This window comes from Streptomyces sp. NPDC048295 (assembly GCF_040652135.1).
Classification (GTDB): domain Bacteria; phylum Actinomycetota; class Actinomycetes; order Streptomycetales; family Streptomycetaceae; genus Streptomyces.
Genome location: NZ_JBEZLL010000025.1, coordinates 113,624 through 158,737, shown reverse-complemented (window position 1 = coordinate 158,737; position 45,114 = coordinate 113,624). Strand labels below are relative to the sequence as shown.

General features: G+C 70.9%; 39 protein-coding genes and 4 pseudogenes (1 of these 43 running past the window's edge). 12 read left to right on the top strand and 31 right to left on the bottom strand.

Going from position 1 to position 45,114, the window contains the following annotated elements:
* The 3 genes from AB0D53_RS31090 to AB0D53_RS31080 all read right to left on the bottom strand — a co-directional run.
* A partial coding sequence (locus AB0D53_RS31090) for a cbb3-type cytochrome c oxidase subunit I (RefSeq protein ID WP_362452415.1) occupies positions 1-1,308 on the bottom strand: 1,308 nt, incomplete at its 3' end.
* Between the two features lie 331 nt (positions 1,309-1,639).
* Positions 1,640-2,377 carry an SDR family oxidoreductase gene (locus tag AB0D53_RS31085; RefSeq protein WP_362452413.1) on the bottom strand — a complete coding sequence of 246 codons (738 nt, stop codon included), beginning with the start codon at positions 2,375-2,377 and terminating at the stop codon, positions 1,640-1,642.
* Between the two features lie 208 nt (positions 2,378-2,585).
* Positions 2,586-4,808 carry an NADP-dependent isocitrate dehydrogenase gene (locus AB0D53_RS31080; protein WP_362452412.1) on the bottom strand — a complete coding sequence of 741 codons (2,223 nt, stop codon included), beginning with the start codon at positions 4,806-4,808 and terminating at the stop codon, positions 2,586-2,588.
* Positions 4,809-5,042: 234 nt separating this feature from the next.
* Between AB0D53_RS31080 and AB0D53_RS31075 the strand changes: the two genes are divergently transcribed.
* A complete protein-coding gene (locus tag AB0D53_RS31075; protein WP_362452411.1) occupies positions 5,043-5,972 on the top strand; it encodes an LLM class F420-dependent oxidoreductase in 930 nt (309 codons plus the stop codon).
* A gap of 197 nt (positions 5,973-6,169) precedes the next feature.
* On the opposite strand, the gene AB0D53_RS31070 is transcribed toward AB0D53_RS31075, so the two are convergent.
* Positions 6,170-6,985, bottom strand: coding sequence for an SAM-dependent methyltransferase (locus tag AB0D53_RS31070; RefSeq protein ID WP_362452410.1), 816 nt, complete (start codon positions 6,983-6,985; stop codon positions 6,170-6,172).
* Between the two features lie 1,046 nt (positions 6,986-8,031).
* Between AB0D53_RS31070 and AB0D53_RS31065 the strand changes: the two genes are divergently transcribed.
* Positions 8,032-8,469 carry a hypothetical protein gene (locus AB0D53_RS31065; protein ID WP_362452409.1) on the top strand — a complete coding sequence of 146 codons (438 nt, stop codon included), beginning with the start codon at positions 8,032-8,034 and terminating at the stop codon, positions 8,467-8,469.
* Positions 8,466-9,098, top strand: coding sequence for a hypothetical protein (locus AB0D53_RS31060; protein ID WP_362452407.1), 633 nt, complete (start codon positions 8,466-8,468; stop codon positions 9,096-9,098). Before AB0D53_RS31065 ends, AB0D53_RS31060 begins: the two co-directional genes overlap by 4 nt.
* Positions 9,099-9,196: 98 nt before the next feature.
* On the opposite strand, the gene AB0D53_RS31055 is transcribed toward AB0D53_RS31060, so the two are convergent.
* The 3 genes from AB0D53_RS31055 to AB0D53_RS31045 form a co-directional block, all read right to left on the bottom strand.
* Positions 9,197-9,631: a DUF6228 family protein gene (locus AB0D53_RS31055; RefSeq protein ID WP_362452406.1), complete on the bottom strand. Its 435-nt coding sequence runs from the start codon at positions 9,629-9,631 to the stop codon at positions 9,197-9,199.
* A gap of 288 nt (positions 9,632-9,919) precedes the next feature.
* Complete coding sequence (locus AB0D53_RS31050) at positions 9,920-10,807, bottom strand: DUF5565 family protein (protein WP_362452405.1); 888 nt, start codon at positions 10,805-10,807, stop codon at positions 9,920-9,922.
* A 161-nt stretch (positions 10,808-10,968) separates the two neighbouring features.
* Positions 10,969-11,550 carry an immunity 49 family protein gene (locus AB0D53_RS31045; RefSeq protein ID WP_362452404.1) on the bottom strand — a complete coding sequence of 194 codons (582 nt, stop codon included), beginning with the start codon at positions 11,548-11,550 and terminating at the stop codon, positions 10,969-10,971.
* 7 nt (positions 11,551-11,557) lie between these two features.
* Here AB0D53_RS31045 and AB0D53_RS31040 point away from each other — a divergent pair.
* Positions 11,558-11,856: pseudogene (locus AB0D53_RS31040) on the top strand (transposase); the annotation flags it as partial.
* Here the strand turns inward: AB0D53_RS31040 and AB0D53_RS31035 are convergent.
* The 7 genes and pseudogenes from AB0D53_RS31035 to AB0D53_RS31005 form a co-directional block, all read right to left on the bottom strand.
* On the bottom strand, positions 11,840-12,778 hold the full coding sequence (locus AB0D53_RS31035; RefSeq protein WP_362452402.1) for a serine hydrolase: 939 nt from the start codon (positions 12,776-12,778) through the stop codon (positions 11,840-11,842). The pseudogene AB0D53_RS31040 and the gene AB0D53_RS31035 sit on opposite strands and share 17 nt — an antisense overlap.
* Entirely contained in the window at positions 12,775-14,166 is a 1,392-nt protein-coding gene (locus AB0D53_RS31030) for a serine hydrolase (protein ID WP_362452401.1), read from the bottom strand. Before AB0D53_RS31030 ends, AB0D53_RS31035 begins: the two co-directional genes overlap by 4 nt.
* Positions 14,167-14,285: 119 nt before the next feature.
* Complete coding sequence (locus tag AB0D53_RS31025) at positions 14,286-14,885, bottom strand: serine hydrolase (protein ID WP_362452400.1); 600 nt, start codon at positions 14,883-14,885, stop codon at positions 14,286-14,288.
* A 270-nt stretch (positions 14,886-15,155) separates the two neighbouring features.
* Positions 15,156-16,814 (bottom strand): helix-turn-helix domain-containing protein, encoded by a 1,659-nt coding sequence (locus AB0D53_RS31020; RefSeq protein WP_362452399.1) that lies wholly within the window; start codon positions 16,812-16,814, stop codon positions 15,156-15,158.
* Between the two features lie 77 nt (positions 16,815-16,891).
* Positions 16,892-17,083 (bottom strand): annotated as a pseudogene (locus tag AB0D53_RS31015) (o-succinylbenzoate synthase); the annotation flags it as partial.
* A 164-nt stretch (positions 17,084-17,247) separates the two neighbouring features.
* A pseudogene (locus tag AB0D53_RS31010) lies at positions 17,248-17,379 on the bottom strand (IS5/IS1182 family transposase); the annotation flags it as partial.
* Between the two features lie 15 nt (positions 17,380-17,394).
* Entirely contained in the window at positions 17,395-19,347 is a 1,953-nt protein-coding gene (locus AB0D53_RS31005; RefSeq protein WP_362452398.1) for a multicopper oxidase, read from the bottom strand.
* Between the two features lie 491 nt (positions 19,348-19,838).
* Here AB0D53_RS31005 and AB0D53_RS31000 point away from each other — a divergent pair.
* From AB0D53_RS31000 to AB0D53_RS30985, 4 genes and pseudogenes are all read left to right on the top strand, one after another.
* A pseudogene (locus AB0D53_RS31000) lies at positions 19,839-20,051 on the top strand (ABC transporter permease); the annotation flags it as partial.
* 716 nt (positions 20,052-20,767) lie between these two features.
* Complete coding sequence (dhaK, locus tag AB0D53_RS30995; RefSeq protein WP_362452397.1) at positions 20,768-21,760, top strand: dihydroxyacetone kinase subunit DhaK; 993 nt, start codon at positions 20,768-20,770, stop codon at positions 21,758-21,760.
* A 46-nt stretch (positions 21,761-21,806) separates the two neighbouring features.
* Positions 21,807-22,421 (top strand): dihydroxyacetone kinase subunit DhaL, encoded by a 615-nt coding sequence (dhaL, locus tag AB0D53_RS30990; protein WP_362452396.1) that lies wholly within the window; start codon positions 21,807-21,809, stop codon positions 22,419-22,421.
* On the top strand, positions 22,418-22,828 hold the full coding sequence (locus AB0D53_RS30985) for a PTS fructose transporter subunit IIA (protein ID WP_362452395.1): 411 nt from the start codon (positions 22,418-22,420) through the stop codon (positions 22,826-22,828). Before dhaL ends, AB0D53_RS30985 begins: the two co-directional genes overlap by 4 nt.
* Positions 22,829-22,914: 86 nt before the next feature.
* Here AB0D53_RS30985 and AB0D53_RS30980 read toward each other — a convergent pair whose 3' ends face one another.
* Entirely contained in the window at positions 22,915-26,361 is a 3,447-nt protein-coding gene (locus tag AB0D53_RS30980) for a phosphodiester glycosidase family protein (RefSeq protein WP_362452424.1), read from the bottom strand.
* Between the two features lie 290 nt (positions 26,362-26,651).
* Here AB0D53_RS30980 and AB0D53_RS30975 point away from each other — a divergent pair, with 290 nt between their 5' ends.
* Positions 26,652-27,164 (top strand): NUDIX domain-containing protein, encoded by a 513-nt coding sequence (locus AB0D53_RS30975; protein WP_362452393.1) that lies wholly within the window; start codon positions 26,652-26,654, stop codon positions 27,162-27,164.
* A 52-nt stretch (positions 27,165-27,216) separates the two neighbouring features.
* Here the strand turns inward: AB0D53_RS30975 and AB0D53_RS30970 are convergent, their stop codons facing one another.
* Both AB0D53_RS30970 and AB0D53_RS30965 read right to left on the bottom strand, forming a co-directional pair.
* Complete coding sequence (locus AB0D53_RS30970; RefSeq protein WP_362452392.1) at positions 27,217-28,161, bottom strand: M56 family metallopeptidase; 945 nt, start codon at positions 28,159-28,161, stop codon at positions 27,217-27,219.
* Positions 28,158-28,490: a BlaI/MecI/CopY family transcriptional regulator gene (locus AB0D53_RS30965; protein ID WP_362452423.1), complete on the bottom strand. Its 333-nt coding sequence runs from the start codon at positions 28,488-28,490 to the stop codon at positions 28,158-28,160. Before AB0D53_RS30965 ends, AB0D53_RS30970 begins: the two co-directional genes overlap by 4 nt.
* A gap of 255 nt (positions 28,491-28,745) precedes the next feature.
* Here AB0D53_RS30965 and AB0D53_RS30960 point away from each other — a divergent pair, with 255 nt between their 5' ends.
* Both AB0D53_RS30960 and AB0D53_RS30955 read left to right on the top strand, forming a co-directional pair.
* Positions 28,746-29,414, top strand: coding sequence for a DedA family protein (locus AB0D53_RS30960; RefSeq protein ID WP_362452391.1), 669 nt, complete (start codon positions 28,746-28,748; stop codon positions 29,412-29,414).
* Complete coding sequence (locus AB0D53_RS30955; RefSeq protein ID WP_362452389.1) at positions 29,414-30,016, top strand: phosphatase PAP2 family protein; 603 nt, start codon at positions 29,414-29,416, stop codon at positions 30,014-30,016. Before AB0D53_RS30960 ends, AB0D53_RS30955 begins: the two co-directional genes overlap by 1 nt.
* A 90-nt stretch (positions 30,017-30,106) precedes the next feature.
* Here the strand turns inward: AB0D53_RS30955 and AB0D53_RS30950 are convergent, their stop codons facing one another.
* The 8 genes from AB0D53_RS30950 to AB0D53_RS30915 form a co-directional block, all read right to left on the bottom strand.
* Positions 30,107-30,430, bottom strand: coding sequence for a DUF6191 domain-containing protein (locus AB0D53_RS30950; RefSeq protein ID WP_362452388.1), 324 nt, complete (start codon positions 30,428-30,430; stop codon positions 30,107-30,109).
* A gap of 144 nt (positions 30,431-30,574) precedes the next feature.
* The gene (locus AB0D53_RS30945; RefSeq protein WP_362452387.1) at positions 30,575-31,615 is read right to left on the bottom strand and encodes an NAD(P)-dependent alcohol dehydrogenase; all 1,041 of its coding nucleotides are present in this window, start codon (positions 31,613-31,615) and stop codon (positions 30,575-30,577) included.
* A 56-nt stretch (positions 31,616-31,671) separates the two neighbouring features.
* Positions 31,672-32,445, bottom strand: coding sequence for an SDR family NAD(P)-dependent oxidoreductase (locus AB0D53_RS30940; protein ID WP_362452386.1), 774 nt, complete (start codon positions 32,443-32,445; stop codon positions 31,672-31,674).
* Positions 32,442-33,113 (bottom strand): TetR family transcriptional regulator, encoded by a 672-nt coding sequence (locus AB0D53_RS30935; RefSeq protein WP_362452384.1) that lies wholly within the window; start codon positions 33,111-33,113, stop codon positions 32,442-32,444. The genes AB0D53_RS30940 and AB0D53_RS30935 overlap by 4 nt, the downstream gene beginning before the upstream one ends.
* Positions 33,114-33,224: 111 nt before the next feature.
* Positions 33,225-34,439, bottom strand: coding sequence for a PP2C family protein-serine/threonine phosphatase (locus AB0D53_RS30930; RefSeq protein ID WP_362452383.1), 1,215 nt, complete (start codon positions 34,437-34,439; stop codon positions 33,225-33,227).
* Between the two features lie 126 nt (positions 34,440-34,565).
* Positions 34,566-35,330, bottom strand: coding sequence for a GNAT family N-acetyltransferase (locus tag AB0D53_RS30925; protein ID WP_362452382.1), 765 nt, complete (start codon positions 35,328-35,330; stop codon positions 34,566-34,568).
* Positions 35,327-36,247 (bottom strand): NADP-dependent oxidoreductase, encoded by a 921-nt coding sequence (locus tag AB0D53_RS30920; RefSeq protein WP_362452381.1) that lies wholly within the window; start codon positions 36,245-36,247, stop codon positions 35,327-35,329. Before AB0D53_RS30920 ends, AB0D53_RS30925 begins: the two co-directional genes overlap by 4 nt.
* A gap of 137 nt (positions 36,248-36,384) precedes the next feature.
* Positions 36,385-37,131, bottom strand: coding sequence for a hypothetical protein (locus AB0D53_RS30915; RefSeq protein ID WP_362452380.1), 747 nt, complete (start codon positions 37,129-37,131; stop codon positions 36,385-36,387).
* Positions 37,132-37,604: 473 nt separating this feature from the next.
* Here AB0D53_RS30915 and AB0D53_RS30910 point away from each other — a divergent pair, with 473 nt between their 5' ends.
* On the top strand, positions 37,605-38,588 hold the full coding sequence (locus tag AB0D53_RS30910; protein ID WP_362452378.1) for an RNA polymerase sigma factor SigF: 984 nt from the start codon (positions 37,605-37,607) through the stop codon (positions 38,586-38,588).
* Between the two features lie 58 nt (positions 38,589-38,646).
* Here the strand turns inward: AB0D53_RS30910 and AB0D53_RS30905 are convergent, their stop codons facing one another.
* The 6 genes from AB0D53_RS30905 to AB0D53_RS30880 form a co-directional block, all read right to left on the bottom strand.
* A complete protein-coding gene (locus AB0D53_RS30905; protein WP_362452377.1) occupies positions 38,647-39,555 on the bottom strand; it encodes an NAD(P)-dependent oxidoreductase in 909 nt (302 codons plus the stop codon).
* 53 nt (positions 39,556-39,608) lie between these two features.
* A complete protein-coding gene (locus AB0D53_RS30900) occupies positions 39,609-40,259 on the bottom strand; it encodes an adenosylcobinamide amidohydrolase (RefSeq protein ID WP_362452422.1) in 651 nt (216 codons plus the stop codon).
* A 220-nt stretch (positions 40,260-40,479) separates the two neighbouring features.
* Positions 40,480-41,775 (bottom strand): alpha/beta fold hydrolase, encoded by a 1,296-nt coding sequence (locus AB0D53_RS30895; RefSeq protein ID WP_362452376.1) that lies wholly within the window; start codon positions 41,773-41,775, stop codon positions 40,480-40,482.
* 159 nt (positions 41,776-41,934) lie between these two features.
* Positions 41,935-42,999, bottom strand: a complete 1,065-nt coding sequence (locus AB0D53_RS30890; protein WP_362452375.1) for a hypothetical protein — start codon at positions 42,997-42,999, stop codon at positions 41,935-41,937.
* Positions 43,000-43,072: 73 nt separating this feature from the next.
* Positions 43,073-44,737, bottom strand: coding sequence for an OPT/YSL family transporter (locus tag AB0D53_RS30885; protein ID WP_362452374.1), 1,665 nt, complete (start codon positions 44,735-44,737; stop codon positions 43,073-43,075).
* A 140-nt stretch (positions 44,738-44,877) separates the two neighbouring features.
* Positions 44,878-45,114, bottom strand: partial view of an IclR family transcriptional regulator gene (locus AB0D53_RS30880; protein WP_362452373.1) — the final stretch only. Its footprint extends 558 nt past the window's final position; 237 of the gene's 795 nt are visible here — the last part of the coding sequence; its start codon lies beyond the right edge, outside the window — the gene reads right to left on this strand; it ends in the stop codon at positions 44,878-44,880.

The window sequence follows — 45,114 nt, the reverse complement described above, 5'->3', positions numbered from 1 at the left end:
GATCTTCCCGAGCCGCTCGTCCAGCATCTTGCCGGTGAACTTCGGCCACCAGAAGTGGAATCCGGAGAACATCGCGAAGACCACGGTGCCGAAGACGACGTAGTGGAAGTGCGCGACGACGAAGTACGAGTCCGAGACGTGGAAGTCCATCGGCGGCGACGCGAGGATCACACCGGTCAGACCGCCGAAGAGGAAGGTCACCAGAAAGCCGATCGACCAGAGCATCGGTGTCTCGAAGGACAGCGACCCGTGCCACATGGTGCCGATCCAGTTGAAGAACTTCACACCGGTCGGTACCGCGATGAGGAAGGTCATGAACGAGAAGAACGGCAGCAGTACCCCGCCCGTGACGAACATGTGGTGCGCCCACACGGTCGCGGAGAGGCCCGCGATGGAGATCGTCGCGCTGATCAGACCGATGTAGCCGAAGATCGGTTTCCGGCTGAAGACCGGGATGACCTCACTGACGATGCCGAAGAACGGCAGCGCGATGATGTACACCTCCGGATGGCCGAAGAACCAGAAGAGGTGCTGCCAGAGCAGGGCGCCGCCGTTGGCCGGGTCGAAGACGTGCGCGCCGAATTTGCGGTCCGCCTCCAGCACCAGGAGGGCCGCCGCGAGGACCGGGAAGGCCAGCAGGACCAGCACGGCGGTCAGCAGGACGTTCCAGACGAAAATCGGCATGCGGAACATCGTCATGCCGGGGGCACGCATGCCGATGATCGTGGTGATGAAGTTGACCGAACCGAGGATCGTGCCGAAGCCGGAGAAGGCCAGACCCATGATCCACATGTCGCTGCCGATACCCGGTGAGCGGACCGCGTCGGTCAGCGGGGAGTAGGCGAACCAGCCGAAGTCCGCCGCGCCGTTCGGGGTGAGGAAGCCGCCGACCACGATGATGGAGCCGAAGAGGTAGAGCCAGTACGCGAACATGTTCAGCCGCGGGAACGCCACGTCGGGTGCGCCGATCTGCAGCGGCATGATCCAGTTGGTGAACCCGGCGAACAGCGGCGTCGCGAACATCAGCAGCATGATCGTGCCGTGGATCGTGAACGCCTGGTTGAACTGCTCGGGCGAGACGATCTGGATCCCCGGACGCGCCAGCTCGGCGCGCATGACCAGGGCCAGCACACCGCCGACGATGAAGAAGGCGAACGAGGTGACGAGGTAGAGCGTGCCGATCGTCTTGTGATCGGTGGTGGTCAGCCACTTGATGACGACGTTTCCCGGTTCCTTGGCATGGACCGGAAGCTCGTTCGCGTATGTCTCCTCTTCGTCGGCTGCCCCTGTTGTGCCCGTCGTCGTCACTGGGACGCTCCTTCGATCGTCGTTCGCGGGGGGACCGAGCACCCGGCCGGGGTGCCGTTCCCACCGGGACGGCCGGCAGACCGGTCCCGCGCGTCACGCCAGATTCCAGGTGCAGCAAATCAGCCGCGGGGCCGCTGTGGGCGGCCCGCCGCCCACAGCCGCGTGACATTCACCCATCAGGGCGTCCGTGGGCACGGACCGTGTTCCAGGCCTTCGCGCCGCCGCGGGGAAGGCCGAAGCCGGACGAACTCCGTTGCGGTGCGGTGTCGTTGACGGGCGATCCGGTGGATACCCGGGCCGGGGACCGGCGGCGGGCTCCCCCCGGCGTCGCTCAGGCCAGCCCGCCCGTCGCGCGGACGTTCTGCCCCGTGATCCACCGGCCGTCGTGACCGGTGAGGAAGGCGACCACGTCGGCCACGTCCGCGGGTTCCCCCAGCCGGCGCAGCGGGGTCATGCCGGCGACTGCCTCCAGTGCCTGCGGCTGGTTGTTGCCGCGCAGCAGCTCGGTGTCGGTGGCTCCGGGCGAGACGGTGTTGACCGTGATCCCGCGGGCCCCGAGTTCATGGGCGGCGACGGCGGTGAGCTGCTCGACGGCACCCTTGCTCGCGGCGTAGGCGGAGATGCCCGGGCCCGACCGGACCGTGTTGGCCGTGGAGATGTTGACGATGCGGCCGCCGTCGCGCATCCGTAGCGCCGCGTGGCGGATCGTCATGAAGACCGCTCTGGTGTTGACCGCCAGGACCCGGTCGAAGACCGCCGGATCGGTGTCCGTGAGCAGGGACGGGGCGGGGCAGAGAGCGGCGTTGTTCACCAGGATGTCCAGTCCGTCGAGCTCTTTCTCGGCGGCCGACATCAGGCGCTCCGGGCCGTCCGGGTCAGCGAGGTCCAGCCGGACGGACCGGACCCTGCCGCCGTCGGCGCGCACCGTGCGGACGACCTCGGCGGCGGCCTCGTCGTCGGTGGCGTAGTTGAAGACCACGTGTGCCCCGTCGCGGCACAGCCGCTCGACGATCGCGCGGCCGATGCCCCGTGATCCACCGGTGACCACGGCGTTCCTGCCTGTCAGCACGGCCTCTCCCCTCCCAGGGCACGGTTGGTCCGGGTGTTCGAACCTACCGGTGGAAGGGCTCCATGGGGCCGACTACGCGGAAAATCCTCGCGCCGCGGCCCGGTTCCGGTGCCCTTCCCGGACACGGAACCGCCCCGGCCGGGCATGGTGCCGGCCGGGGCGGGAGGGGCGGGGGCGCCTGATCGCGCCCCCTCTCCGCGGCGTCGCGTCAGCCGATGGCCGAGATTGCCTGGACGAACGTCTTCGACGGGCGCATGACGGCCGAGGCCTTGGCCGGGTCGGGCTGGTAGTAGCCACCGATGTCGGCCGGCGAGCCCTGCACCGCGATCAGCTCGTCGACGATGGTCTGCTCCTGCTCGCCCAGCGTCTTCGCGAGCGCGGCGAACGCCTGCGCGAGCTGTGCGTCGTCGGTCTGCTGAGCCAGCTCCTGGGCCCAGTACAGGGCCAGGTAGAAGTGGCTGCCGCGGTTGTCGATGCCGCCCAGCTTGCGGCTCGGCGACTTGTCCTCGTTGAGGAAGGTGCCCGTCGCGCGGTCGAGGGTGTCGGCGAGGATCTGGGCGCGCGCGTTGCCCGTGGTCGACGCCAGGTGCTCGAAGCTGGCCGCGAGCGCGAAGAACTCGCCCAGGCTGTCCCAGCGCAGGTAGTTCTCCTTGACCAGCTGCTGGACGTGCTTGGGCGCGGAGCCGCCGGCGCCCGTCTCGAACAGACCGCCGCCGTTCATGAGCGGGACGACGGAGAGCATCTTCGCGCTCGTGCCCAGCTCAAGGATCGGGAACAGGTCGGTCAGGTAGTCACGCAGCACGTTGCCGGTGACCGAGATGGTGTCCTCGCCCCGGCGGATGCGCTCCAGCGAGAACGCGGTCGCCTCGACCGGCGACATGATCTCGATCTGCAGACCGTCGGTGTCGTGGTCGGCGAGGTACTTCTTGACCTTGGTGATCAGCTGCGCGTCGTGGGCGCGGGCCTCGTCGAGCCAGAACACGGCCGGGACGCCGGTGGCGCGGGCGCGGGTGACGGCGAGCTTGACCCAGTCCTGGATCGGCAGGTCCTTGGCCTGGCACATGCGGAAGATGTCGCCGGCGCCGACGGCCTGCTCCAGCACGACCTCGCCGTTGCCGTCGACGACCCGCACCGCACCGGTGGTGGGGATCTCGAAGGTCTTGTCGTGGCTGCCGTACTCCTCGGCCTTCTGGGCCATCAGACCGACGTTCGGCACCGAGCCCATGGTCGACGGGTCGAAGGCGCCATGGGCGCGGCAGTCGTCGATCACGACCTGGTAGACGCCCGCGTAGCTGCTGTCCGGCAGCACCGCGAGGGTGTCGGCCTCCTGGCCGTCCGGGCCCCACATGTGGCCCGAGGTGCGGATCATGGCCGGCATGGAGGCGTCGACGATGACATCGCTCGGTACGTGCAGGTTGGTGATGCCCTTGTCCGAGTCCACCATGGCCAGCGCCGGGCCCTCGGCCAGCTCGGCCTCGAAGGAGGCCTTGATCTCGGCACCCACGTGCGGCACCGAGTCCAGGCCCGTGAGGATGGCGCCGAGGCCGTCGTTCGGGGACAGACCGGCCGCGGCGAGCGCCTCGCCGTACTTGGCGAAGGTGTTCGGGAAGAAGGCGCGGACCACGTGGCCGAAGATGATCGGGTCGGAGACCTTCATCATGGTGGCCTTGAGGTGGACGGAGAACAGCACGCCCTCGGCCTTGGCGCGGGCGACCTGCGCGGTGAAGAACTCGCGCAGGGCGGCGACGCGCATGACCGCCACGTCGACGACCTCGCCCGCGAGCACCGGCACCGACTCGCGCAGCACGGTGGTGCTGCCGTCGTCACCCGCGAGCTCGATGCGCAGCGTACCGGCCTCGGCAATGGTGGTGGACTTCTCGGTGGAGCGGAAGTCGTCGACGCCCATCGTGGCGACGTTCGTCTTCGAGTCGGCGGACCACTTGCCCATGCGGTGCGGGTGCGCCTTGGCGTAGTTCTTGACCGAGGCGGGGGCACGGCGGTCGGAGTTGCCCTCGCGCAGCACGGGGTTCACCGCGCTGCCCTTGACCTTGTCGTAGCGCGCGCGGACGTCCTTGTCCTCGTCGGTCTGCGGGTCGTCCGGGTAGTCCGGAAGCACGTAGCCCTGCGCCTGAAGCTCGGCGATGGCCGCCTTCAGCTGCGGGATCGAGGCCGAGATGTTCGGCAGCTTGATGATGTTGGCCTCGGGCCGCTTGGCCAGCTCACCGAGCTCGGCGAGCGCGTCCTCGATGCGCTGGCCCTCCTCCAGACGCTCGGGGAAGCCCGCGATGATGCGTCCGGCCAGCGAGATGTCACGGCTTTCGACATTGACCCCGGCCGTCGAGGCGTACGCCTGGATGACGGGCAGGAACGAATACGTCGCCAGGGCCGGAGCCTCGTCGGTGTGTGTATAGATGATGGTCGAGTCAGTCACCCTGTGCTCCGCTCCACGTCTGCAACATTGCTTGACATCAAGATATCTCGTGACCGCCCCGGCCTCGACAGGGCCCTGCCCTCATCGGCGGCGGCGCGTGTCACCGCGGTCGCACGGCGTACACCCGCCCGGGTCCGCGCTCACGTCCGCCGGCGTTCCGGGCGGGAAATCCGGCAGGCAACAGGCGGGTGTCATACGGTGGTTGCCCCACTGCCTGCCAGAAGGAGTGCACTCATGCCGGTTGCCCTGGGGCTCGGTCTTCCGCAGATGAAGCAGTACGACATCGGCCGCGATGTGGCCGCCGTGGCACGCGCGGCGGAGGAGACCGGCTACGAGAGCCTGTGGGTCTTCGAGCGGGTCCTCTTCCCCGAACCCGCCACACAGGGGCTGTACGGGGTTCCGGGGCTACCCTGGCCCGATCAGTACCGCAGCGTCGCCGATCCGCTGATCACGCTCGCGCTGGCCGCCGGTGCGACGGGCCGGGCCCGGCTCGGCACCAGCGTCCTGGTCGCGCCGCTGCACGTACCCTTCCAGCTGGCCCGTTCACTGGCCTCGCTCGACGCCGCGAGCGGCGGCCGGGTGGTCGCGGGCCTCGGCACGGGCTGGTCCCTGGACGAGTACGCCGCCGCCTCGGTCGCCCCCTTCGAGAAGCGCGGCGCGGTCCTGGACGAGCTGCTGGACGTGTGCGCGGCGGTCTGGGGTCCGGATCCCGTCGCGTACCAGGGCGAGCTGACCACCGTCGCCCCGTCCGAGGTCGGCCCGAAGCCGGTGCGCCCCATCCCGGTCTATCTGCCTGCGAACAGTCCCCGGGCCACGCGCCGTCTGATCGACCGGGCGGACGGCTGGATGCCGGTGGCCGCGGGCGCCGACCGGCTGGCCGAGCAGTGGAAGCGGGTCCAGGACCTGGCGGCGGAGCGCGGCCGGGAGCGTCCGGTCGGCGTCTGCGCCCGCGCCAACGCCAGGTACAGCGCGCAACCGGTCGGCGGTGCGGACCGCGCCCCGTTCCACGGCAACACGGCTCAGATCGTCGAGGACCTGGTGGCCCATGCCGCGACGGGCGTACCGGAGATCCTGCTGGATCTCCAGGGCACGACGCGCGACGCCGCGGAGCTGATCGACGTGGCGGCCGAGGTGTACGTGGCGGCGCGGGCGGCAGGCGTCTGACACCACGGCCGCCGGCCGGGCCACGCAACGCGGACACGGCACGGGCCGCGCTCGGCGTCGAGCGTGCTTCGGCGGATCCGGTCGGCGACCTCCGACACAACGTGATACCCGGTCAGTAGAGTCGGCAGCGGCTCGGCGAACCCAGCCCGGCCCCGTGTGAACCCCGCTCGGTGCCGGTCCTTCCCACCTCGCTTTAGTCACGGCTTGCGTGCAAGGCCGCCGTGCTCGCCGATGGCAACCGGGGTGGGGGAAGTCGGATCCGGGCGCCAGCAGGGAACCGAGACGACCCCGGGGTCCAAGAGTTCCAGGCCGTCGAAGAACGCCTCGATTTCGTCGAGCGGGCGCAGGAAGTACGGGACGGCGCCTGTTTCATTGTATGCGTCCTGGGCCTGCTCGTAGTCGGCGTCCGTGCCCCGTGAGCCGTCACTGATGGAGAGGTAGCTGCCGGACGGCAGTCCGTCCATCAGCCGGCTGACGGTGGCCCGGGCCTGGTCGTAGTCGGCGACGTGGCCCAGAATGTTGCTGAGAATCAGGGCGGTGGGACGGGTGAGGTCCAGTGTCTCGGCTGCAGCCGTCAGAATGCGATCGACATCGAACAGGTCGGCGTCGACATAGGCGGTCGTTCCTTGGGGGGTGGAGGCAAGTAGGGCGCGGGCGTGCGCAAGGACCATCGGGTCGTGGTCGACGTAGACGATTCGGGCCTCCGGTGCGAGCCGCTGGGCGACTTCATGCGTGTTCGCTACCGTGGGTAGTCCGGTCCCGACGTCAAGGAACTGCCGAATGCCCACCTCCTGGACCAGGTACGTGAGGTTGCGGCGCAGGAAGGCACGGCTGCTGCGGGCAATGGTGATGATGCCTGGAAAAATCGCACTATATGCATCCCCGGCTTCCTCGTCAACGGGGTAGTTGTCCTTCCCGCCAAGCCAGTAGTTCCAGATCCGAGCCGAGTGCGGCACCGACGTATCGATCTCCCGATGCACCGCTGGTCCGGGCGACGTCGTGTAGTCGGTCATGGGTACCGTCCGTCTTTCAACCGAGGCATGTACTGTCAACACACAACCTACGTCTCAACAGCTCTTATACGTAGACCAGTTCACTTTTCAGCTGGTGGGCCGATGTCAATCCCGCCGAGTTGTACCGTCTTCCCACGCAGCAGGTCACGCTCAGATCGTCCAGCGCCCGCCATTGCGTCGCGCTCGGGGCACCATCAGCCTCCACGCCGTCATCTCTGCGCCAGGTGACGCGTTCACCGATTGTGTGACTACAGTCAAAGCTGGAGTGCACCACCACCCGGCACGCACGTAGGTAGATGGCCGTGGGTGGCCCGTGCCCGCAGACAGTTCGCATGGAGCGCCGCACGCGCACCGACAGCTCTGGGTTTCGCAGACCACACCCTTTAACCCACCCGTGCGCCATCGCATGACACACCTGAACCTGAGCTCGCTCCAACTCGCCCAGGCAGCGATCCTGCCCGAACCCGTGATCACCGCATGGCTCGCCGGAACCCCCGCCTCCCCCTCCCAGCTCATCCGCTGCGCCCCCGCTCTGCAGATGTCCGAGGACACCCTCCTCGACGCGATCGAAGGCAAACGGGACCCCCAACGAGGCCACGGAGCTGCGGAAGGCCTGAGCGCGCCTCGGGAGTTCAGGAAGCAGACCAGTCCGGCTGCAATCTCTCGGCTTCATGTCAGCAGACCACCCGGGGATCTATCACCTCGTGACAGTGAAATCTCATGCGCGTGTCATCCCTGTGTCGGCGGCGGAGCGTCACGTGCCTCCACGATGACCAGCGGAAGATGGCCGGCTGAATTCTCCGGCGATGCTCCGGCGTGCTGTCTCGTGCCGCCCCGCGGGCGGTACAGGAGTGCAGAGCCCCTGCCCGGGCGACCGGGCGAGCTCAGTGACACCGGTGGTCCTGGAAGCGGGGCGTGGCGCCGCGACGATCGCCGTTCCTGGCCGGTCAGTTCGTGAGAGGCCCGGGTCACCCGTCCAAGGGTGGGGAAACGATCCTGTGAGCGAAGAGGGCATAGACCCGGCCGAGGTGTGGCACGGTCCGGGAATGAAGATGACCAGTGCTATGGCCGCAGCCGCCGTGGGTGCCGTGCTCGTTGCCGGGCCGGTGCCCGACGCGTCGGCGCAGCGGTACTGGAACAAGAAGGTCCGGTGCGAGCAGAGCGATCCCGAGGGGCGGGTGATCCCCACTCGGTACGGCAACGGCGATCTCGGTTGGAATCACTTCTCCGGGAAGCACAACATCAGGAAGTGCCGGGTCGTCGACGCGACGCTGGCCGGGAAGGTGGACAAGCAGGGCGGGGGACGCCTGGAGTACTACGGAGTCGCCCGTAACGGGGCCCGGTTCGTCAATGTCGTGGTCATCGTGCAGTACGCCCGCCGCACGACCGACGGTGAGTACGACGCAGGCAAGGGCAAGGAGATCGGCGTGGTCACGGCCTACTGCCGGGGTGTCAACAAGTGCCCGGACTGGATCAACCAGTGAGCGGGCCCTGCGGGGAGACGGTCGAGCAGCAGGCGTACCTCACGCGCTTCCTCCTCGACTACACGGCAGTACCTCTCGCCGAAGGGGTCTTCCTGCGCGGGGTACTGCCGGCGCAGGACGCTGTCCGGATCGTGACCGGTCCCGCCGACACCGTCGCGCCCGGTGCACTGGTCGCCTATGAGATCCCGCTGGTGGACGACGATGACGAGCCGGTCACCGCCCCGCTGGTGCTGGGCTGGACACGAACGCTCGCAGCCGACGGCTCCCCGCATCCGGACGCGTCCGTGATGGGCATGGCCCTGGTCCGCGTGGACACCTCCGCCGTCGAACCCGCTCCGCCGGCCCGCTCGGACCGGGTGCTGCGCGTGCTGCGGACACTGGCCTGGCCGTTCATCGAGACACCACCAAGCCCCGCCCTGTGCGGCTTCCTCCTCACCGGGCACGACAGCATGCGGCTCTACATCGCGGCCGACGAAGCCGCTGGGATCGTCGCGGCCGACGTGCGCCTCACCGGCGCGCTGACCGCCCTGCTCGCCGCACTCCCCGCACTCGTACGCGAGAAAGAACGCTGGACGACCGACGGAACCGACCCGCACTGCGCCCACGCGGTCGACCTCACCACCTGGTGACCACCGGGCAGCGCGCCCCGGCGTGGAACCGATAATTGGCCCAACGGTGACGGGGTTACGAAAGTGTTTAGAGGCTGTCTCATGTGGTGGTGGTGCAGCTACTCGACCATGCTCGTGAGAAACGTGTGTATCTCGGCGGCGAGGTTTCGCATCTCCTCGCCGGCTGCGTGCACGGTGGTGGTCTCAAAGTGCCACTCCTCGGACGGAGGCCGGTCGTGGATGCCCCACCTCAGGTGGACGTAGCCGCCCGGGTGGTGTTCCGCCGAGATTGTCAGGTCGTGTTCCAGAGAGCGCCAGACGCGCGGTCCTTCCCAGCCGCGGAAGTCCTCGGCCAGCGAGGAGAGAAAGGTGTCGAGGCCGTCGCCGTCCCATGTCCGCACCAGGGTTTCGATGCTCACCCATTGCCCGCTAGCTTTCACGAGGAAGTCGAGTGTGGGGTCGTCCCCGAACGGTCTGGTCGGCTCGGAGAAGAGCAGGTGGACCGGTCGCGGTCCGGGGTCTCCCACGCGTACCGCAGGGCCATCTTCGATCATTTGAGCAGGTTAGAAGTCGTGGGAGTCGATGACCAACTGCAATTCCCTGCGCTGCCCCGGGCACGTACCCAGCCGCCCTGTGGCTTCCGCTGCTGACCGCGGACGAGGCGCGGGAAGCGGTCAGTCTGCTGTGGCACTTCGCCGACGACAGCGCGGAAGGGCAGGCGGCCGGGGACCTGGCGGCGGATCTCGCCCGCCGGCTTCCCGCGGAGTGACGCGGCTCGTCCGCTATCCCCGGACACACGACAGCGCCCCTACACCGGCGTTCCGGTCGGGGGCGCTTCGTGGTCATGCTTTCGGGAAGTCCCTGGCCTTGATCTTCGCCATCCGCCCGTCGGGATGGTGCCAGACGACACCCTCGCAGCCGTCGACCGCAGCCAGGCCCGCGACGGTGCTACGGATGCCCTCGAACGTCAGCTCCGGCACTGAGACGTGCTGCGCTGCGGCGTGCTCGACGAGCCCGTGAGCGTCGGCCCTCTCCGGATTTCCGTTCACCTTCGGGCCGATCAGTTCGAAGGTCCCGGCAGTCCACTCTCTGAGGCCGGCCGCTTTCAGAGCCTCTGAGTGGAACTTCGCGAACGATGACTGACCGATCGGCTCCCAGCCGATGGTCTTACCAGTCTCGGTATCGACGGAGAGGGCTATGTAGTTCGGCGGTTCCGGCCTCCGGGGCTTGACCTCGCGACGTGCCCACCACTTGCCCGCTTCGTCAAGCATCACGCAGGTGCCGTCGTACTTGCGGGTGGCCTGCCCTTCACCTGCGAGCACCCATTCGCAGCCAGGTGTCACCTTGGGCAGGACATGGGCGGGGTTGTTGTCGAAGTCGCGGACGAACACGGTGGGAATCTTCTGCATTCCGGGATCCTGTCGGTTGACTGGCTTGCGTGCATCGGAATTTCGTTCACGCCGCGATCCGCCTCTCCGCCATCGGCAGCTGCAGCACCTCGCTGTGCCCGTACTGCTGGCCGCATCCAGGGCAGCGGCAGCCGGCCCCGTGTCGAGGGGGACGCGGAGGACGCTGCTGCACGGGCAGGCGACCTCGACACCGGGGTGCTCGTGGAGCCAGCGGCTGAGCTGTTCCGCGTCGCGTCCTTCCCGGAGTGTCAGCGGGAGCCGGATCGTGGCGTCGACCAGGAGGGTGCCGTAGGTGCTGCCGTAGAGCGCGAAGTCGTCCACCCCCAGCACCCGGGGTGCCTCCAGCGACGGAAGCGGCACCCGCATCAGCTGGGCCAGAACGTCATTTCCGTCTGACTCGCGGCCAAGTACAGCGGGGGCTCCGGCGGGCCCCGCCGCGCAGTTGCGGGGCCCGCCGGAGTTCTCTGTTGTGGGCGGTGTCCCTAGAAGGGTTCCGCGGCCTGGAGGAGTCTCTGTGGAAGGGAGGGGGATTCGACGCGGATGGCCCAGCCGCGACGGCGGGCGTGGCAGGCCAGGGCGAGGATGTCGAGGTTGACGGAAGCGTCTGGATCGTCGGCTCGGTCGGCGACCTGGTAGTAGTCGCGGTGGGCTTCGAGGGCGTCGGCCAGGGCGAGGTTGAAGCTCTCCTCGTCGCCTTCCACGAGCTGTGAAAGCAGCACGGCCGGCGGCATGGCGAGGCCCCAGTCCTTGGCCTTGTCGGCCTCCTGCAGCGCCCGCTGCGCGGCGGGTTCTGGCTCGGTGCCCTTCAGGTAGGCGTGGAGGGCTTCGCGGTACGCGGTGGAGGCGGAGCCGTCCGGCCGGGCGAAGGTGGGGCCGGTGAGGACCAGCGGGGCAAGGTCCTCACGGGCGCCGGTGATCAGGGCGAAGGCAGTGGCCGTCTGCCAGTTCCCGGCACTGGCTTTCTCGCCCCGCTCGGCCGGGTAGCGCAGCGTGCGGCCGTCGATGGTCACCTCGGCCTCGGTGCCCGGCTCCGCCAGCGCGATGTGGAACAGTGCCGCGCCCATGCGACGCCGGCCGGCCTCGCACGCCGGCCTGGCCCCGGTGCCCCGCGACTCCGGCCGCCGCACCGGCGACTCCCACCGGCCCGAACGCTTCAACCGGCGCCTGCGCTGGTTGTTCTCCATGTCGGCACAGTCCGCCATGATGCGACCGGGCCCGTCGAGGGGCTACTACCTCAAGAAACGCGCCGAGGGCCTGATCCACACCCAGGCACTGCTCGCACTCGCCCGCCGCCGGGGCGGTGGGCGAGTGCGATCGTGCGTTACAAGAGGCTGTTCACCTCCGCCCCGCCGGTCACGCGGACGGCTTGACACGATCACCGGGATTCTTCCAGCGGGTCGCGCTCTGCGCGTGGAGGTGGTCGACAGCCAGCCGGGCGGCGGCGCCGATGGACGCGTCGACCGCGGGAAGACGGTCTTCGAGGGAGTGGGCGCGGGTGAACACCGCGACCGCGAACCGGCGACCGTCCCCCAAGGTCACCACTCCCGCTTCGTTACGGACGCCGGGCAGCGTCCCGGTCTTCGCCGCGATCCGCACTCCGGACGGGAATCCGGACGACAGCCGGTGCGGCCAGACCTGCTGGGCCATGGTCTTGCGGACCCGTTCGCAGGCTTCGGGTTCGCCTGCCCGATCGGTCCAGATCGCGTCGAGCAGCGCAGTCATCTCGCGCGGCGTCGAGGACGTCGTGCGTTCCGGGTCGCGCACCGAGAGCTTCAGCATCTGCTCCGGCGTGGCCTCGCACAGCAGCACTTCGAGGTCGGAGTCCGCGTTCCCGCCGAGGTCCGCCACGACGGATGCGAACAGGTCCTCGCAGCAACCGATCAACCGGGTGCGGGCCAGCCCGAGGTCGGCCAGCACCCGGTCCACCGCTTCCTGGCCCACGCGGTGGAACACCAGGTCGGTCGCTGCGTTGTCGCTCATCGTGAGCATGAAGTGCGCGAGGTCCCGCCAACTCATCTCGACGTCGTCGGCGCAGCCCGCTGTGCCGATACCGCCGATCCGGTACCGCGCGGTCACCAACGTCCGCTCGGCCTCGTCGAGCCGTCCCGCCACGACTTCGCGGGCGTAGGCGACGGCCACCGGTATCTTGAACACCGACGCCAGCACCACCGGGTCGTCGCCGCCCACCGACACGTCGGGCCCGTCCGGCACGCCGACTTCGCGAGCGTGCAGGAACCCTTCCGCGCCGGCTTCGGCGAAGACGGCTTCGATCCGTTCGCGGATCTCGCTCACTGGGACACCCGTCGGTCGGCGCGTCCGGTATGGAGGAACTCGGCGCGGCCAGTGCCGTCGTCGCCGACGAACGCGTGTGCCATATAGGTACCTGGGGCCTCCGGGAGGTTGGCGACGAACGTGTCGTCGAGGTAGGGCAGCAGTTCCTCCTTCGCCGGGGGCGCACCGCTGAGCTCGGCGAAGATCCCCTTCGGGGATCGCTTGATCCACAGCTTGCCGTCTTCCGCGGTGACGACGGTATCGGCGACCATCGACGAGTACGCGCCCACGTACCGGGACAGGTCGGCCTGGGCGGCCGCGGGGTTCGGCTGCGGCAGTGCCGGGAGCTTGACGCCGGCGAGTTCGTCAAGCAGCTTTCCGAGGACCTGCTGGTAGACGTACAGCGGCTGCCCGCCGTTGGTCAGCAACGCGACCGCGACGTTGCGCTCCGGCACCACGCGCAGGAATGCCGACTGGCCGATGGTGCCGCCGTCGTGGCCGATCACCTCGCCGCCCTCCCAGCCGAAGAGCATCCAACCGAGACCCCAGTGGGTGCCCATGATGCCGAGCGCGGGCACCTCCACCTGCGGCTCGCGCATCGCGACCAGCGACTCCGGCGACAGCACCTGGGTGCCGTCGTCGGCCTTGCCGTCGTTCAGGTGCATTCGGACGAAGGTCAGCAGGTCCCGCGGGCGCATCGCGAGCGTCGAACCAGCCGGGGCGTTCGAGCGGGTGAGTGCCCAGATCGGCGCGGGCACCGGCTCCTCGCTCGGCTTCGGGGTGACGTGGCCGATCGCGGCGCGGTAGCGGATCGCGTCGTAGGGACCAGCCGCGGCGTGGGTCAGGCCGAGCGGCACGAAGAGGCGGTCGCGCACGCAGTCGTCCCAGCACTTGCCGTGCAGCACCTCGATGATGCGGCCGAGCACGCAGTAGCCGGCGTTGTTGTAGGAGAACCGCTCGCCCGGCGGAAAGAGCTGCGGCACGTCCGACAGCGTCGCGATGAGCTTCTCCACCGCGTCGTCGCCGGGCCCGGTGTCGGTGAAGACGTCGCCCTCGAAGCCGGCGGTATGGCAGGTCAGCTGCCGGACGGTGATCACGGCCGCGGCCTTGTCGTCGCCGAGCGCGAGCTCCGGCAGGTAGTCGCGCACCGGCCGGTCGAGGTCGAGGCGGCCCTCGTCGACCAGCTGCATGATCAGGGTGGTCGTCCACACCTTGGTGATCGACCCGATCTGGAACAGCGAGTCCACGGTGGATTCCACCCCAGTGGCCTTGTTCAGGACGCCCGCCGCGTGGTCGATCACCTCGCCGTCGACGAGCACCGCGATCGAGGCGCCGGGAACCTGGTGCTCGGCCAACAGAGCGGCGAAGTTCTCCTGGAGCCAAGTCTCGATTTCACGAGTTTTCGACATGTGCACCTTCTGTCCGGGTGAGGATGGTCCGGCGTTTCCGGAATGCTAGGTCGGTGGCCTGCGTCACTTGTTCGTCCGAACCGAGGAGAGCGCGGGGAAAGTTCCTCCGCCCAGACGAATCAGGCCGGGCGCAGCGACTCCACTGCCGTCGCCGTGGCGAGACCGATGAATGCGTCGCGCTCGGGGACCCGGGAACGGGCGTCCTCGGCGCGGGTGAACACGGCGACCGAGTACCGGCCGCCGTCCGGGTACTCGACCACGCCGACCTCATTGCGCACGGCGGGCAGCGTGCCGGTCTTGCCGCTGGTGCGCATCTCGTCGTCGGGGCACCTGGACCGCAATCGGTGCGGCCAGACCTGCAGTTCCAGCCAGCGCCGGACGTCCGCGCACACCTCGCGCGCGGCCGCTTTGCCGCGCCGGATCAGCCTGAGCAGACGGGTCATTTCGGCGGCGGTGGTACGGCAGGACTTTTCCGGCTGCAGCGCGCGCAACGCCGAAACCTGCCCGTAAGTCAGTTCCGCGATCACTCGTTCGTCGCCCTCGTGGCACAGTTCGCGGCACCCAGAACGCCAGTACCGCGGTGACAGAGTGGTGCCGATGCGGAAGCCGAACGCGGCGGGACAGGAGAAGACGTCCGCGAGCCACCCCGTGGCGATCGGACTGACGACGCCGGCGATCTGGCCGCCGAAGTTGATCAGGCCCATGCCGATGCCGGTCAAGGCGGTGGACGGACCCGGAGCGTGAGGCCGAACACGGCCATCGAGGCCGGGCCGTGGCGCCATCAGCGCCGGGGCCGACGAACAGCGGCGTCGACCCCGAGCCGACGCCGCTTGCCGCGGGCATCACGCCGGTGACCGTCGCCCGGCTGGCCGGTGTGGTGCGCTCGGCGACCGCTTTGAACGAAGCCGACAGGAGCCCGGCCCGGGGCTCGTGCGATCCAACGAACATCGCGAAGGTCTTTCAAGCCCGGGGAGCAACCGGGACGGCGGTCAAGCCTCTTCAACCGGAACGGCTTTTCCCTCCCGCGGCAGCAAATGCAGCTGCACCATTGCCGCGAACCGGTCTCCCGGGTCGTCGAGATCGATTCCGCCGACCTCGACGACCCGGCGCAACCGGTACCGGAATGTACTCGGATGCACGTACGCGGCGGCCGACGCGGCGCCGATGTCGCCGAAAGAATCGAGCCAGCACCGCAGCGTGTGCACGAGCTGCGATCGGTGTTTCGTGTCGTAGGCCAGCAGCCGCGCGATCGGCCCGGTCGCGACGTCGCCGCGTGCCGCGGCAAGGTCCGCCAATTCGAGCAGCAGCGCTTCGATGTGCGCGTCCTCGGCGGTGATCACTCGCTTTGCGCCGCCGTTGGTGAGCAACACGCGCAACGCGCGATGGGCCCCGTTGCGGGACGCGCGCAGGCCCGAGCCGTCGAGCGCGAGCGGTCCGACGCCGATTGCGGCGGCGGCCCGGCGGCCGGTGCGTTCCAAGAAGGACGACGCGACGCGCACCGAGCGTTCGCGGCAATCGCCGTGGTTCCCGGGCATCGGGACGATGCCGTACGCGACATCGCCGACAAGCGCTACCGCCGACCGGGGCTGGACGGCGCTGAGGTGCATGGCGAATGCGTCGGCGACTCGCTGGCGTTCCGCGACGAGCCGGAGGTCGTCGTCGAGGACCTCAAGGAGTCCCATGGCGAGCACGATGGTGGGCTGCCCCAGCAACCCGAGGCGCGCGATGGCTTCCGGCGCGCCGGCGCCGCCCTCGAGCGCGGTGCTCACCAGATCGGCCCGCAACCGGCGCTCGACATCGGCACCCGCGCGCAGCCGAAGCATATGCAGCGCGACGATCTTCGAGGCATCGACCAACGCCGCAGTACGTTCTTCGCTGAGCTCGTTGTCGACTGCGGCCCAAATCGAGCCGAGGACCTCGTCGCCGGCTCGGACCGCGACCGCGACCCTGGGCATGGCGATGTTCTCGTCGTAGCCGTCCGGGTAGACGTAAACCGGCCAGTGGTCACGGTAAAGGCGTTCGAAGACGCCTTCCTTCTCCAGCTGGCGGGTGAACCGTTCGGGCACCTGGCGGCCGAGAATCGTTTCGACGCGGGAGGGATCGGCCTCGTCCTGGCGGCCGGAGAACGCGAGCACGCGCGAGTTGCGGTCCTCGATGGTGACCGGTGCGTCCAGCAGCGCGGCGACCGCGTTGGCGAGCGCGAACAGATCGCTGGACGGCATCCCGCCGAGCGTCTGCGGAAAAACATCGCCGACGTCGCCCTCGGCGAGCAACATGCGGAGCATCGCGGCGAGCTGCGCCCACGACGCCCCGCTGACCAGCCCGAGCAGCGCGACCCCGGTGGAGTTGGCCGTCCGGACCAGCTCCGTCGACGCGGAGACCGGCGACCGCACGACCAGTGCGGCGGCCCCGCGTTCGACGACGGTGTGCAGCAGCTTCGCGATCTCGTCGGTTTCGCGCACGCCGACCCCGAGGACGACCGCCTCGGCGGGGAACTCGGCGTCGTCGTGCGGATCGTGGATCACCACGCCGCCGAGCTGCCGCCGGGTGTCCCGCCCGACGGCGACCGGCTCGAGGAGCACGTCCCCGAGGGCTTCGAGGACGCGACCCAGACTCGTGTGCGGCTTGCTCGGCACGGGTGTCAGCACTCCCCGAAGGTAGATTCGGCCCCGATCCAACCGGATGATTCGATGCGGCCAAATCTATCCCCGGAATTCATGCCAGGCTACGAACCGATCCACACCTTCGCGGTGGTCACCTCGTCGAGCAGCTCCGGAATCGGCGCCACGCCGAGGCCTGGACCGGTCGGCACCGGCAGGTGCCCGTCGGACAGCACGAACGGCTCGGTGATGTCGCTCTGGTAGAACCGGTCGGACGCGGAGGTGCCCCCGGGAAGCGTGAAGCCCGGCAGCGAGGCCTGGCGCTGCACACATACGTCGACCAGAGCGGAAACCAGGAGCGCAACGGTCGGCACGCCGCAGGACCCGGCGACGTCCAAAAGGCCGGCCCGCACTCGGGCCTCGATGTTCGTCGCGTTCCCCGTCAAGTCCTTCTGTTCAGAGGTCGTTTTCGTCCGATGTTTCATCCTGAGATGGGATGTTCTGTGGTCTTCTTCGGGTTGCGCCAGGAGATGGTGTTCCCGCTGGTGAGGCGGCGGGACATGAGGTCGGTCATGGCGATGTGGATCACGGCTTCGGAGCGGGTGGGCAGGGTCAGGCAGAAGCTCCGTCATCCGACGGTATAAGGACGCATCATCTCGTTGTCCTCGTGTTCGAGCATGTGACAGTGCCAGACGTACCGGCCTGCCCGGTCGAACGTCGCCTTCAGCCTCGTCACGGCACCCGGATAGGCGACTGCTGTGTCCTTGAACCCGTTCTCCCACGGCTCGGCGGGCCGCGCGGCATGGCCGGCCTGTTGCCGGTCGAGGACTTGGAACTGGACTTCGTGGACATGAATCGGGTGTGCGTCCTTGGTGAAGTTGTGAATCTCCCAGACCTCAGTCGAGCCCAGGGCTGGATCCTCCGTAACGGGGTCGTCCCAGCGCATCGGCACCGGGGCCCCGTTTCGGTCCACGGTGCCGAGCAGCATTTGCCGGGGGCCGACGTGCGGCAGCGACGCGGAATTCTGCTCGCTGAGGGAAAGCCGCCGGATACGGCTCGCCTTGCCCAGCGGCTCGAACGGCGGAAGCGACAGCTGGGACGGTGGCACGGTCGTGTCCGGTGACGTGAGTGCTTCGATGACGAGTTTCATGATTTGCCCGGTGGTGGCGGGGTCCGCCGGGGAGTAGTCCGTACCCGTCTTCCCGCCCTGGAATGCTTTGTCGGGGCCCTCGTTGATCAGATACAGCTCGGTTCCGACCGGGACGGACGCGAAGTCGACGATCACGTCCGCGCGCTCGGCGGAAGCGATGAGCACCTGGTCGCGCTGTACGGGTGCGGGAAGGAAGCCGCCCTCGCTGCCGATCTGGCAGAAGGGCAGGGCGGGGGTCGCGGGACGGTGGGCGAGTGGGTGGGTGACGATCTTGAGGATCAGGTACCGCGAGTTGCATCCGTTGAGAAGCCTGAAGCGGTAGCGGCGCGGCTCGACTCGAAGGACCGGCCAGGTGCTCCCGTTGGTCACCATCGTGTTGCCGAAGAACTCGGGGTTCCAGATCGGGGGGATGTCGCTGTCCGGGATGTAAGGACCCTTGAATCCGTCGAAGGCACTGCGTCCGGCCGGGTAGAACAAGCTGCCGTCGATACGGAACGAGCGGTCCTGGATGGCAAGAGGGATCTCGTAGTACTTCCGGCCGGGCGGATCACCGGGCCGGGGCGCGGGCCCGGGCAATACACCGGCGGGAAGGTCCGCAGGTCCGCCTCGCAGAAGGTAGAACCCTGCCAGTCCGGCGTAGACATTCAGCCGCGTGACACCCAGGGCATGATCGTGGAACCAGAAGGTCGAGGCCCTCTCCGCGTTGGCGTACTGGAACACGGCGTCCCCCCGGCCCCAGGCGTCGCCGAACCGGTCCTCGAACTTCTCTTTGAACTCCTCGTAGAACGAGCCGACTTCGGCGTATCCCGCTGGAAGGTCAAGCGCGCCGGGAAGGTACCAGGCTTCGGTGTAGCCATCGCTTTCCTCCGAGTTCCGCCCGCCATGCAGGTGCGTCACGATCGGCACCGGGCCCGTGTACGGTCCGGGCGTCGAGCGGAACCCGGGACGTGAGTCCCGGGCCGACGCTCCGCCCGGAGGGTTCGCCCAGTGCAATGTGGGGTCGACCGGCAGCAGGTGCGGCAGGTAACGGCCTTTGCGATCGAGCAGCTGGTTCTTCCATCTCACCCGCACAGGCGTTCCGGCACGGGCCTCGACGGTGAACGCGGGGTAGTGGAAGCTACGCGCATGAAGAGTCGATCCGTACCCCCACACGGTCGTCGCCGGTAGGCCGGCGGGCAGTACCTGCTGCCGGAACTGTCGCACGCCGATCACGTAGTGGTCGATGTGATCAGCGACGCCTCCCCCGGCCTGCGGCATAACGGGCGGGATGACGAGCGGCGTGACGTACTTGTCCACCTTTCCCGGATCCAGAACGCCCTTGCCGCTGGGCTCGAGGATGCGTGGAGTCACGGAAGCCGCAGGAAGGAGCGCAAACATTCCGCCGACCGCCGCCTGCACGACACGCCGTCTCGTGACCACGTGGTCCTCCATCGATTGCGGGCACCAGCAGGTGTCGCAGCTTGCAGATCCGCGCCGCCTGTGGTGCTCCACAGACGTATCCGACGATCAGCACGTGAACACGTACGGGGTACAGGGCTCGGACCTGCGTGTACCAGACCCCTGGATAGAGCCCTTGGTACGCCTTTTTGATTTCTTCTGTGTGCATTTAAGCGGCTGTGGATGCCGGAATCGCGTCACGAGTGAGGCAGCGCACTCCTATCACCCCGTTGCTTCGGAATCGCTGGCGGGCAAATACTGCGGTTGAACTCGTGAAGTCGTCTCCGGTCAGGTCGCCTGCCTCGTCCGGGCCGAGCAGCGCTCGTCCGTCGAGACAGTGGAGGTGGGGATCAGACGCCTGTTGTGCCGCAGCGGTCCGGGCCGGCTCGGCACGGACCACGCGATCTCCACATTGTTCGCCGCCTCCCACTTCTCGACCCGCTGGCACCGCTTCGCCTTCAGGTGCGAGGAGCAGTTGTCACGCCTTCGACTCCAACGCGCCCTACCCGGTCGCCCTCATGCCCGGCTGGCTCCAGGCCGTCAGCAGGGTGAAGCCGCTGAGCTACGAGATCGACGCCCTGCGGGGACTGCTCATCGGCACCCAGGCCCACCTCGGCCTCGACCTCGCGGTCCTCGCTTTCGCGGCGCTGGTCGGAGTCGTCGCCGCCGGCTCACTGCTGGGCCGCCTGGCCCGCTGACCACCACAGGGGTGTCCGGGTTCACCAGCCGTTCGTGCGATCAGCCCGCCTCGTCCGTACGGGGGATCAGCCCGCCTCGTCGAGCACATACCGGAACGCCTCCCGTGCAGCGCCTTCTGGAGATCCTTCACCGGCGCGGAATCCCCCGGCTCGGCGCCCGGGTCCCCCTGCGGCATCGTGGCCGGCTGTTGCAGCGGCCAGGTGCGCACGGAGGGGGCCGGCGCCGGGTGGGGGTTGCGTCGGCACCAGAGGAGAAAGCAGGACTCGACGTTTCCGGTCTCGCTGCCTTCGTCATCCTTGAGACCCTCGACCCGGCCAGCGTTTGAGTGGGTATTCCTGCCCTGCCGCCGCAAGCAAGGGGCTGGAACGTTCCCGTACACCACGCGCTGACGCGGCCCGGTGTATGCATAGACACGGACCTCCGGTCACAACCCGACCGCATCCCGATTCGAGCCGAGGTGCACTCATGACGTTCTCGCACGTGCCCTTCGCTGCCGCAAGGCCGATACTGCCGACAGGAACAGGTCAGCCGAGACCACCCGGCCATCCGGCATCCTGATGACCCGTCACCAAAGTCAGCGTTAAGTCAGCATCAGTACCGCCAGAACCCGCTCACGACCGCCACGAACAGCCAAGATCACGAACTACCCATACCCACTCTGAACAGCGAAAACGCAGGGCAACGACCCACCTGCTACTCTGCCTAGGAGATACCGTTGAAGATGCTGATCAACGTCCCCGAAACCGTTGTCGCGGACGGACTGCGCGGTATGGCCGCCGCTCATCCCGAGCTGACCGTGGATGTCGAGAACCGTGTCGTCGTACGACGTGACGCGCCGGTGGCCGGGAAGGTGGCGCTGGTCTCCGGCGGCGGTTCCGGGCACGAGCCGTTGCACGCGGGGTTCGTCGGGCCCGGGATGCTCTCCGCGGCCTGCCCCGGCGAGGTGTTCACCTCGCCCGTGCCGGATCAGATGGTGCGGGCGGCCGCCGCGGTCGACAGCGGGGCGGGGGTGCTGTTCGTCGTCAAGAACTACACGGGTGACGTGCTGAACTTCGAGATGGCCGCGGAGCTCGCCGAGGACGAGGGCCTGCAGGTCACCCAGGTACTGGTCAATGACGACGTGGCGGTGACCGACAGCCTCTTCACCGCTGGGCGGCGGGGTACGGGCGCCACCCTGTTCGTCGAGAAGATCGCCGGGGCTGCGGCCGACGAGGGCGCCCCGCTGGAGCGGGTGGCGGCCGTCGCCCGGCGGGTGAACGAGGCGTCGCGGAGTTTCGGGGTGGCACTCGGCGCCGTCACCACACCGGCCAAGGGCTCCCCCACGTTCGATCTGCCGCCGGGTGAGCTGGAGCTCGGCATCGGCATTCACGGCGAGCCGGGGCGGGAACGGCGGCCGATGATGACCTCGCGGGAGATCGCGGACTTCGCGGTGGACGCGGTGCTGGACGACCTGCAGCCGACCGGACCGGTGATCGTGCTGGTCAACGGCATGGGCGCAACGCCGCTGCTGGAGCTGTACGGGTTCAATGCCGAGGTCCAGCGGGTGCTGTCCGAGCGGGGCGTCGTGGCAGCTCGTACGCTCGTGGGGAACTACGTGACCTCGCTCGACATGGCGGGCTGCTCGGTGACGCTCTGCCAGGTGGACGAGGAGCTGCTGCGGCTCTGGGACGCGCCGGTGGAGACGCCGGCGCTGCGCTGGGGCCGTTGAGCCGCCGGTACCGCACCCCGTCATGCTGGAGCGACAAGGAGATCATGTGCTCGACGCCGACTTCTTCCATCGTTGGATGACCACGGCCGCGGCCCTGGTGAGCCGTGAGGCGGACCATCTCACGGACCTCGACTCCGCGATCGGGGACGCCGATCACGGGAGCAATATGCAGCGCGGGTTCGCCGCGGTGACCGCGGCCCTGGGCGAGGAGCCGCCGCAGACTCCAGGGGCCGTACTGATGCTGGCCGGACGGCAGTTGATCTCGACGGTCGGCGGTGCTTCGGGCCCGTTGTACGGGACGCTGCTGCGGCGTACGGGAAAGGCCCTGGGCGATGCCCCCGCCGTGACCCCGCAACAGTTGGCGGAGGCGCTCGGGGTGGGCGTCGCGGCTGTGGCACAGCTCGGTGGGGCGCAGGCCGGGGACAAGACGATGCTCGACGCGCTGCTGCCGGCCGCCGAGACGCTCGGCACCTCCTTCGGGGCGGCCCGGGAGGCGGCCGAGGCGGGGGCGCTGGCCACGGTGCCGATACTGGCCCGCAAGGGCAGGGCGAGCTATCTGGGTGAGCGCAGCATCGGCCATCAGGATCCCGGGGCGACGTCCTCGGCCCTGTTGATCGCCGCGCTGGCCGAGACCGGAGCGGCGGACGGGAGCGGGGCATGAGCGACGTGAAGCAGGTCGGAATCGTGCTGGTCTCGCACAGCGGACCGGTGGCCGAGTCCGTCGCGGAGCTGGCCAGGGGCCTTGCCGCGGGAGGCGCCACGGCTCCGGTGGCCGCCGCAGGTGGCACCCCCGCGGGTGGTCTCGGCACGAGTTCGGAGCTGATCGCCGAGGCCGCCAGGTCCGTGGACGGCGGCGCGGGCGTCGCGCTGCTGGTCGATCTGGGCAGCGCGGTGCTCACGGTCAAGTCGATGCTCGCCGAGGGCGACGAGTTGCCGGACGGCTCGCGGCTGGTGGACGCGCCGTTCGTGGAGGGCGCCGTGGCCGCGGTGGTGACCGCGTCGGCGGGCGGCGACATCGCGGCGGTGGAGGCAGCGGCGTCGGAGGCGTACGGGTACCGCAAGGTGTAGGCGAGCGGGGGCCGCCCGCACCGATGCGTGGTGCGGGCGGCCCCGTCGCTTGCCCGGCCACCCGGGCCGGACCGGTTCTCGGCCTGTCAGGCCGCCGGCGCGGACCCGGCCGCCGCGATCCTGATCCGGGTCTGCTGTGTCGTGCCGTTGACGGTCACGGCGAGGGTGATGGTGCCCGGCCGCAATGCGGTGAGGGTGCCGGTGGACGGGTCGAGCACCGCCGTGTCGCGGTGGCGGGCGCCGCCGCGGTCGCCGATGTGGACGTTCGGGGAGCCGGTCCAGTCCGCGGCCAGCGGGAAGCCGACCGGGACGCTGCGGGACCCCTGGGTGACGGTCGCGGTGACCTTCGTACGGGCTCCGGTGCCCAGCACCGCGGGCGCGTCGATCGTCAGCGCGTCCACATGCGCGCGGGTCTGTACGGAGACCCAGTCGGGCCCGCCCTGCCACGGCCGCTGCCGTGCGGCGGCCTGCGCTCCGTCGGTGACGCGGTCGGCGCCGACCAGCGACCAGCCGGTGAAGCCGCCGTCGTCCGCGGGCCCGGCCGGTGCCTTGCCGGAGTTGCCGTTGATCAGATATGGCACCCCGTCGACGTGCGAGGCGTGGAAGACCCCCACGTGGCTGCCGATGAAGGCCGCGCCCTTGCCCGTCGTACGGCGGAATTCGGCGAGCCACTGTTCGACCAGGGCCGCCTCCTTGCGGTCCCCGAGCTGGCTGCCCTTCTGCACGGTGGGGTCGCGCGGCGGCACGTGCTCGATCAGCATGAGCGAGTCGATGGTGCGGTCCTTCGCCGCCGCGTCCAGCTGGGCACGGAGCTGCTGGATCTGGGCGAAGCCGCCGCCGCGCAGGCTGAGGCTCGACGTGTCGAGGGTGACGAAGCGGGTGCCCTTGTGGTCGAACGTCCGCTGGGCGGGACCGAATTCGGTGATGAAGTTGTCGATCCTGCCGCCCATCACCTCGTGGTTGCCCGGGACGTAGTACCAGGGCAGTGAGTCGCCGAGTTCCTCGGTGAGGATGCGGCGGGCGAAGGCCAGGTCCGCGGGCGATCCCTCGTCGACGAGGTCTCCGTTGACGACCAGGAGGTCCGGGGCCGCCGCCTTGATCTCGCGCAGGGTGCGCCGTGCCTGGGCGACGATCGCGCTGTCCGGGTCACGGGCGACGAACTGGGCGTCGGACATCACCGCGAACCGCCAGTCCCTGCGCCCGGTCACGGCCGCCGGGTCGATCAACGGGTCGGCGGACTCGGACTGTTCGGGCAGGTCGACGGTGGGGGGCACCTGGGCGGTGAGGTCGTCCATCACGATCTCACCCGTGTACTGCTTGGCCGCCCCGGTCTCCGCGAGGTAGAAGCGGGACACGGAGAGGGGCATGGCGGCGCCGGGCGGCACCGCGAAGGTGATCTGCCGCCAGCCCGTCCAGGTGACGTACGGTCCGCGCAGCAGCTGGTCGGATCCGGCCGCGTCCTTGAGGTGCAGGGTCGGCCAGGCGCCCTGGCCGTCGCCCTTGATCCACAGCTTGAACGACTGGGGCTGTCCGGGCACGGCGACCGGCTGGGGCGGGGCGGCGTAGGCGGCGCGGGTGGCGGTGGACCGGGTGAAGTCGTAGGTGAGCTTCAGTCCGGTGCCGGTGTGGCCGTCGGGCGTGGCGGCGAGCGATCCGTCCGCGCGGGCCTGGCTGAACTTCCAGGACCCGGCGTCGTCGAAGGAGGAGACGGCCTGCTCGCTGAGGCCGACGCTGACGGCGAGGACGGTGCTGGTTCCGGCCACGGTCGCCTTGATCCGTCCGGCGCCGGAGCCGGTGCGCGAGACGACGCTGAAGGAGCCCTGGCCGTCGTCGCGGATGTCGAAGAGGGTGTGGTCGTAGTCGAGCGCGATGTCGCGCGGCTCGACGGGGGCGCCGGCGCCGTGGGCGTCGAGCCCGACGATGCCGAAGGTGCCGGTGGCCCCGGCGTCGGCGAGGCCCACCCGCTGGGTGGTGGGCTGGATCCGGTCCAGCTTGTCGAGGACGGTGAGGGACGTGCTCCCGCGCGCCGTTCCGTGTTCGGCACGTACGTCGGTGGTGCCGCTGCGGCGTGCGGTGAAGAGCCCGTGGCTGTCGACCGTGCCGACGGAGCCCCGTGCGGTGCGCCAGCGCGGGGTGCCCTGCGCCGGGCCGTACGTCTCATCGTATCCGGTCGCGGTGAGGCGCCGGGTGAGGCCGGGGAAGACCCGGTCGGGGTGGCCGCCCCTGACGGGGTCGAGGCCCGGCGCGAAACCGGCCGGCGTACGGGGCTGGACCCAGTAGCCCTTCAGCCGTCCGCTGCCGTCGGGGGCGGTGACGGCGAGGCCGTTGGGGACGGTGCGCTCGCTGCCGTCGGACGGGCTGTTCTCCACCTGGAGGGTGTTGCTGCCGGGTGCACGGGCGACGAGGGTCGAGGAGCCGCCGCCGTCCAGGTTGAGTGCGCTGTGGGAACCGGCGCGCTTCATCATCAGGGCGAGTTCGGTGAGGGTGACGCCGCCGCTGTCGGCCTGCCGTCCGTCGACGGTGAGGATCTGCATGGTCCGGCCGTCCTCGGAGAATCCGACGGCGGTGCGGGGCGCGGCGGTGTTGTTGCCCTCGCCGTCGTGGTTCTGCGCGACTCCGTCGACGACGAGGAGTTCCCGGCCGCCGACGGCGGTGCGCGGCACGGCCCCGCCGTCGGTCCGGGCCCGGTAGGTCAGGGACACCGGGTCGCCGGGCTTCAGGGCGTCGAGTGCGGCGGCTCCGGCCTCACGGCCGACCAGGACGGTGGTGCCGTCGGGGACGGCCCCCGATCCGGGGGCGTGGGAGACGGAGACGACCTTGCCGTCCCGTACCACCGCTTCGGCGACCGGGGTCGCGTTGTCGACGGTCAGGGCCCGGTCGGCGGTTCCCCAGGCCGAGGTGTACGCGCCCACGTGGCCGGGCGGCACATTGGCCGCGTTGTACGCGGCGAGCGGCCGCTGCCCGGCGGGCAGGGTGAGCGTTCCCTCGAAGTACAGGTTCAGGATGCGGCCCGCGCTGTCGGGGCCTATGCCGACGGCCCGGTTGATCCCTGGGGCGGGCGACTGGACGGTGGCGCCGTCCTCGATGCCGATCCCCTCCGGCGCGCCGGTCTGGTTGATGTCGAAGAAGTCGGCGTTGATCGCGGCGACGGTGCGGCGGCCGCGGCCCGCGTCGTGTGCGGCGGCCAGTTCGGAGACGGTGTGCCGCTCGGAGACCTTGCCGGAGGAGAGGTAGTCGGCGCGTACGCCGCTGCCGGCGAGGTCGACCGAGAGGTTGTCCACCCGCAGCCACTTGTCGGACTCCAGCCGGTCGTACGAGCTGAGACGGATCCCCGGGGCGATCGGGCGGGACGTGCGCGCGGTCTCGATGCCGTCGCCGTCCATGACCGAACGGGGTGCCGCCGCGTTGCTCGCGGGGGGCGGGGCGACCGGTCTGAGGATCTCGGCGGGGGTGTGGGGGCGTGGATCGGAGGTCGGATCGGCGAGTGCGGGAGCGATCGCGCCGACGGTCAGAGCGGACACCGTCGCGAGCAGCACGAGCGGGCGTGCGATCGTCCGGTTTCCTCGCGCAGCCCTCCCGCGCGGTGCGGTTGTCCTGCCGACTGTGCCAGGGCCCACAAGTCCTCCTGGGATTTGGATGGTTGCGTGGCCCGGCCGGGCCACGGCGCTGTCGGCGGACAGCATGTCCGCGCGCGCCACCGCGCACCAGGGGGCGTCGGGAACCTCACGGCGAACAGGACGCGTCGGCCCGATGACGGCATTGATCACCGTGAAAGGGGTGTCGTCCGCGGCTGTGTGCTCCGGCCGGACGCAGACTTGACGGCATGCCATCTCAGCAGCGCGCCAGGCGCAGCGCGGGCCTTCTCCTGTTCCGGCGGTCGGGCGAGGCCGGTTTCGAGGTGCTCATCGGGCACATGGGCGGCCCGTTCTGGGCGAGGCGCGAGAGTGCGGCCTGGTCGATCCCCAAGGGGGAGTACGGCCCCGAGGAGGAGCCGGCGGCCGCCGCCCGCCGTGAGTTCGCGGAGGAGTTCGGGCATCCGGTGCCGGACGGTGGGTGGGTGGCGCTGGGCGAGGCGCGTCAGTCCGGCGGCAAGACCGTGACGGTGTGGGCGCTGGAGGCGGATCTCGATGCAGCGTCGGCGGTCCCCGGGTCGTTCACCATGGAATGGCCGAGGGGGTCGGGTGTGCTGCGGGAGTTCCCGGAGGTCGACCGGTTCGCCTGGTGCACGCCCCGGGAGGCGGCGGAGCGGCTCGTCACGGGGCAGCGGGTCTTCCTCGACCGGCTGCGGGAACGCCTGGCGGACGGGCGGGGGACGCCCGCTCGGGAGGGGTCCTGAGCGGGCCGTCGGACGACCGGGCGCCGGGCCGGCCGGTCAGTGGTGTGCGCTGTCAGTGGTGTGCGTTCTCGCCCTGTGCCGCCTCGATGCTGTTGTGCAGATCGCTCGTCGCGTCGAGCGCGGCGGCGCCGGAGACGACCAGGCAGGCCAGCAGGGCCGCGGCCGCGGCACGGCCGACGCGGGGCCGTGCGGTGCTGCGGCCGAGCAGTGCGGCGACACGGCGCGGTACGGGCCCGGCCGCGGCGGCGAGCGCCACCCGTGGGCGGGGCTGCGGAGCGCCTTCGGCGGCGCGGGCGGCGAGGGCGGCCCGGCCGATGGCGCGGGCGGCGATCCGCCGGTCTCCGACGGCGGAGGCGGCCGCCTCGTCGGCGCAGCGTTCCAGGGCGTAGCCCAGGGGGGCGCGCAGCGAGCGCAGCGCCGGGTGGCAGAGCGCGGCGGCCTCGGCGGCGGCGATGAACAGGTGGTGACGGCCCTTGAGATGGGCGCGCTCGTGTGCCAGCAGCGCGTCGCGTTCGACGGGGTCGAGGGCGCGCAGCATTCCCGTGGTGACGACGATCCGGCCGGGCGTCCCGGGGCGGCCGGGCAGCGCGTAGGCGTCGGGGCGGCTGTCGCGCAGGACGGCCAGCTCGCCCCCCGGGTGCCCGTCGGACCGTCCGGCCCGGCACAGCTCCGTCCAGTGGCGGCGGGCGGCGCGGACGACGGCGGCCGCGCAGCCGACGAGGAGGGCGAGTGCGGCGGCGGCCAGGGGCACGGCGACGGCCGGGGCGGCGTCGGAGAGCGGTCCGACGAGTTCGCCGACGGCCCAGACCGCGGAGAACCGGGTCGCGCCGGGCACCACGAGCAGGATCAGGGCGAGGACGCTGCACAGGGCGAGGCCGGCGCCCGTCGCGGCGAGCAGCCGTACGGCGCGCACCGGCGACAGCGCGTCCGCGAGGCGGCGGGCTGCGGGCACCGCGAGGAACGGCATCAGCAGCGGCACCCAGACGGCGTAGATCACGTGGTTTCTCCGTCGAGCAGTTCCCGGAGCAGTTGCTCGTCCTCGTCGGTGAGCTGTGACACGAACCGGGCGAGGACGGTGCTGCGGTCCTCCTGCTTCCGTAGTTCGCTGTGCATGCGGCGGGCGGTCAGCCCGGGTGCGTCCTCGGTGGGTGTGTAGGCGAATCCGCGCCCCGCCCGGGTGCGGACGACCGTGCCCTTCTCGTACAGGCGGGACAGGATCGTCGTCACGGTGGTGCGGGCGAGTCCGGCGCCGATGGCGCCCTGGACCTGACCCGGGGTGAGCGGTGTCCCGGCCGCCCACAGCGCCGCCAGGATCGCGGACTCCAGCTCGCCGGCGGGCCGGCGTTCCGACGCTGCGGGTGACGGTGCCGGAAGCCTCGGGGCGGCTTCCGGCGTCGGTACGGAGGCCGGATCGCCGTGCGGGCGGGGGCCGGGCTCTCCGCTCGATATCCCCTTCACCTGGGACATGGGAACTCTCCTCCCCCTACGGGCGTCTACAGTGATGTAGACCGTCTACGTCACTGTAGTCAGTCCGGGCGTTCCGTGGGGCCGCCCGCTCACCATTATGGGAGACCCTCCACCGTGTCCGTATTCTCACTGGCGTCCGCGCCACAGGCGGTGAACCTGCTGGATGCGGGGTCACTGCTCGGAGCGTTCGGCGCGCTCGGCATCGCCGTCGTGCTCTTCGCCGAGACGGGGCTGCTCGTCGGCTTCTTCCTCCCCGGCGATTCCCTGCTGTTCACGGCGGGCCTTCTCTGTGTGTCCGGCACCCACGGACCGGTGCGGCTGTCGTTGCCGCAGGTCCTGATCGCCGCCGTGGCCGGCGCGCTGCTGGGCGCCCAGGCAGGCTACTGGATCGGCCGGCGGGGCGGCCGCGCCCTGCTCGCCCGCAGCCGCGCCAAACGGCTGCACGAGGGCGCCGCCCGCGCCGAGGAGCTGCTCGGCAGGTACGGCCACGCGCGGGCGATCGTGCTGGCCCGCTTCGTGCCCGTCGTGCGCACGGTACTCAACCCGCTGGCCGGGGCGCTCAACGTCCCGGCCGGGCTGTTCACGCTCTGGCAGGTGGTCGGCGGAGTGGTCTGGACGGTCGGTCTGGTCCTGGCGGGTTACGCGCTGGGGTCCTCGGTGCCGAACGTCGACCGCTATCTGCTGCCGATCGTCGCCCTCGTGGTCGTGGTCTCCCTCGTCCCGCTCGCCGCCGAACTGCTCCGCTCCCGGGGCCGGCGCACCGCCGAAGAGGAAAACATCTGATGCCGCTCGCCTCCGCCGCCACCTCGGTCGACGGTGACCTGTACACCTGGATCACCGAGCTGGCCCAGCGCTCCCCCACCGCCCTGGACTCCGTGGTCCGCGCCTGGTCGGACTACGGGCTCGCCCTGTTCGCCCTGCTGATGCTCGCCTCCTGGTGGCGCTCGCGCTCCGCCGATCCCGCCCGCACCGCCATGGCGCTCTGCACCCCGCTCGTCGTGGTGGCCGCCTATCTCGCCAACGACCTGGTGAAGTCGCTCTTCCACGAGCAACGACCGTGCCAGACCCTCCATGTCGTGACGGTGGAGGCGTGCCCGGCGCTCGGCGACTGGTCCTTCCCCAGCAACCACGCCGCCATCGCTGCGGCCGCGGCGACGGCGATCTGGCTGACCGACCGCCGGCTCGGCGCGATCGCGGTGCCCGCCGCCGTGCTGATGGCCGCCTCCCGGGTGTGGATCGGTGTGCACTACCCCCACGATGTGCTGATCGGTCTGGTGACCGGCGCACTCGTCGCCTGGCCGCTGACGGTCGCGGCACGGCGCTGCGCCCCGGCGGTGACCCGGCTGCGCGACACCCCGCTGCGTCCGCTGGTGGCGGCACGGTGAGCCGCGGCACTCCGGCGGTCGGCCCGATGAACGGCCCGCCCTGTTCACGCCCCTCGGCGCGAGGGGCGTGAGGGGCACGCGGAGAGCGCGTTACCGGCCCGCGCCGCCGGGCAGGCGGATGACGGCGCGGCCGCCGTCGAGATCGACGGTGGAGCGGTGGGGCGGCGCGCCGTCCTCCTCGTCGTCACGCATCAGCAGGGCGCTCCGGCGTTCCTTGAGCTCGCTCTGCTTCCCCGGCGAGAAGCTCGCGTGCAGCTGCTCGAACCCCGTCGCCGACACCTGCCCCTGCCGCGCGCCGTTGCGCCAGGGCAGCAGACCGGCCCGCCCCGCGCGCAGCATCAGCTGATCGAGAAAGGCGACCGCGGTCAGCCCGATCACCAGTCCGGGCAATGTCATCAGCGCGACGAATTCCATCCGTCCAGTCTCTCCGCGCGCGGCACGGTGCGCATCGGTCGCGGGTATGACGATGCGGGCCGCCGCCCGGTGCGACGGCCCGCAAGGCCGTGAGAAGGAGACCGCGGCCGGCCGTGGGGAGCCGGTCGGCGGCCGAGTACCCGGTCAGCCGTTGGGGAGGATGACCGCGCGGCCGTTGATCTTGCCGTGGTGCAGTCGCTCGTACGCCAGCGGCGCCTCGTCCAGGGTGTACGTCTCCACGTGGACCTCGACCGATCCCGAGCGGGCGAGGTCGAGCACCTCGGCGAGTTCGGAGCGCGAGCCCCAGTATGGGGAGGTCACCGTCGTGTTGTACGGCAGGGAGCCGAAGCCGACCGGCAGCGCACCGCCGCCGAGGCCGACGATCGTGACGTCGGAGTCGATGGCGGCCGCGGCCCCGGCGGTGGCGACGGTGGGCGGCGCTCCGACGAAGTCGAGGACGACCTGCGCACCGGTCCCGCCGGTGAGTTCCCGGACCTTCGCCGCGGCGTCCTTGTCCGACAGGACGGTCTCGTGGGCGCCGACGGCACGGGCGAGGGCGAGCTTGTCCTCGGCGACGTCGAGCGCGATGACCCGGACGGCGGTCATGGCGCGCAGCAGCTGGATCGCGACATGGCCCAGACCGCCGGTACCGATGACCACGGCGGTGGCGCCCGGTACGAGCTTGGGCAGCGACCGCTTGATCGCGTGGTAGGGGGTCAGGCCCGCGTCGGTGAGCGGCACGGCCTGGACCGGGTCGAGGCCTCCGAGCGGCACCAGGTGGCGCGGGTCGTCGACGATCATGTACTCGGCCATGGCGCCCGGCGAGCCGAGTCCGGGCGGAGTGATGCCGAGTTCCTTGGCCCGCAGGCAGTAGTTCTCCTTGCCCTCGGCGCACTTGACGCACGTGCCGCAGCCCCAGGGGCCGTAGACCGCGACGGAATCGCCGACCGAGAGCCCGCTCACGCCGTCACCGAGGGCGGCGACGGTGCCCACGCCCTCATGGCCGAGGGTGAGCGGCAGCGGGAACGGGATCTGCTCCGCGGGCCAGCTCATCACGGCGATGTCGGAGTGGCAGACACCCGCGGCGGTGACCTTCAGCATCACCTGACCGGGGCCGGGCTCCGGGTCGGGCACGGTGACGACCTCGGGTGCTGCGCCCACGGTGCGGTACTGGACGGCCTTCATGGAGTTCTCCTCACGTTCTTCGTTCCGTTGCTCGCCCCCGTTCCCCCGTCCGCCGCTCAGGAGGCGGAGTAGCCGCCGTCCACCAGGTGGTAGCTGCCGTGGATGAAGGAGGCCCGGTCCGAGAGCAGGAAGGCGGCGAGTTCGGCGACCTCCTCCGCCTTGCCGAGGCGGCCTGCCGGGTGTAGCGAGATGAGGTGGTCGCGGGCCACGCTGTCGGTGTTGCGCAGCAACGGCGTGTCGATGAAGCCGGGACCGACGGCGTTGACGCGGACGTTGTGCGCCGCGTATTCGAGGGCCGCCGTCTTGGTGAGGCCGACGACGCCGTGCTTGGCGGCCACGTAGGCGGGCGAACCGGCGAAGCCGTTGGTACCGAGGATCGACGACATGTTGACGACGGCTCCGCCGCCCGCCGCGACGATGGCGGGAAGCTCGTAGCGCATCGAGTAGAAGACGCCGCTGAGGTTGGTGGCGACGACCCGGTTCCAGTCCTCGACGGCGTACTCGCCGGTGGGGTTGCTGGGGCCGCCGATGCCGGCGTTGTTGACGGCGAGGTGCAGGGCGCCGAAGGTGTCGACGGCGAAGCGCACACCCGCTTCGACGGAGGCGGGGTCGGTCACGTCCATGGCCACGGCGGCGGCCTTGGCACCGGTGCTCTCCAGGTCCGCGACCGCCTTGCGTGCGGCGGCCTCGTCGTAGTCGGCCACGACGACGGACGCGCCGGCGGTGGCCAGACGGTGGGCCAGGGCCAGTCCGATACCGGAGGCGCCGCCGGTGACGAGGGCGGTCCTGCCGGCGAACTCCTGGTCGACGGGGGTGGGGGTGGTGCTCATGACTCTGTGCTTCCTTCCGTGGTGCTGTGCGGCGCCTGCCCGGCGGGAGGCCGCGCGAGCACCTCCCCGGCGAGGGCGTCGAAGGCCTGCCCGATGAGTCGGGGCAGGTCGTCCGGCTGCCCGGCGCGTACCCAGGCCGCCTGGGCCGCGAGGAGTGCCCCGGCGCCCGCGGCGACCGTGACGGCGGGGCGGATGTCCCGTCGCGGGTCGACCCCGAGCCGGTCGGCGACGATGGCGACCGAGTCCTCCTGGGCATCCACCCGGATGTGGTGGAACGCCGCGTAGAGGGTCGGCTCCTGTTCGGCGAGGACCAGCAGGTCGAAGATCCGCTCGCGCCGGTGCCAGGCGAGCACACCGGGGTCCTCGAGCCAGTCGAAGACGGCCCTGCGGTAGGCGATCAGCGGTGGCTCGTCGGCGGGGCGGGCCCGCAGGGCGTCGTTGATCCGGTCGCCGTCGCCCCGGAGCGAGTCCAGGACCGCGGCTTCCTTGCTCGTGAAGTACCGGCTGAAGGTGCGCCGGTCGACGTCCGCGCGTTCCGCGATCTCCTCGACCGTCACATGCTTCAGACCTCGGTCGAGTACGAGCTCGAACGCGGCCTGCGCCAGGGTGTCCCGGGTCCTGCGGGCCTTGCGGCTCCGCCGCTCCGGGGTCTTCCGTTCCGGATTCATAAGTGCACCGTACACCCAAAAATGTCCCGCCGCGACATAAGTCTCGACGGGACATCGGATCGGTGTCGGATGGCCTTCGGTGTCTTGCGGCCGGCCGCTGAACGTCCCGGCTCACCTGCCGCTGAACGTCTCGGCCGCCCGGCGTGCGCCGTGGTCGGCGGCCATGGGCCGGTCGAGGCCGCCAACCGTTGTCCGGCGCAGGGCGAGCGCGGCGATGTCGTCGCGCCGCACGCCTCCGGAGAAGGAGTCGAGATCGGCGTTGAGCGCCTCCAGCACCTCGTACGGAGCCCGCTCGGCCCAGCGGCCCAGCCGAGAGTCCAGCGGGTAGAAGGCACCGGACGCGTCGCGCGCCTCGGTGACCCCGTCGGTGCAGATCAGCAGCGTGGCACCCGGCGGGAAGCCCAGCCACTCGGCGGCCCGCGCCTCGCCGCTGAGTTCCGCCAGGCCCAGCGGAACGGAGGTGCGGCTCAGCGGAACGGCAGCGGCCGCGCCGTCGTGCAGCAGCCGTGGCGACAGATGGCCGCAGTTGACGGCCTCGACGCGGTCGCTCCCGTCGAAGCCGAGCACCAGGGCGGTGACGAAGCGTTCGGTCTCCCCGGTCTGGGCGGAGAAGACGTTGTGCCTGGCGACCGCGTCCTCCAGGGCGTCGACCACACCCGTCAGCGAGGGCTCGCGGATGGCCGCCTCCCGGAACGCTCCGAGCACGGCGAAACCCGCCCCGATCGCGGCGAGCCCCTTGCCCTGGACATCCCCGATGATCACCCGGGTGCCGTAGGGCGACTGGACGACCTCGTAGATGTCGCCGCCGACCAGGCGGTCCTCCTCGATCGGCGCGTAGATGCCGTGGGCGAGGACCTGGTCGGTCAGGATGGGCAGCGGGCGCAGGATCTGGCGCTGGAGCGCGCCGGCGGCGGAGCGCAGCCGGGCTATCTGCAGGGCATGGCGGATCCGCAGCGCGCAGGCGCCGATACCCAGGCAGCAGGCCAGCACCGTGACGATCACGCCGGTGGTGATGTCCCAGAACGTGCCGCCGTACACCAGGTGCGAACCGACGACGACGATCATGACCAGGGTGGACACGCCGACCGTCTGCCGGATCGTGCCGAAGACCGAGACGAGTGCGGGCACTACCACCAGCAGCGGCACGAGGCGCAGGTCCTCACCGGTCCGGAGGTCCAGCAGGACGACCAGGCCCGTGAGCAGGGCCAGTCCGCCGAACAACGCGGGGTTCCCGACCCGTGGCGCGTGAACGGCCGCCTCTCCCGCGTCCGCCCCGGGCAGCGCCGCTCCACCTGTCGCACGTCGGCGCCGAAGCCCGATCGTCACGGCCGCTCCTCCCGGGACCTGCCGGCCCGGTGCCGGCGTTCGGTTCCAGTGCACACGGCTCCGAGGGGGCGGCACACGAGTCTTACGGCCTCTGGGGCCACGCCGAAGGTCCCGAAAAGCCGCGGGTCAGCGCACGGCCACCGGGCCGGCCTCACGGACACCGCCGGGAGCGGGCAGACGCGACGACAGCGGCTGCGGGACGAGAGCCGAGAGGAAGGAGGTCCGTCGGCGGAGCGCGAAGCCCAGGGACTCGTAGAGCCGGACGGCGTTCGTGTTGGAGGCGGCGGCGTGCAGGAACGGTGTTTCGCCGCGCTGCCGGATCTCGTGGGCGACCGCGCGCACCAGCCGGGTACCGAGTCCCTGACCGCGCACGGACTCGTCGGTGCAGACGGCGCTGATCTCGGTCCAGCCCGGCAGGTGCAGCCGTTCACCGGCCATGGCGACCAGCACCCCCTCGCGCCGCACCCCGAGATAGGTGCCGAGCTCGACGGTGCGGGGCAGGAACGGCCCCGGCCGGGTGCGCTCGACCAGGGCGAGCATCTCGGGCACATCGGCCGGTCCGAGCCGTACGGCCTCGGGGAAGGGTGCCGTCTCGACCCCGGTGTCGACGAGCTGGACGCCATCGGCCCGGAAGACGATCTCCCAGTCGTCCGGCGGCGGCTCACGGAAGGCCGTGATGGTGACGGCACCGCCGGGTCCGACGAGCGCCGCCGCGTCGTCCCAGTCCCCGGCCCGGGGCGCGTCCGGGATCGCGACCCACGGGGCCACGTCCGCCGGGTAGCGCAGGATCCGGCCGCGCCGCTCGGCGAAATGGGCGTGCGGCCCGATCAGCGCGGCGCGGACCGGGCTGTCCAGCGGGTGTGCGCCGCCGTTGGTGTGCGGCGTGCTCACGCGACCACCTCGATCACGGTCTTGCCGAGTGAGTGTCCGTCCTCCACGGCGCGCAGCGCGTCTCCCGCCCCGGTGAGCGGGTAGGCCCGGTTCACATGGGTCCGCAGCACCCCGGTGACGACGAGGTTCGCCACCTCGTCGAGGACCGCCGCGGTGCGGGCCCGCGCGACGGGCGCCCCGCCGAGCTCCACTGCCAGCGGCTTGCCCCCGGCACTGATCAGGGCCGCCGGGGCCGCGAGCAGCGGAGCCACGGCCCGCAGGGTGTCGCCGCCGGCCAGGTCGAAGACCGCGTCCACTCCGTCGGGGGCGGCTGCCCGCACCCGGTCGGCAAGTCCGGGACCGGACTCGATGTGCACTGCGCCGAGCGACTCGACGAAGTCCTTCTTGGCCGCGCTCGCGACGCCGATGACATGGACACCGCCGCGCCGGGCGAGTTGCACCGCGGCCGTCCCCACACCGCCTCCGGCCCCGGTGATCAGCAGGGTCGTGCCGGGGGCGAGGCCGAGCTGACGCACGCCGTCGTAAGCGGTGGCGGCCGCGACCGGCAGTACCGCCGCGTCGGTGAACGACAGACCGGCCGGCTTGTGCGCGGTGACGGCGACGGGCAGCAGTGTGTACTCGGCGTACCCGCCGGTCACCGGGTTGCCGAAGACCTCGTCCCCGATCGCGAACCCTTCGACGTCCGGGCCGATCCCCTCGACGACCCCGGCGGCCTCGCTGCCGAAGACGGCGGGAAAGGACTGCGGCTCGCTCCCGGGCCTGACGTATCCGTCGCGCAGCTTCCAGTCGACCGGATTGACCCCGGCGGCCCGGACCGCGACGAGGAGCTCCCCGGGGCCCGGCACCGGCACGTCCTGCTCGATGAAGGCCTCCACCTCCGGTCCGCCGTTGCGGGTGAACACGTACGCCTTGGGCATGAGCTTCCTCTCTCCTGTTCACTGCACCGGCGGCCGGCCCGGTCACCGGTCGCCACAGCAGCTGGAAGGCCCTCGTCCGGGCGTGTATTCCCCGGGGGTGGAGTGTTCACCGGGCCGCAATGATCCAGCCGACCGGGTCAGTGCTTGAGGCCTTTCATCAGGTCACGCATGTCGCTGATCATCGCGGACTGGTACGGGGTCAGGTCGGATGTCTCCGGCCCGTCGCCGGACGGGACCTCGCCGTCGTCACTGTTGAACTGCGTGTAGGAGGTGAGGCTCAGCGAGAAGACCGCACCGCCCTCCCGTACCCGCAGCTCCGTGGTCCCTTCGTCCTGCGTCAGCAGGTACGCGCTGTCGCCGAGGTTCGGGACCTTCTCCACCTTCGCATCGGCGTCGATGCCGGAATCGGTCACCCCGCGCATCGCCTCGAACTCGGCCGCCGGGTCGGACTTCTTGTGCAGGGCCACCGTGACACCGACGGAGTAATCGGTGTACCAGCCGCCCGTGACCGACTCCTTCGCGGCCGGTGAGCGGAGGGCGAGAAAGCACTCCGCCCGGTCCAGGACCGGGTCGTTCAGGAGCTCCGGTTCGAGCTTGGAGTTCTCGTCCTGCGGCGCTATCGCCGCACCTATCGCCTTCAGCCGCACACCCGGGCACGGGTCCGTGGCCAGCCGGTAGCCGTGCAGGTCCGGCGCCGGGTCGTCGGCGGGATGCAGGTACAACGCGCCCGCCCACCCGGCCGAAGCCAGCGCGGCTCCGCCCAGCGCCCACCACCACGGGCGGCGCTGCCGGGGCCCCTTCGCGGGTCTGCCGTCGAGGTCGCCCATCACCTCGCCCGCCCCGGCCGCACCGAATTCGTCCACCATCTCCGGCTCGGAAATCACCTGTGCCCCCCTCGGCCACACCCTGCGTGCATCACATGATGGCCCACCGGTGACGGTCGCCCCTGCGGACCTGCGAAGACGGCAGGGCCGAACGCGCTCCGTCGAAGTCCGGGCAGCGTCGATTTCGACTCAACTACCGCTGGATATGCGCCGGTCGGTCCCCATTGCCCTGTCGGCTGTGGCAGTCTGGAGAGCGACCGCCCCACCGGGCTCCCCCGTACCGGTGGGGCGGTTCTGGTGTCCCACGCGCGATGCCCCCAGGGGCGATGCCCCAGGCCCGATGCCCCACGCGTGATTCCGCTTTCCCCACGCAGGTTCCCGCGCGCCCGCCCGCAAGGCCCTGCCGGGGGCACGGCGATTCCCGGCCAAAGCTGCCGTGTGTGACCTGATCAACTTCCGTTTTTCCGCATGGGATTCGCCTCCGGGGGCAGGTGCATACACCTCACGGGCTACGACCAGGGGAGCGTGACGAGATGACGGCGCACACTGCGCGGACCAGCACTGCGCAGAGAGCGGAGAGTGCCCGCCCGGCACCGGTGGACGGACCGGCCGGCACCGGCGTGGGCCCGGCGGCCGACGCCGTACCCGCCGGAATCGCGGAGACGGCCGGGAACACGGAGACGGCCGGCGACACCGGCGGCCTGCCGTGGATCGAGGACGCGGGGAAGATCGCCCCGTGCGACGCGCGCGAACTGTCCAGGCTGTTCTTCGCCCGCCTCCAGGCACTGGAGGAGGGGACCCCCGCCCATCAGTACGCGCGCAACACCCTCATCGAGATGAACCTCTCGCTGGTACGGTTCGCCGCCGGACGGTTCCGCAACCGGGGCGGCGGCGACATGGAGGACATCGTCCAGGTCGGCACCATCGGGCTGATCAAGGCCATCGACCGGTTCGAGCTTTCCCGCGAGGTCGAGTTCACCTCCTTCGCGGTCCCGTACATCACCGGGGAGATCAAACGATTCTTCCGCGACACCACCTGGGCCGTGCATGTCCCGCGCCGGCTCCAGGAGTTGCGGGTCGACATCGCCCGGACCAAGGAGTCGCTCGTCACGGAGCTGGACCGCGACCCCACGGTCCCGGAGCTGGCCGAGCAGCTGGGGCTGAGCGAGGACGAGGTCAACGAGGGCATCGTGGCGTCCAACGGGTATGCGGCCGGCTCGCTGGACATGCCGGCCGATCCGTCGGATGCGGGGCGGCTGCACGCCCCTGGACGCACCTTCGCCGATGTCCTGGGCGGTCCGGATCCCGCCATGGAGACGGTCGAGAACCTGCATGCGCTCGCGCCGCTGCTGGGCTGTCTGGACGCTCGCGAGCGCCGCATCATCGACATGCGTTTCGGCCAGGAGATGACACAGTCCCGGATCGGCGCGGAACTCGGCATCTCGCAGATGCATGTGTCGCGGCTGATCAGCAGGATTCTGCGGAAGCTGCGCAGCGGGATGCTCGTCGAGGAGTGACTCCGGCCGCCCGGCGGCCACCCGTCCGCATCAGGACGGGTCGCCGGGCCGGGCGGGCTCAGTCTCCGTTCTTCTGCGGGGCGCGGCCCGCGTAGTAGGTGGCGATCATGTCCTCGTCGCCGTGCCCCGCCGCCTCGGCGCGCGAGAAGCGGTCGGCCGACGCCGCGACCAGGTCCAGCCGCACCCCCGAGGACCGCGCGGCGTCCAGGATGAGGCGGGTGTCCTTGAGCGCGGTGGACAGGGTGAAGCTCGGGGTGAGGTCGCCGGAGAGGACAGCGGCGGACTTGCCCTGCAGATAGGCGGAGTCCAGCGGGCCGCCCTTCACGAGGTCGAGGAAGGTCTGCGGGTCGACGCCCAGGCCTTCCGCGAGGTTGAGGCATTCCGCGATGTTGTTGACCAGGGTGATCACCCAGGTGTTGACCACGAGCTTCAGCCGCGAGGCCGCTCCCGGGGCCTCACCGACCCAGACCGTGCGCTGCCCGATCGCGTCCAGCACGGGCTCGGCCTTCGCACGGACGGCGGAAGGACCGGAGACGAATACGGTCAACGCGCCTTGTTCCGCTGGCTGTTTGGTGCCTGCGACCGGTGCGTCGAGATAGACCGGGCCCAGGTCCGCGGTGCGCTGCGCGAGATCGACGGTGGCCTCGGGCCCGACCGTCGAGCTCTGGACCAGGACCTGACCGGCGTGCAGTCCCCCGGCCGCGGCGGCGAGCGCGGCGGCGACGGAGGGGCCGTCGTTGAGCATGGTGAGGACCACATCGGCACCGCGTACGGCCTCCTCCGCCGTCTCCGTGACCGTGGCGCCGTCGGCGGCGAGCGGGGCCGCCTTGGAGTGCGTACGGTTCCAGGCGCGGACGTCCAGACCGGCCCTCAGGAGGCTCCTGGCCATGGCCGATCCCATGATTCCGGTACCGAGAACGGCGACGACCGGCTGCTGCGGGGCGGCGTCGGCGGCGTTCGATGTCATGCGGGACTCCCTTCGTGGGCCGCGCCGGGGTCGGCTCGCGGCACTGTGGAGTCTCAGGATTGCCGGAGAGCGCCTTCGAGGACGGCAGCGTGCACGGCCCTGGCGAGTCGCGCGCCCCAGCGGGAGCGCGGTCCCGCGAAGGGTTCGGCGGGGGCGGGCCCCGGACAGGGCGCGGCGACGCAGACGGCGTCCGTGGGGGTGCCCGAGCAGTCGAGGCCGGCGTCCAGGAGCGCCTGGACCTTGGCCTCGGTGGCCGTGGCGACGGCGTTGACGAGTGCGGCGTCGGAGAGCGCCACGGGAAGGGTGACGACGATGTTGACGGTGCCCGGGCGCGGTGGCCCCGGCGTGCCCGGGGCCGGGGCGGCGGCCCAGCCGCGTACGCCGAGTCCGCAGGTGGCGGTCGCCGTCGCACCCTCGTCGGCCGCGACCGTGTACGCGGTGACGTCGGCCGCCGTCATCAGCCCCGCGCCGGGGCCGGTGAGATGTTCGGCGGCGGCGATCTCGGCGAGGTGGCGGTCGGGGTCCAGGCGCGGATAGCCGCCGGGGACCTGGGCGTTGAGGATCCAGTCGCGCGGGCCGATGCCGCCGCCGAGCACGGCGCTGGAACAGACCCGCCACCCCGGCCCGAGCCGCCACACCAGATGGTGCAGTTCCGCACCGTCCTCGTGCCGGGCCAACAGTTCGCCGCGCTGTTCGGGCAGCAGGCTGCGTACGGAACGGATGGGGCACCCCCGGTGACGCGGCAGGACGACGTTTCGGCACGTGGCCCGTCGGTGTTCCGGCACGTGGCCCGTCGATCATATGTGCCGGGGCGAAGCACCCCCGAAGGTGCTCCGCCCCGGATTGCGTACGGTCCGGCCCGGCGGCCCCTGCCGGGCCCGCGTACCCCCGCTGCCTGATCCGGCCCGGTCCGGACGGAAGACCCTAGCCGCGGGCCATGGTGATCAGCCGGTCCAGCACGGCGGCGTCGGCACGCACCCCGTCGTGGGCGTAGGCGTCGGTGACCCAGGTACGCAGTCCGCGGACCGCGTCGGCGGTGGCGAGCGCCTGCTCGCGGTCGACGTACATGTCGTCGCTGTAGACGGCCGCGACGACGGGGACCTCGTTGGCGGCGAGCCGGTCCAGGTCGTAGAGAGCGGGCCACCGCGTGCGGGCGGCGAGGACCTCGGCGGCGCCGCGCAGCGGGACGAGCGCGGGGTCCTCCTCGAACTGCCAGGGATAGACCATCTCCCCGGTGAACCGGAGCGGGCCGCCCGCGGTGGCGTCGAAGGCGGGGAACTCCTCCCGCACGCGGTGGGCCGACCAGTTCGTGGGGCGGCCGCCCTGGGCGTAGATCGGCTCGTGGAGCGCGGCGTACAGGGGGCGTTCGGCGAAGGAGACCGCGGCGTCGACACCGCGCAGAAAGGTGTCGGTGAGCTCCGGGCCATGGGTGCCTTCGGTGAAGGCGGTCTCCAGCAGGTAGTGGAGCGAGTCGAATTTCGCCGAGGTGCCGAAGGTGATGCCGAGGGTCTGGAAGCGGCGGACGGTGAGCCGTTCGCCGGTGGGCATGCGGACGTCTTCGGCTTCGAGGTGCGCGGCGACGGCGTCGGCGAGCGGCTGGTCGCCGGGGTAGCGGGCGAAGTAGCGCTCGTTGTGGGCGAGGGTGCGCGCGTAGGCCGCCCGGTACACGTCGTCGGCGTGTCCGGTGAGGGTCGGCAGTCCGCCGGTGATGTATGCCTGGGTGAGCCCTTCGGGTGCCAGGCCGAGGTAGGTGAGGGTGGAGAAGCCGCCGAAGCTCTGGCCGAGGACGCTCCACGGCCGGTCGCCCTGGAGGTGGCGGCGCAGCAGTTCGGCGTCGCGGACGATCGAGTCGGCGCGGAAGTGCGCGAGGTATCCGGCGGCGGCCGCGGAGTCGGTTCCGAAACGGGCGAGGGTGACCCGGTCGGCGGGGGTGGAGCGGCCGGTGCCGCGCTGGTCCAGCAGGACGACGCGGTAGTCGGCGAGGGCGCGGCGCAGCCAGGCGCCCGCCGCGTTGGGGCGCTCGGCGCGGCCGCCGGGGCCGCCCTGGAGCCAGAGCAGACGGGGCAGGTCCTCGTGTTCCCGGCCCTCGGCGACCACTTCGCGGGCGAACAGGCTGATGGCGGGGCCGTCGGGGGTGTGGTGGTCGAGCGGCACGTCGAGGGTGTGGTCGGTGCAGACCAGGCCGCCGTGGCGGTAGGAGACGGGGGCGTGGGTGGACATGGTGCTCCTTTCACTTCGCGCGGGGCCGGGGCCCGTTCACTTCGCGCGGGGCCGGGGCCCGTCCGGCTCCGGTCCGCCGGACGGGCCCCGGTCGCGACACGTTTTCACGGGTGGCGGGCGGACCGGCACCGGGGTGGTGCGGTCCGCCTTCGTACCGGGTCAGTAGCCGGCGACGCCGAGCTCCCGGCAGATCTCGACGAGCTCGGGGTGCACGTAGCGCCCGTTCTCCTCGATGGCGACCCCGTCCAGGTAGATGGACGGGCCGAGGACGCTGCCGTCGGTGTGTGCGGCGGCCACCCACGGTTCGCCGCCGATCCAGGCGCCCTTGGTGCCGATGCCGAGCTCGACGCAGCCGAAGACCCGCTCGTCCTCGACGATGCGGCCGGTCGGGGCGAGGACGCCGGGGTTGAAGCCGAGCGACCAGTGCGCGATCCGGAACATGTTCGGGTCGTCGAAGGACTCCATCCAGCGGCGGAAGGTGTCCGCGTCCGCGCCGCCCTCGATCCTGGTGACGACACCCTTCTCGACGGTGCAGCGGACCGGCGAGCGGAGCAGGCCGATCTCGTCCGGCGGCCACAGGGCGCCGTCGAAGACCAGGACACCGTCCTGGGTCTCCTCAAGGGGGTTCCAGGAGATCTGGCCGGAGAGCATCACGGTCTCGCCGGGCTTCTCCGCGGGCTTGCCGCGCAGGTTGATCGGCCGGTCGCCGTTGCGGCCCACCAGGTCGGTGCCGTTGGCGGAGGTGATACGGACCTCGTCGGCGGCCTCCAGGAGTGCGACGAGCGCCTTGCCGAGGCGGATGACGCCCTGGAAGTCGGGGCGGCCGACGGTGGCGACCAGCATCTGGACGTCCATCGCGGTGAGGTTGGTGTAGCGGCAGCCGTTCGCCATGGCGGCGCGGAAGGCGTCGGAGTGCATCAGGTACGAGACGGCGAACTCGATCCACACATCGGCGTCGGCGATGGCGCCGGCCACGGGCCGGGGCGGTTCCATGGACGCGCCGGGCAGCGTCTCGTACCAGACGACGACGGGGTGTGCGCCGGCCGCCGCGACGGCCTGGGCGGTGGCCTCGATCACCCGGCGGTCGCTGCTGGTGTCGCCGGTGAGGACGACGTGCTCGCCGCGCTTGACGAGCATGACCTCCTCCACCAGCTTGCGGGCGGCCAGGGCGAGTTCGAAGCTGAGGTACTCGGGGCGCGGTTCGAGCCTGCTGTACATGTCCATGGAGGGTTCTCCTTGCCGTGCGGGTGGTGCTGAGTGATGCGGTGGTACGGAAAGTGGTTCAGGGGGGCGGCCCTCAGGTCTTGAGGATCTGCGCGGAGTCGCCGAGCGAGCTGCCCGCGATCAGTCCGGCGCCGACCAGGTTGAGTTCCTCGTCTGCGGCGGGGCCGCGCAGCTTGCGGTAGCCGACCCGGACGACCAGGGCGCCGAGGACCAGCCAGCAGGCCTGCGGGGTGAGGATGAGCAGGCCGGTGGCGAGCATGACGCCCATCTGCCGGCGGGTACCGCCGAGCAGTTGGACGGCGGCGCCGGGGATGGCCCAGAGCAGCATGGTGCGTACCGCGTCCGGGTCGCTGAGCCCGCTCTTGATGGTGTCGGCGTACACCTTGGCGACGGGCGGGATGAGGCCCTGCCCGAAGTAGGAGCGCCAGGCGACGGCCACGACGACGAGGGCGACGGCGAAGCCGACGAGGGCGGCGAGGAACTGCTGGCGGCGGCCCTCGCGCTCGAAGGGGTCCCAGGGGCGGTGGTCGCGGCGCAGCAGCCAGCCGGCCTTCAGGTCGTAGCCCATGTCGGCGAAGGCGGGGCCGGTGGCGGAGACGTACCCGACCAGGAGGGCCAGCGGCACGGACGGGATTCCTATGGCCAGTCCGAGGATCAGGAAGATCAGGGTGACGGCGAAGGACGGGAACCAGCCGGACTGCATGGCGGCGAGTCCGACGATCAGCTCATGGACCAGGGCGGCGAAGGCGGCGAACAGCACCCAGCCGACGATCCCGAGCGGGCTCATGTCGCCGATCAGCCCGCCGAGCACGGCGAGGACCACCGCACCCGCGGTGAACAGGGCGTAGCCGCGGATCAGCGAGAGCCGCAGCGCGCGCTCGTCGACGGTGTACGCGACGCTGGGATCCGCCAGGACGGCTGCGGTCCGCGTCTCTTCGGCGGCCGCCTGTCGTTTGCGCTCGCGACGGCCGATCAGGAGGTGGACCGCCTGGCCGAGCGCCACGATCCCGGCGCCGACCATGACGCCGTGCGGAATGTATCCGGCGCCCAGGTCGGTGTGGAGGACCTCGGGGCTGTACTGGCGCAGCATCAGGCCGATGCCGAACATCATGAGGGCCCAGACATTGCCGAGAAAAGCGACACCGGCGGCGGAGAGCGGCAGGCTGAAGAGGGTTCCCGCCAGGCCGACTGCCGTGCCACCGGCGAGGATGAGGGCCCGTCGGCCGCCCCGGTCGCCGGCCTTGATGGTCTCGGCCGCGGCCGTTCCGGGCGGCCAGGCCGCGTCGGCGGGAAGCAGCCGGGAGCCGAAGGCGCGGTAGAGCACCCAGGCGTCGACGATCAGGCCGATGAAGGCTCCGGCGAGCATGGGCCAGACCAGGTCCTTGCGTCCGAAGACGTACGGCACGGCCACGGAGGTCAGCAGGGCGTTCGCGGATGCGAAGGTTGCGGCGGAGATGGCGCTCTGGGCGAGGTTCTGCCGGTGCACGGAACGCATCCGGCGCAGGAAGCCCAGCGGGATGCGGCCGATGAGCATGGCGACGAGGGCGCCGACCACGGAGGTGTTGGCGGAGATGCCCAGTTTGGAGACCAGGTCGATGCCGATGACGGCCCCGACGGCGGCGAGCACCACCAGGACGACCAGCAGTACGGGCTCCAGGACGCGCGGGTGCGACCGGTCGTCGTCGGTGCCGGGGCCCGGCGGTGGGGCAGGGTGCGGGGCGGAGACATGGTGCGCCATGGGGCACCCCCTTCGGTGAGCAGGGCTGGGGAGGTCGGCGTCCCCGGTGGATGCGTGCGGGCATGGCCCGGCACACCGAGGGCGCGGGGAGGTCGCGTGTGACGGTGAGTGGTCGCGTACTGGCGTACCGGTGTACCGGTTCAGCCGCCGAGAGCGGTGGTGATCTCCGCCGCTCCGGCGCGTACCAGCGCCACCAGGGTGTCGGCGGCCCGGTCCACCCGGTGGGAGGGGCCGATGACGGTCAGGGAGGCCGGGACGCCGTCCCCTTGGAGGACGGGGGCGGAGACCGCGGTCACGGCTTCGTCGTACTCGCCGTGGCTGATGCAGTACCCGTCGGCACGGACCCGTGCGTAGCAGGCGAGCAGGGCGTCCAGGTC

What these genes read in the sequence shown, in the direction of transcription:
- AB0D53_RS31075 (WP_362452411.1), top strand. Translation starts at nt 5,043, where the DNA reads ATGCCGGTTGCCCTGGGGCTCGGTCTTCCGCAGATGAAGCAGTACGAC.
- AB0D53_RS31070 (WP_362452410.1), bottom strand. Translation starts at nt 6,985, where the DNA reads ATGACCGACTACACGACGTCGCCCGGACCAGCGGTGCATCGGGAGATC.
- AB0D53_RS31065 (WP_362452409.1), top strand. Translation starts at nt 8,032, where the DNA reads ATGAAGATGACCAGTGCTATGGCCGCAGCCGCCGTGGGTGCCGTGCTC.
- AB0D53_RS31055 (WP_362452406.1), bottom strand. Translation starts at nt 9,631, where the DNA reads ATGATCGAAGATGGCCCTGCGGTACGCGTGGGAGACCCCGGACCGCGA.
- AB0D53_RS31045 (WP_362452404.1), bottom strand. Translation starts at nt 11,550, where the DNA reads ATGGGCGCGGCACTGTTCCACATCGCGCTGGCGGAGCCGGGCACCGAG.
- AB0D53_RS31030 (WP_362452401.1), bottom strand. Translation starts at nt 14,166, where the DNA reads ATGTCGAAAACTCGTGAAATCGAGACTTGGCTCCAGGAGAACTTCGCC.
- AB0D53_RS31005 (WP_362452398.1), bottom strand. Translation starts at nt 19,347, where the DNA reads ATGGAGGACCACGTGGTCACGAGACGGCGTGTCGTGCAGGCGGCGGTC.
- AB0D53_RS30985 (WP_362452395.1), top strand. Translation starts at nt 22,418, where the DNA reads ATGAGCGACGTGAAGCAGGTCGGAATCGTGCTGGTCTCGCACAGCGGA.
- AB0D53_RS30975 (WP_362452393.1), top strand. Translation starts at nt 26,652, where the DNA reads ATGCCATCTCAGCAGCGCGCCAGGCGCAGCGCGGGCCTTCTCCTGTTC.
- AB0D53_RS30955 (WP_362452389.1), top strand. Translation starts at nt 29,414, where the DNA reads ATGCCGCTCGCCTCCGCCGCCACCTCGGTCGACGGTGACCTGTACACC.
- AB0D53_RS30950 (WP_362452388.1), bottom strand. Translation starts at nt 30,430, where the DNA reads ATGGAATTCGTCGCGCTGATGACATTGCCCGGACTGGTGATCGGGCTG.
- AB0D53_RS30945 (WP_362452387.1), bottom strand. Translation starts at nt 31,615, where the DNA reads ATGAAGGCCGTCCAGTACCGCACCGTGGGCGCAGCACCCGAGGTCGTC.
- AB0D53_RS30940 (WP_362452386.1), bottom strand. Translation starts at nt 32,445, where the DNA reads ATGAGCACCACCCCCACCCCCGTCGACCAGGAGTTCGCCGGCAGGACC.
- AB0D53_RS30935 (WP_362452384.1), bottom strand. Translation starts at nt 33,113, where the DNA reads ATGAATCCGGAACGGAAGACCCCGGAGCGGCGGAGCCGCAAGGCCCGC.
- AB0D53_RS30920 (WP_362452381.1), bottom strand. Translation starts at nt 36,247, where the DNA reads ATGCCCAAGGCGTACGTGTTCACCCGCAACGGCGGACCGGAGGTGGAG.
- AB0D53_RS30910 (WP_362452378.1), top strand. Translation starts at nt 37,605, where the DNA reads ATGACGGCGCACACTGCGCGGACCAGCACTGCGCAGAGAGCGGAGAGT.
- AB0D53_RS30905 (WP_362452377.1), bottom strand. Translation starts at nt 39,555, where the DNA reads ATGACATCGAACGCCGCCGACGCCGCCCCGCAGCAGCCGGTCGTCGCC.
- AB0D53_RS30895 (WP_362452376.1), bottom strand. Translation starts at nt 41,775, where the DNA reads ATGTCCACCCACGCCCCCGTCTCCTACCGCCACGGCGGCCTGGTCTGC.
- AB0D53_RS30890 (WP_362452375.1), bottom strand. Translation starts at nt 42,999, where the DNA reads ATGGACATGTACAGCAGGCTCGAACCGCGCCCCGAGTACCTCAGCTTC.
- AB0D53_RS30885 (WP_362452374.1), bottom strand. Translation starts at nt 44,737, where the DNA reads ATGGCGCACCATGTCTCCGCCCCGCACCCTGCCCCACCGCCGGGCCCC.